This is a genomic window from Clostridium sp. BSD2780061688st1 H5, assembly GCF_005845155.1.
GTDB lineage: Bacteria > Bacillota > Clostridia > Lachnospirales > Lachnospiraceae > Claveliimonas > Claveliimonas intestinigallinarum.
The window spans coordinates 1-57,671 of sequence record NZ_SPGT01000001.1; the positions used below are offsets into that span (position 1 = coordinate 1).

Genomic DNA, 57,671 nt, shown 5'->3' on the forward strand with positions numbered 1-57,671 from the left:
TACCATGTGCAGGGAACGTACCGCTTAACTTTAGAGTTGATAAGTAGGGGATTTTTCTTGATAAAAACCGGAAGGATCATTGAAATGTTGATAACTACAATAGAAAAGCCCCGGGGTAAACCGGGGACTTTGTCTACAGTCTGAGGATCCGTCAAGCAGACGGATCCTCTCCCTTTATCTTCTTTTTTCTGATGTCTTATGTCCAAACCGTCGGGTCGTCAATCAAATCACTCTAAATATGTATGATTCCTCTCGTCCTATTTGCTCAGAGCGCTCTTTCCAAAGATCTTCTTATACTGAGAAACAAGGTAGAGCATCATCAGGATCGCGATGACTGCTGCCGCGAGAAGAAGTCCCATCATTGTGTATACAGCGGCTGCCTCTCCGATGGAGGTTGTCATGGCTGACACGATGTAGGGCAGGAAACAGCTTGCAAGTCCCATCCATGTGTAGTAGATACCAGTGTTCCTTCCCTTCGGTCCCGGGCACATCTCCTGGCGGATGCCAAGACCTGTCTGGAGAGCTCCGCCTGCCGCGAAGAAGCCCAAAAGAGCGATGGCCACGTAGATCACTGCCACGTTGCTCACAAGAAGAACGATGGCCAGAGCCACTGCTGTAAAGATGGAGTCGATCAGGACTACCTTCAGCGGGTTCCACTGCAGCTTGCCCATCATGACTGCCCAGAATACAACGGCGATGACAGAACCAACTGTGTAGATGGATGTCATACCTGCCGCCTGGGCCTCTGTCAGGCCGCAGTTGCTCATTCCAAAGGCCTTTGTGTACTGCTGCGCACCGTACATGATGAACATGCAGACAAAGCCGTAGAACATAGTGAAGAAGTTTACAAGCCCGCTTGGCTTTACAAGCATTTTGGCCTTGGCAGCCTCGATCTCAGCCTGAGCTGCGTTCTCTGTCTTTCCGTCTGCTGTCTTTACAGTCTCTTTCATCTGATCATCGTATGCAAACGGTGCGATCACTGCAAGCACAACCGCGATGATGGACATAACAAGCGGAATCCAGATGTTGATGTGCCAGCTGCCTGCTGCTGAGAACTGCACAGCCAGCAGCGGGTAAATGATACCTGACAGGGATACGAAGAATTTGATGCCGATCAGGGCACTTCCCGCATACCTCTGTTTTACGGACTCCTGTGCTGCCGGATAGAGGGATGCATCCCAGAAGCCGGATGTGGCTGCTCCTGACAGGAACGCGCAAACACATGCGATGGGGAAGCTTGCTGTGAACAGAAGTCCCGCAAAGCAGATGATGTAAAGCACGCCGCCTGCAACGGCCATTTTCTTACGTCCGATGCGGTCGGAGAACTCTCCGCCCAGCCATACAGTCAGCATTTTACCAAAGCCGGTGGCTGTGATCGCAAGGGATACGGCCGCCGCGCCTTCCACCGCGTCCGTGTACCCCCACTGGGTGTAGAAGTTTACCTGGTTCTGTGACAGGATGATGGCCTGGATACCATGTGTAAAGTAAGCCATGTACACCATTGCCAGTGATAAGATATACTTTTTCGCCTTCACTTCTCTTACTCCTTTTCTTGTTGAAACTATATTATTTTGCCTGCTCTGCCTGGAACCTGTTGTACTCGTCCAGCGGCATCTTCTTTCCTACAAAAAGCTCGTAGTTTACAACGCCCTGCTGCTGCAGCATGCCCACGCCGCCGACAGCCTTGCAGCCTGCCGCCTCTGCCTCCAGGATCATCTTTGTCTTCTCCGGGTTGTAGACAGTGTCAGCTACCACAAGATCCTTGCGGAACAGGGACTTGTCGATGAGTGTCACATCATCGTGGGGCTTCATGCCCATGATGGTGGCATTGACCACGATGTCGCAGCCCTTGACAGCCTCGGCCAGCTTCTCCTTGTCGTCCAGGTCATCTACTGTGACAACGCATTCCGGGCACTTCTCGGCCAGCTTGGCCTTTGTGCTCTCAGCTCTCGCATAGAAGTCGTCCTTGATGTTGAAGATATGTACTTCCTTTGCCCCCTCCAGCGCAAACTGTACCTGGATGGCTGTGGCAGCGCCGCCTGCTCCCAGAACAACAGCCTTTTTGCCTTTCACGTCAAAGCCGTGAAGGGCCAGGTTGTTCACAAAGCCGATGCCGTCTGTGATGTGTCCTGTGATGACGCCGTCGTCATTGACAAAGGTGTTGCAGGCTCCGATGATCTCCGCGGCCGGTGACAGCTTGTCCACCAGCTCCGCCGCGATGTTCTTGCATGGCATAGTAAAGTTTCCGCCACGCATCTTGAAAAGGCGGATGGCCTCAAACACCTTGGGCATCTGCTCAACTGTCACATCAAATGCCATGTAAGCGTAGTCCAGTCCGTCGTGCTGAAAGCTGAAGTTGTACATTGCCGGGGATCCTGAATGTCCCACCGGGCTTCCGAATAATGCCATCAGCCCCGTATGTCCAGAAATTCTTTTTTCCATGATCTTTTCCTCCTCAATCATTTTCGCGCCGCGCGCCTGTTTTTTGTCGCGCTTAGATCTGAATTGCAGCCGCATAGGCCTCTCTTGTGGCGTCCAGAGCTCTCCTTGCCCTTGTGGCGTCACCGATCACATAGACCTCCTGTCCAAGCTCCTCAAGCTGCTCGGCAAAAGGATTGTAGTTTCTGAAGCCCATGGAAAGGACAACAGAGTCAAAGCCTCTCACCTCGTGCTGTGTGCCGTCCGGAGACTCGTAAGCCACGCCGTCCTCGTAGAACTTGCACACCTTCGCGTTTGTGATCTGCTTGATGCCGTAGTTCTTGAAGTCCTCCATGAGGAATACTCTGTGCTCGTGGATCACGTCAGCGCCCACTGTGTCGCGGAATTCGATGACTGTCACATCATGCTCCTGCTCGCCTAAGAAGGCAGCTGTCTCGCAGCCTACCATGCCGCCGCCCACAACGAGGACTTTCTTGCCGGCAGCTCTCTTGCCGTCCAGAAGGTCGGAGCCGTGGATGATAGCCGGGTTGTCGATTCCCTCGATGGGAAGGATCAGTGTGCGGGATCCTGTTGCCACGATCACTGCGTCCGGCTTCTCGGCCTTCACAAAGTCAAGGTCAACGGTTGTATTCTTGTGGATCTTTACGCCTGTCTTCTCACATCTTACGATGTAGCTGCGGATCATGTTTGTGATATCGCCTTTTCCCGGCGGGTAAGCGGCCAGTCTCATATTTCCGCCAAGCTTGTCAGAGCTCTCATAGAGGGATACATCGTGTCCTCTCTGGGCTGCGATAAATGCCGCGCACATGCCGGCCACACCGCCTCCGATTACCATGACCTTCTTGGATTTTTCTGCCTTTTTCAGGCCCTCTGCCTCGTGTCCCAGGAAGGGGTTCACCAGACAGCAGATCGGCTCGCCCTTGTACATGTTTGCCACACATCCCTGGAGACATGCGATACAGGGGAACATATCCTCCAGATCATCGTTCATAGCCTTCTCCGGCATGTGGGGATCTGCCAGTGACTGACGGCCAAATGCCACCAGATCCGCGCGTCCCTCTCTCACCATCAGCTCCGCAAAGTATGGCTCTGTGTAGCGGCCTACTGTGATGACCGGGATGGATACGGCCTTCTTGATCTCTGTTACAAGGTCAGCGGAAAATCCAGCGTGTACAGCTGTGGGCGCCCACATATACTCATCCTTGATGTGAACGGCACGGGATACGTGAAGTCCCTCCACGCCGCAGTCCTCAAGGTATGCTGCGATTGCCGCGCTGTCGTGCACGTCATCTCCGCCCTCAACCTCGTCAGAGCTGTTGATACGCGCCAGAATGGCAACCTTTCCGCCCACTCTCTTCTTTACTTCCTCTACGATCAGGCGGGGGAAGCGCATTCTGTTCTCGAAATTGCCGCCGAACTCGTCGGTACGCTTGTTGGTTCTCGGTGAAATGAAGGAGTTTACCAGATAGCCGTGAGCCATGTGGATCTCAACGGCGTCAGCTCCGCCCTTCATGGCGCGCTCAGCCGCGTCACCGTATCCCTTTACAAGCTCATACACCTTCTCTGTGGGCACCTCTACCGGTGTGTCCTTTCCATATACAGAGGGGATGGCGGAAGCTGCCTCGATGGGAGCGCCTGCGTTTACCGCATTTCCCTCCGGGCCTGCGTTCTGCAGCTGGATGGAAACCTTTGCCCCCTCAGCGTGACAGGCATCTGTGATCTTCTTTAAGCTCTCGATGCTGTTGTCATCGTAGAGACAGGGCTTTCTCGGGCCGCCCTTTGCGTTGTTGTGCACAACTGTGGCCTCAATGGTGATCAGGCCGAACTGTCCCTTTGCCCTCTCTGAGTAGTAAGCTACGGACTGGTCACTCCAGGTTCCGTCTGTGTTGGCGAAGTTGTTGCCCATGGGCGGAACAACGAAACGGTTTTTTACTGTCATAGGCCCGATCTGGATCGGGGAGAACATTGTCTTAAATTTCATATCTTTTTCCTCACTCTCAGCCATTCATATTTTCACTTTGCGGTTTTCTGACAGGTTCTTGTCAATCCTGTCTTATTTTTAACACTTTTTGGCTGCGCACATCGGACTTACCTTTCCGATTGCACGTAACCTCGATATTTTACCACACAAGTCAAAAAGATAAGTCCGAATGTCCGCGTTAGAAAATTTACTCTCTATTAATCTTCAACCATTTCCGGCCATGCCTCTTTTAACACCTTCTCTGTGTTCTCATATGTATAGGCAGCGGCCTCCTTCAGCCCTCTTGACAGGATCTCGTCGGAGATAACCTCCACGCCGATCACCTTCGGGTCTACTCCGGCATCCTTGATCATCTTCACAAATCCTGCCGTGTCCTTTGCGCCTGTTCCGGGAGCCAGACGGTCGTGCATGGACTCGTCTCTTAAGATGGATTTTGCATACGGTCTGTCGTAAGCGTCGTTGATCTGGATGGAGATTACTTTCTTTGCCATCTCCTCTGTCAGGATGTCGTATGGCTGGTCTGCTCTTACCCAGTGCCATGTATCCAGGATCATGTAAGCGTTCTCAGCGCCGGAAGCCTTCACAACATCCCATGCCTTCTTCAGATCCGGGATTCCGCTGTAGGGCATTGGCTCAACGCCGATGATTCTCTTGCCGGCTCTCTGGCAGAGCTCTTTTAACTTCTGTGCTGTGTGCTCTACGGAATATGTCTCCATCAGTCCGCAGTTGATGTGGTTCACACCGAACAGATCGCACATGTGGAAGCAGATCTGCTCTTTGTACTTCTGCTCGTAGGATCGGTTGTCCTCTGCCCACATTGTGATGTACTCGACCTCAGTTACCTTCATTCCATGCTTGTCAAGAATTGCCAGGATGTCCTCATCATGCAGCCCTTCTGCGAGCGCGTCCACATATGTCTCTGCGCGGAGGCCGATGCCCTCGTATCCCGCCTCTTTTGAAGCGATAACGCGGTCTTCAAATTTGCACTGGTCACCTAATGTCCATGAGCTGACTGTGATTGGATTTTTCTTTGACATAGTTTTTTCTCCTTCCGTTGTTAAAATTGAACACTTCACTTACTTTTTCCAGGTTCAATCTTGTGATATTTACTATGCCCTTATTATATTCTATTGTTAAAATAAAAACAAATTCATAATGTAATACGAATTCATAGAAAACATTTATAGTTTATGATAAAATATATCCAATACGTACATACACAGGAGGAACCCTGATGAACCTATATCATTTGCGGTATTTTGTAACACTTGCTCATCTGGAGCACTATACAAAGGCGGCGGAGCTTCTGTCCATCACTCAGCCAAGCCTCAGCCACGCCATCTCGTCCCTGGAGAACGAGCTGGGAGTTAAGCTGTTTGAAAAGGAGGGGCGCAATGTGGTCCTGACCAAGTGCGGCCGGGCCTTTCTGGAGGATGTGGAGCAGTCCTTAAGTATTTTGGACTCCAGCGTGAACAAGCTCCAGATGACAGGCAGCGGCGAGGGGCAGATCGACATAGCCGTGCTGCGCACGCTGAGCACCCAGCTTGTGCCCGGCCTTGTGCGGAACTACATAAAGGAACACCCGAAGCAGAACATTGATTTCCGCTTTCACAACTCCACCGGTCTTACGCCGGACATGATCGAGGGGCTGAAAAGCCGGAAATACGACATCGCTTTCTGCTCCAAGATGGAGAACGAACCCTCCATTGAATTCGTCCCCGTAGCCAGGCAGGAGCTGGTGCTGATCGTACCCAACGGCCATCCGCTGTGCAGCCGGGACGAGATCGACCTGGCAGACACACTGCCCTACCCGCACATCGGCTTTTCCAGGCGCAGCGGCCTGCGCCCCATCATTGACAAGCTGTTCAAGGAGTGCAAGGGACATCCGCAGTATGTCTACGAAGTGGAGGAGGATCAGGCCGTGGCGGGCCTTGTGTCCGCCGGCTTCGGCATCGCCGTGGTGCCCCACATGGCTCTCCTCTCCTACATGCCTGTCCAGATCATCCGCATCGCCAATCCCACCTGGGAGCGGATTTTCTACATGTGCAGCCTGAAGGACGTGTACCAGGCGCCGGCCATCAACGACTTCAAGGCATTTGTCAAGCGCCACGCGGTGGTGTAGTGAAACGATTAAACGGGGACGTAATACTTTTCAAAAGTGTTACGTCTCATTTTAAGTTAACTGGTGTATAATTGTGTTAACTCGCAATTATATTGTCGCATATTTCTTCTCACACACCGAAATTAATCTGTCAAAAAAAGCGAGGGTCTCTTCCGCAAAATGCGGGAAAACCCTCGCTTTTTCTGTTTTAGCTGTCAAGTGCTGTATAGATTCTGTCCAATCTGTGATACACAATTACGCACCAGTTGGTTTAATTCCAGACGTAACACTTTTGAAAAGTATTACGTCTCCAATTACGTCGCTAGCTCCACGGCTTCGCGTTGTGCTCTGCCTTACCCTTGCGCATCATCAGGTCGTAGACCGCCTCCTTCGCGTTTTTTCCCTCGAAGAGAATGGCATTGACCTGCTCGATGATAGGAAGATCCACGCCGTACTTCTTTCCCAGAGCCACAGCGGCTTTTGTGGAGTAGACACCCTCCACCACCATCTTCACCTCGTCCATGGCCTCCTGCATGGTCTTGCCCTGTCCCATCAGGTAACCCGCCTTCCGATTCCGGCTGTGGACACTGGCACAGGTCACGATCAGATCGCCGATGCCGGTCAGCCCCATAAAGCTCTCCAGGGCTCCGCCCATCTTCACGCCCAGCCGCGCAATCTCGTGAATGCCTCTTGTAATGAGGGCTGCCTTTGTGTTGTCCCCGTAGCCCAGGCCGTCGGCCATTCCAGCCGCCAGAGCGATGACATTTTTCAGGGAGCCGCCCAGCTCAATGCCCAAAATGTCCGGGCTTGTGTACACACGGAACACCTCGTTCATGAACATCTTCTGGAGGTACTCGGCTGTCTCCTTCGTCTTTGCGCCCACTACCACGCTTGTGGGGATCATCCGTCCCACCTCCTCCGCGTGGCTGGGTCCGGAGAGGACCGCCACGTTGGCCTGGGGGATCTCCTCCTCGATCTGCTCGGAGAGGGTCATGAGCGTGGACTCCTCAATGCCCTTTGCCACATTTACGAGAAGTTGTCCTTCCTTAATAAAGGGACACATGTTCCTGGCCGTACTCCTCGTAAAGGTAGAGGGCACTGCCAGGACAACGAAATCCTTGTCCGTCACGGTCTTCTCCATGTCTGTGGTAAATTCCATATCCTCCGGGATCTTCACGCCCGGGAGCTTGCTCTTGTGCTCTCTCTCCCGGGAGAGCATCTCCACCTCCTCCGCATTGATAGACCAGACAGTCACCTCATGTCCGTTCTTGTGGAGGAGAAGCGAGAGGGCTGTCCCCCAGCTTCCAGCTCCCATAATCCCAACTTTTGCCATAATCTTCCTCCTTCCCGGCCTGCCCGCCCATCCCGGCGGGGACAGAGCCGTATGATCTCTTTATAATGACGGCTCACTGGACCGTTACTATCCGCTCCTTATGATTTGCTCTTTCCCACGCTCAGCTTGTTCTCTGTCCCGTTCATCAGCCGGCCGATATTGGCCCTGTGCTTGTAAAAGGCAGAGACAACCACAAGCGCAGCCAGCACATACATCTCCACAAGATGGCTTCCATCCACATGAAATCCGCCCATCTGTCCGTACACCACCACGCAGATAAAATATGTAACCACAACCACAAGGGAACCCACAGACACATACTTTGTGGCTGCCACGCTGGCAAGAAATACAGCCAGGCAGATCAGCATGATCCAGATATTCCAGGTGGTGATGATAATGCCGGCCGTGACCGCAATGCCCTTGCCGCCTTTAAACTTCATATAGAAAGGATAATTGTGTCCCAAGATGGCTCCAAGGCCCGCGTACTGGGACAGCACCGGCATAATGTCGCCGTATGTGTCCCCGAAGATCAGTCGGACCACAAGAACCGCGAACACGCACTTGAGACAGTCCCCCAGGAGGGTGATGACTCCCGCCTTCCATCCCATAGTCCGCAGGGCGTTGGTTGTCCCCGCGTTTCCGCTGCCCTTTGTCCGTATATCAATATGCTGTGTCTTTCCGTACAGATATCCGGTCTGGATCAGCCCAAAGGCATATCCAATGACCAGACAAATGACTCGTTCTATCATGATTACTGCTCCTTCTCCTTCCGCTGGCGGATAAAGAATTTAAGAGACGTCCCCTTAAATCCAAAGGCCTCCCGGATTTTATTTTCCAGATACCTGGTGTATGAAAAATGCATCAGCTCCTTGTCATTGACAAAGATGACAAAGGTGGGGGGCTTCACCGCCACCTGGGTAATATAGAAGAGCTTCAGCCTCTTTCCCTTGTCCGAGGGGGGCTGCTGCATGGCCACAGCCTCCATCATGATCTCGTTGAGGACTCCCGTGGCCACCCGGAGGTTCTGGTTCTGGATCACCATGTCGATCTTCTCAAACAGCTTCGGAAGCCTCTGCCCGCTCTTGGCTGACACGTACATGATCTCCGCGTAGGGCATAAAGGAGAGAACCTGGCGCACCTTGTTCTCATACTCACGCATAGTCTTGTCATTTTTCTCAATGGCATCCCACTTGTTCACCACAATGATGATACCCTTGCCTCTCTCGTGGGCAATGCCCGCGATCTTGGCATCCTGCTCCGTGACTCCCTCTGTGGCGTCGATGACCACCAGGACCACGTCCGCCCGCTCCACAGCTGTCACGGTGCGGATGATACTGTACCGCTCCAGCTCCTCCTTGATCTTGTTCTTCCGGCGAAGTCCCGCTGTGTCGATAAACACATACTCCTTCCCGTCGTGGACCACCTCCGTGTCAATGGCGTCCCTGGTAGTGCCGGCGATATCCGACACGATCACTCTCTGCTCTCCAAGGAGCTTGTTGATGATGGAAGATTTCCCCACATTGGGCTTCCCGACGATGGCCACCCTGGGCCGCTCGTCCTCCTCCTCTTCCCCTGCATGCTCCGGGAAATGGGCGATCAGGGCGTCCAGCATATCTCCCAGCCCCAGCCTGGAGGAGGCGGAGATGGGAACCGGATCCCCGATGCCAAGATTGTAGAACTCATAGACATCAGGCATGAATTTGTCAAAATTGTCCACTTTGTTCACCACAAGCACAATCGGCTTTCCGGATCTGCGCAGCATGTCCGCCACCTTGGCGTCCGCGTCCTGCAGCCCCTGCCGCACATCCGTGAGAAAGATGATGACATCCGCCGTGTCTATGGCGATCTGCGCCTGCTCCCGCATCTGGGAGAGGATAATATCCTTGCTCTCCGGCTCAATTCCCCCTGTGTCGATCAGCGTAAATTCCCGGTCAAGCCATGACACATCCGCGTAAATCCGGTCCCGGGTCACGCCCGGCGTGTCCTTTACGATGGAGATCTTCTCACCGGCCAGCACGTTAAATAGAGTGGATTTTCCCACATTTGGCCGCCCCACGACGGCCACCACTGGTTTGCTCATATTGCTCTCCTTTTCCTGCTATTTCTTATCTGCTCCCCGGCCGCCGGGCGGCCGGTTTTCTTATCGTTGTCTCAGCACGGCATCAATAAAATCCTGCCCGCTTGATTTTACAATATCTATCTCGGATTGTAAAGCATCTTTCAGCTCCTCAAGGGTCATGTCATCCAGGAAAACCTCCTCCTGGCTGCGGAACATATTGCAGGGCAGAAGCAGTGCCTTCCCCAGTCTCTTCCCCGCCAGCTGCTCCTTCAGATCCTGCCCCGTGATAAGCCCTGCCACTGTGATCCTCTCCCCGAAAAACCGGTTCTCGATCTGGTAGGTGTGGACCACTGTCCCGGGATACCTGCTCTGGAGCTTCTGTGCCATACCGCAAATAAGAGGGTAGGCCAGCTTGCCCGTGGCCACGGACACTTCCCTGGGAAGGTCATCTCCTGGCAGCCTCTCAAAGGCCTCCTGAAACTCGTTTTCCAGAAGCCGCATCATCCCCACGCCGTTTTCCAGCTGCAGGTAACCGTCATACCGCTCCTCCGGGGGCATGTCCTCTCCGGCCAAAAGATACCACTCATCTCCCGCATGGATAAAATGTGTGCCCCACCTTTCGTACAGCTCATCCTGCCAGCGGCGGATCACCGCCAGCACCTGCCTGGCGTCCTCGGGGGTGAAGGGCTCTAAGGGAAAGAGTCCCTCCCTGTACTTTGTAAGGCCCACCGGCACCACGGACACACTCTGCAGATAGGGCAGGTAGCCGGCCAGATCCCGGATGGTCCTCTCCAGCTCCTCCCCGTCGTTGATGCCCCGGCAGAGGACGATCTGGCCGTTCATCTCGATCCCCGCCTCATACAGCCTGTCCACCTTCTTCAGCGCCTCCCCGGCAAACCGGTTGTGGAGCATCTGACAGCGGAGCTCCGGATTGGTCGTGTGGAAAGAAATGTTGATGGGCTCCAGGTGATACCGGATGATCCTGTCAATATCGTGGTCGCTCATATTGGTCAGAGTCACATAGTTTCCCTGCAGGAAGGAGAGTCTGGAATCATCATCCTTGAAGTAGAGGGTATCTCTCATTCCCTCCGGCATCTGGTCGATAAAGCAGAAAATACATTTGTTCCTGCAGGAGCGGTACTCATCCATGAGCCCCTGCTCGAACTCGATGCCCAGATCCTCCTCATAGTCCTTCTCGATCTCCAGCTCCCACTCCTCGCCGTCCGGCTTCTCTATGGTGAGCACAAGCTCCTCGTCATTGACGAAAAAGTGATAGTCAAAGACATCCTCCACCTCCTGACCGTTGATGGACACAAGGATGTCCCCCTTCTCTATGCCCAGCTCATCTGCTATGCTGCCGGGCTCTATGCTCTTGATAACATGTCTGTGTGCCATATACAATACCTCTGCAATTTCTGATCTAATAAAGTATAACATATTTTGACCGATTAGTTGACCATTTTACCATAAAAGTGCTATAAATAATAGAGGAAAAATATATATGACTGGAGGAACCTATGTCAGATTTAAAAGTACTTGAGCATGCCTTGCCTGTAGCTCCCTTAAAGATCGCGGCTCTCGAGAGCTGCACGGAGCTGGGCCAAAAGGTAAATGACTATATCGTCCAATTCCGGAAGGACACCTCAAAGGAGACGCTCAGCTCTCCCGTCTTTTCTTCCTATCAGATGGACAACTATCTCATCGAGTGCCGCTGCCCCCGTTTTGGGAGCGGAGAGGCAAAGGGTACCATCAGGGAGACGGTCCGGGGCAAGGATCTCTTTGTAATGGTGGATGTGTGCAACTACAGCCTGACCTACTCTGTAAACGGCCATCTGAACCACATGTCACCGGATGACCACTATCAGGATCTGAAGCGCATCATCTCAGCCGCCAACGGGAAGGCACACAGGGTCAATGTGCTGATGCCCTTCTTATATGAAAGCCGCCAGCACAAGCGCACCAAGCGGGAGTCCCTGGACTGCGCCATGGCCCTGCGGGAGCTGGTGGACATGGGCGTGTCCAACATCATGACCTTTGACGCCCACGATCCCCGGGTGCAGAACGCCATCCCTCTCATCGGATTTGACAACTTCAATCCCCCCTACCAGTTCATGAAGGCGCTGCTCCGCGCAGAACCAGAACTGAAGGTGGACAAGGAGCACCTGATGATCGTCAGCCCGGACGAGGGAGCCATGCACAGGGCTGTCTACTTCTCCAACGTACTCGGAGTGGAGATGGGCATGTTCTACAAACGGCGGGATTACTCTACCATCGTGAACGGCAAAAATCCCATTGTGGCCCACGAATTCCTTGGCTCCGACGTCAGGGGCAAGGATCTCATCGTCGTGGATGACATGATCTCCTCCGGCGAGAGCATGCTGGACGTGGCAAAGCAGCTGAAGGACAGAGGGGCTGCCAGAGTCTTCGTCTGCACCACCTTCGGCCTTTTCACCAACGGTATGGAGATCTTCGACGACTACTACAACAAGGGCTACATCGACCGCCTGATCACCACCAACCTGACCTATCTGCCGCCCGAGACACTGAACAAGCCATATTTCGTCGTGGCGGACATGAGTAAATTCATCGCGCTGATCATCGATTCCATGAACCACGACATCTCCATCGGAGCTGTCCTGGATCCCACAAAGAGGATCCACGCGCTGATGGAAAAGCATAAAAAGAAGCTGGCTGAAAAAAAATAAATGTGCCAGCCCGCAAAAAGCTCCCGGCTGCGAACGGATCCTGTTCACAGCCGGGAGCTTTTATTCGCTTTTTTCACTTTTACTCCTGTGCCGGCGCAAGCCTTTCACGCACAGCCTCGTAGGCCCTGTCAAAATCCGGGTCCTCTTTTCCTGTGCTCCTTGCAATCTCGTGTCTTTCCCCGCTTCTGTCCGTGAGGAACAGGGCTTTCTCCCCGCCTCTTCCGAGTCCCACCTCCACCTTATCCATGTCACTCAGGCGGTAGATAAAGACATCCGACCGGAAAGAGAGGACAAACTCTCTCGTCACCAGCAGGCGAAAGGCAGGTATTTCCACCGCGTCAGGCGCGATCAGCTGATTAAAAAAATCCGCCTTGTCCTCAATCCCTGACAGCTTTGCGCCAAGGGCCCGCTGGTTTCTCACGTTCAGCACGGCCAGCAGGACTCCGGCCACAGCCAGAACCGCCCCGATGACCGGGCTGTTGAAGACAGCGATAAGGGCTGCCGCCAGAAGACTGATCCAGATGATCATCCCCGTCCGCAGACTCCTGGCCCTCTCCTCTATAAAATCATAATACTTCTGCTCTCCCGCAGTCTGTATTGCCATCCTGTAAGCCTCCGTATCCTTGTTCTTCTGTACAGTGCGGGTACGGTCTAGCGGATCCGCTCCGGAAATCCCACTTTCTTCTGCACCTTGCGCAGCGTCTTATTGGCGTAGTAGCCGGCCTTCTCCGCATTTTCCTTGATAATACCGTCAATGTATGCCTTGTCCTTTGTGAGTCTTGCGGCCTCCTCCTGGAGAGGCTTCAGAACAGAGACAACAGACTCGCCCACAGCCATCTTGAAATCGCCGTAGCCCTTTCCGTCAAATTCCTTCACTACCTCCTCCGGCGTCTTTCCGGTGCAGGCGCTGTAGATGTTGATCAGGTTCTTGACGCCCGGCTGCTCATCCCTATAGAGGATCTGAGCCTCGGAGTCCGTCACGGCCCGCTTGCATTTGCGCATGATCGTGTCCGGATCATCCATCAGGTAAATGCTGGCGTTGGGGTTCTCATCCGACTTGGACATCTTCTTTGCAGGATCCTGAAGGCTCATGATCTTGGCCCCCACTTTTCCAATATAGGCCTCCGGAATGGTGAATACGTCCCCGTAAATATTGTTAAATCTCTCAGCGATATCTCTCGTCAGCTCAAGATGCTGCTTCTGATCTACTCCCACAGGCACAACGTCTGCCTGATAGAGCAGGATGTCCGCCGCCATCAGCACCGGGTAAGTGAAAAGCCCGGCGTTGATATTGTCCGCATGCTTGGCCGCCTTGTCCTTGAACTGGGTCATCCGGTTCAGCTCGCCCATGTAGGTAAAGCAGTTCAGGATCCAGGCCAGCTCCGCGTGTCCGGACACATGAGACTGGTAGTAGATACAGTTCTTCTTCGGATCCAGACCGGCCGCGATGTAGAGGATGAGGAGCGCTCTGGCTCTCTTCCTCAGAGTCGCCGGGTCCTGGCGCACAGTGATAGAGTGCATGTCCACCACGCTGTAGAAGCACTCGTACTCGTCACTCAGTGTGACCCAGTTCTTCAGTGCTCCCAGATAGTTTCCAAGGGTCAGGTTTCCTGTCGCCTGCATCCCGCTGAATAATACTTTCTTGTCATTGATCATGTCTGTATCCTCCAATGTATTTTTCAATTTCTATGATCGGCTATTTCGCCCAGGGCTCTACCTTGTCTTTGTAGTACACCACATTTTCGGACAAAATATGAAATTCACCATTCTCCCAGACCACCTCTGTGACCGCACAGTTTTTGTGCACCCCTGTGCCCCAGTACCGGGAGAGGGGATCCTTTCTGATGTAGCAGAGCAGTCCCGCCAGGGCCGCGCCGTGGGTGGCGACCAGGATCTGCTTGTCCGCGTACTGGGGATTTCGCGCCAGATCCTCCAGGAACTCCCCCGTCCTGTCTCTGACCTGTCCGAAATCCTCTCCGCCCGCCGGGGCCCTGTACTTATCCGGCCCGTCAAAAAAGCGGTGGAATTCCTCCGGCAGCTCCCATCCATCGCTGGAGCAGCACTTCCCCTCATACTCCCCAAAGGACATCTCCTCGATCCGGGGCTCCTCTATAATCGGGACGTCTCTTCCCTCCAGGATGATCTGCGCCGTCTCCTTGGCCCTGGAAAGAGGGCTTGTAAAGCACAGGTCAAAGTGTATGTCTGCCAGGCCCTTGGCCGTCTCCCTGGCCAGGTGCCTTCCAAACTCATTGAGGGGAATATCCGACTGTCCCTGTATCTTTCTCGCTTTATTCCAGTCCGTCTCTCCGTGGCGGACAATGTATAGTTTCATCTGTCATGCCTCCTCAGCTTCGCTTCGCGCGGCCACTCCCTACGCCGTGCCGTACACTTCGGTGAGCTTCGCTCCCCTCAGTGTCACGGGCTTCGCCCTATGAAAATAAAAAGCGGCAGCCTCGCCTGCAAGCAGCCGGCCTGCCGTTTTTTCTTTTCGCACGGCTCAGTACCTACCGACATATTATACCATGCCCGCACAGCGGCCATGGGCCTCCGGCGGATGCGCAGCGGATTTCTGCGGTTCCGCAGAAACCGCATTATGCGCAGGTATAATAATCACGATGTGATTATTATACCACACCTCTGCTGTTTTTCCATAGAAAATCGGTGAAAAAAGTGGTAGACTGAAGTGTAGGGCTGTTTTGGAGCGCTCTTCTGCCTGGCAATGGCATAAGAAGGCGCCTGCTGTATCCGGCCCTCAAGGACAAAACGATTTGGAAAGGATGATTTCGACATGGAAAAGATCACGAGTTTTACCATTGACCACATAAAGCTGGTTCCGGGCGTGTATGTGTCCAGAAAGGACATGGCGGGGAACTGCGTGGTAACCACCTTTGACCTGCGCATGACAAGCCCCAACGACGAGCCCGTCATGAACACGGCGGAGGTGCACACCATCGAACACCTGGGCGCCACCTTCCTGCGGAACGACCCGGACTACAAAGACAGGGTGCTGTACTTTGGCCCCATGGGCTGCCGCACCGGCTTCTACCTGCTGCTAGCCGGCGACTACGAGTCAAAGGACATCATCCCCCTCATGAAGAGCATGTTCGCCTTTATCGCAGGCTACGAGGGAGAAGTCCCCGGGGCATCCCCGAAGGACTGCGGCAATTATCTGGACATGAACCTTCCCATGGCCAAATACCTGGCGGGCAGGTATTTAAAAGAAGTGCTGGAAGGCATCACAGAGGAGAGGCTGGTCTACCCGGAGTAGGCCGCCTGTCCATTACTCCCATAAAAAACAGCGAAGAGAGGCCGAAAACAGCCTCTCTTTTTCTATTATACCACTGAGTATGTTACTCTTTCTACCAGTTCCAGCTCTTCTCCCCTTTGTGGGAATTCTCCCTTTTCCCGCTGTCCTGCCCCGGCTTCCACTTCCTGTTGTAGGGAAAGTCCTTTTTCAGCACCACATTCCTGATGTAAGCGTAGGTCTTCTCCTCCCCATCCCGGGCCAGCCGCTTCAGAAGATCGTGGAGAAGCTCCGCTGTCTCAGAGTGGATCATCTTCCCCAGCATAGCTGCCCCCTGCTCGTAGTACTGCAGCGGGTGCCAGTCCTCGTATTTATCCCTCTGGTAGGTCTTGGAGGCCGAGATCCGATCCACGAACATCTCCGCCACATACCGGGCCGGCATCTTCATACCGATGATCCCATCCTCTTTTTTCATTCCGTAATCGATCCAGTATTCATAGTGATGCTTGTTCCGCCCCTTGTGGTGTAGCCAGGCGGAGGAGTATCCCTTTGCCTCCCTCTCCGCGTTGTTGGGGCTCCTCGTTCCCTGGTAATACCTGCATCCCACCAGGAACTCAGTGGGCGAGTACTTGGACATGTCGTGGAGCAGTCCCTGCCTGTACAGCCCCAGCTTAAAGCATCCCTTCATGACAAGGATCTTGTGGTGAGTGATCGTGCGAAAATGTCTCCATGCCTTCATCTTTGTCATACTTCCTTCTCAAAATACTTCCGTCTTCACAATACTTCCGTCTTCACAATACTTCCGCCCCTGTCACCGCACATACCTGATCAGGCAGAGCAGGAGCAGGTGGGCCGGGTAAAATATATAGAAAAAATATTTCATGCCACGGCCCTTTTTCCCGTTGTAGAGAGCAATGGGGATCACAGCCAGCGCCCCGAAGCGCTGCACCGCCGACTGCCACAGGAAATTCCAGGCGCCGGCCAGGGCCAGGCCGGCCCAGGGCCTCGCCCTCCCTATATAGAAGATCAGCACAAGTAGGACGCCCCGAAAGCCGTAGTCCGCTCCGAGAGCCTCCGCAAACCACATAGCGATAAAGATCTCCAGGATGCGCTCCGGCCACTCTCTGCTGCGCTCCAGCACCGCCATCAGAGCCACGCTGATAAAGAGGGTAAAAAACACATTCTGCCTCTGGGGATACCAGACTGTCTGGAAAAAGGCCAGATCAAAGGGGATTTCCGACAAAAGTGCGAAGATCCCCAGTCTTGCAAGATATCTGTATCTATCCCTTGTATGGAAAAATCCCTCCGCCAAAAGAAAGGCAAATATGGGAAAGGCCAGCCTTCCGATGCGGATCAGATTTTCCTCCCCGGGAAAAAGTATCCTCCCCGTGTGATCCGCCGCCATGCAGAGGATGGCAACACACTTCAGAGAAAAGGAGTCAAACACAGAGGCTCTCTGAAGCAGCGCCCGGAGAAGCTCCTTGATCTTTGTCCTCTCCATCTCCTACCGCCCTGTGAAGACGGCGATGGTCCTGTCTTTGAGAAGCGCCTCCCTCTGGTTTTCCAGCGGCTCCTCCTCCGCCAGGATGCCCTCCTTTGTGTCCGCGGCCAGATACCACTTCTTCCCTTTTGGGAGGGCCGGAAGGGCAAACTCATGCTCCAGCCAGTGCATATTGTAGGCCACAAAGCAGTCCTCATCTCCGGCCATCTTGCCGCAGTAATAGACTCCCAGCTGGCGGCTGGACACCTCCGACGGGGTCTGCCACGCGTAGGCGCCGTGGTAGGAAACATCGGGCACGCCACAGCTGATCTGATCCATGCCCAGCAGCTCCTTCTCCTGGGAGAGCACCGGGTGGGCTTTGCGCAGGGCGATCAGCTCCTTCACAAAGGAGAAGAGCTTTTTCTCACGCTCCAGGCGGCTCCAGTCCAGCCAGCCTGTGGGATTGTCCTGACAGTAGGCGTTGTTGTTCCCCTTCTGGGTGTTGGCGAACTCATCGCCGGCCAGAATGCAGGGAGTTCCCTGAGCCAGCAGCACGAGGAAGAAGGCGTTCCTTCTCTGCCCCTCCCGGAGGGCCATGACCGCCTTTTTCCTGCTTGGGCCCTCCGCCCCGCAGTTCCAGCTGTAATTGTAGTCCGGTCCATCCTGGTTGTTCTCACCGTTGGCCTCATTGTGCTTGGCGTCGTAGGAGACAAGGTCGTTCAGGGTAAACCCGTTCTGGTTGGCGATATAATTGTAGAACCCTTCCGCGCCTGCCTGACGGCGAAGCCAGTAGATCACATCGCCCACCATCCCCTCGTCCCCCTTCAGGAAACGGCGCATCACATTCTGAAATCCGGTCTGGTGCTTTAAGAGCTTCAGGCCCCGCAGCATGGGGTCGCTGTACACTCCTTCCACAGGAGTCACGTCAGGATTGAGGATGAAACCGTCCACGTGGTACTCCAGCATATAGTGGCGCAGACAGGCTTCCATAAGGATCCTGGGCGTGTTCCCCTCAAATGGCATCTCCAGGATCACCTCGATTCCCGCCTTATGGCAGGTCTTGACCATGTCCTTCAGCTCAGTCACCGGGTCCCCCGCCGCGTAGGCCGCCTTGGGCGCAAAATAGCAGCCAGGGCCATAGCCCCAGTAGTTTACGTACTTGGGGGAGGGCATAAACTCGTACACCGGCATGCAGTGGATCTGGTTGATCCCCAGCTCCAGCATATAGGGGATCTTCTCCACAACGCCGGCAAAGGTGCCCTTGTGCTTTACGCGGGAAGACGCGTGTTTTGTAAACCCTCTCACATGGAGACTGTAGGCCACCACTCTGTGCATGGGTATGCAGGGCCGCTTATCCCCCTCCCAGTCGTAGTCGTCCACATAGAGGACGCCCCGGACCGGTCGCCTCGTCTGAGCGGTGTCATCCAGCGTCTCGTGAAACTTCTCTGTCCCGGAAAGCTTCCTGGCATAGGGATCCACGATCATCTCCTCTCCGATCCGGTAGCAGTACTCGTACTCCTGCGCCGGGAAATCCTCCAGAGCCAGAAAACGCACGGTCCCCGTCTCCTCCCTGCGGGGCATGTCAAAGCACAGTGCAGGCTCTTTTTCTCCCTTTTTGTAGAGCAGGAGCTCACACGTCTTCTCCGGCGGCGCCTCCACCGCGAAATTAACCTTGTTCTCTCGTACCTCCGCCCCAAGCGGCAAAGGTTTCCCCTCTTTTTTTGTCATTGTCCATCCTTCCTGCTGCCTCTACTGCCAGCCGTCTGCTCCATACATTTCCACGTTGTCCTTTGTGATCATGTCAATGATCTCCACATAGTTTTCCTTCTCATAGTCCTCACCGTTCAGGATCGCCAGAGCCACCTCCACAGCTGTCTTTCCCATATTGATGGGGGACTGGGCGGCCGTACCGGCAATCTGTGTGTCGGATTTCAAAAGCTCCTTTTTAATATCCGGGGAACCGTCCACGCCGTAGATGATCACATTGTCCAGCCCCAGCAGATTGACTGCGGTCTGGGCTCCAACGGCGATCTGATCGTTGCCGCACATGATGGCGGTCACATCCGGGTGCTCCTCCAGGGCAGACTGCGCCACCTCGAGGGATTTCTCAAATTTCCCGTCCGTGTTCTCCCGGGCCACAACCTCAAAGCCCGGATCCGCATTGGAGATAACCTCCTCAAAGCCGGTGATCCTGTCATTGATGGAGTTCTGGGTGGGGCATTCCAGGATCAGCACCTTCCCGCCCTCCGGGCAGCGCTCCAGCAGGGCCTGTCCGCAGATCCGGCCTGCCTCCACATTGTCTGACCCCACGTAGGCGTCCACATAATCCATCTCCTTCACCTGGGTGTCCACATTGATGATCTTCACCCCGGCCTCCTTAAGAGCCTGCAGGGAGGGTGTGATGCTCTCCCAGTTCACAGGGCTTAAGAAAATGGCGTCTATTCCGTCATCGATCATCTGCTGGATCTGGGACGCCTGGGTGTCCGCGTCGGTTCCCGGATCCATGGTGATCAGCTCATCTCCTCTCTCTGTCAGGGCCTCCCGGATGGAATTCTCCAGAGTGATAAAATAAGGATTTTCCATGTCAATGGCGCTGAAGCCAAATGTATATCCTTCCTCCTCAGCCTGTCCGTCCTCTTCCTCCCCGTCTTCGTCTTCCTCCTGCACCGGGTTGTCCTCCGGACTTCCCACATTCTTCTTGCAGCCTGCCGCCGACAGGACACAGACAAGGATCATGGCAAGGACAGCCATGAACTTTCGGTTTTTCATATATGCTCCTCCTTAATGTCATCGCTTTGATTTCATACTTAGTTAGTATTTTACAACATTTTACACCGTTTGACCAGTCCCGTATCGCACGGATATGTCTCGTGATATGTCTTGCTTTTGCAGCCGCTCTCTGGTAGAGTAAAGACAGAGGAACTCTCTGAAAACAGGAAAAAGCAAAAGGAGAAAATGATCATGAGAGAACAGCAGAATGAAGAGATCACGGTAACACTGACACTGGACAACGACGAAGTGCTTGAGTGTGCCGTCCTCACCATCTACGAGGCAGGCGGACGTCAGTACATCGCTCTCCTTCCGCTGGATGAAAACGGGGAAGAAGAGGGGGATGTGTACATCTACCGCTACATTGAGACAGACCCGGAAAATCCGGATCTGGAGAACATCGAGGACGATGAGGAGTACGAAATCGCAGCCGACGCCTTTGACGAGTGGCTGGACGAGCAGGAATTCGAGGAAGATCTGGACGCCTTCTAGGCGTCCTTCTTCTTTTTTCGGCGAAGCAGAAGCTCCTCCACGAACCGGGAAGGATCCGCGTCCTTTCCGTTTTTTGTCTTCACGTAGGTGATGACCAGCTTCTCCCTGGCCCTTGTCATGGCCACGTAGAACATCCGCCTCTCCTCCTCAAGCTCCTCCTCAAGCTTTGCCTTCCGGTAGGGAGTCACGCCCTCGTTGGCGCCCAGGATAAAAACTGTGTCAAACTCCAGCCCTTTGGCGCTGTGCATGGTCATGAGGGAAATGCCCTCGCGGCGCTCATCGCTCCTTTGCCTCTGCTGCTCCCGCAGATTTCTCCCGTATTCGTCGGTATAGCGGAACCACTCCTCCATTGTCTGGAAATCCTTTGTGCTCTCCTGGATCTGCTCCAATATCTCGAAGAGCTCCTCCTCCCCTGTGCGCCGGGCCTTCGCCCACTCCCGGAGGTAGTCGTTGTACCCGATCCTCTTGCGGATGTACTGGACAGCCGCATAGGGAGTTTTTCGCTCCATCATCCGGATATCCCACTCAAACTGGTCGATGCGGTCCTGCATCCAGTCCTTATCACAGTAGAATTTCCGCAGGTCCTCAAAGGAGACGTCTCCCCTCTCCATGCTCTCCCGGCTGATATAGCGCTTGGGGCAGTTGGCGATATCCAGGAAATATTTCCTGTCCCGCTTCCCGCAGGCCAGCTCCATGTAGCTGCGGATATTTCTCCCGATGAAGTGCTCGAACACATTGCGCACATAGTCCCGCATGGAAAAGGGCAGCCGCCGCTCCATCAGCTGTCCCGCCAGGATGCCGGCGTCCATGTTGGTCCGGAAGAGAACAGCCATGTCTTTTATGGCCACTCCCTCCTCCATCCTCTTCTGTATGGCAAAGATAATGTACCTTGCCTCCTCCGTGGGATCCCTCACCTCCTGGACATGGACCGGCGCCCCCTTTTCCTTGACTGTGCACAGCTTCTTTGGATACCGCTTTTTGTTGTGCTCAATGACCCGGACCGCCCCCTTCAGGATGTAGGAGGTACACCGGTAGTTCACATCCAGAAGGATTTTCCTTGTCTCCGGATAATCCTTTGGAAAGCCCAGCATGATCCCCGGCCTGGCGCCCCGGAACTGGTAGATGGACTGGTCGTCGTCCCCCACCACAAAGAGGTTGTTCTCCGGCAGAGCCAGCATCCGGAGCACCTCGTACTGAACCCGGTTCACATCCTGGAACTCATCCACCAGGATGTAGCGGAATTTCTTCTGCCACCGCTCCAGTATGTCCGGCCTTGTCTTAAAAAGCTTCCAGCACAGGAGCAGCATGTCGTCAAAGTCGATCTTTTTCATCTGCTTCTTCTTCGCCTCGTAAAGCCTGCATATGTCCTGGAAATGCCGTGGGCTGACCTGAGACTCGTAGTCCGCAAGCCTGATCCCGCTGTTCTTCACCTTCCCCATCTCTGAGAGAAGCCTCTCCATATAGTCCTTCTCGTCCTCTATCTCCATGTCCGGGCTCATCTGGGGCAGGGTCAGGATCTGCCGCAGCAGCTCCCGCTTCTCCTCCTCAGCCAGGATGTTGGCTGAGGTGAGTCCGTAGGCCCACTTCAGGATACCATAATAGATTCCGTGAAAAGTGCCGAAGGTGACGGGCAGCCTCCTGCCGGCCATAAGGCCCTCGAACCGCTCCTTCATCTGCCGGGCCGCGTATCTGGTAAAAGTAATGACCAGAATTTCTTCTGGCCTTACTCTGCATTTCTCTATTAAATACTTAATCCTCGCCGCAATGGTGAGTGTCTTGCCGGAGCCGGGTCCCGCCAGGACCATACAGGGTCCCTCCCTGTGGCAGGCCGCCTCCTGCTGGGCCTTGTTAAGCTGCATTTCCTACCTCGCTTCCAGCTTTTCAATTCCTCTGCGGATACGGGCCAGAGACTCCTCTTTTCCCAGAACCTCCATGATCTCTGTGGCTCCTCCCGGAGTGCTCTGCTTGCCGGACACGGCTGTCCGCAGCGGCCACATCACATAGCCGATCTTGACGCCCTTCTCGTCCACATAGGACTTCAGCGTGGCGTAGAGGGCATCGTTGCTGTAATCCTCCTGGCTCTCAAGGAGAGGCAGTGTCTCCCGCAGCACCTCCAGAGAGGTCTCCTCGTTGGTCTTCATCTTCTTGTGGCAGTACATGGAGGTGTCGTACTCCGGAAGCTCCTCAAAGAAATCAATATGATCCTTTATATCCGGGAAGATCTCGATCCTCGTCTTCACGAGGGCGGCGATCTTCTTCAGGTCCATATCCCTGGTGATGACCTCCCTGATGTAGGGCTCTGCCATCTCGTAGAATTTGTCAAAATCCATGGCCTTCAGGTACTCGCTGTTCATCCACTTCAGCTTCTGAACATCAAACACGGCCGGGGACTTGCTCATATGGCGGTAGTCGAAGACCTTCACCAGCTCCTCCAGGGAGAAGATCTCCTGGGTCCCCTCCGGGCACCAGCCAAGCAGGGCCACGTAGTTGACGATGGCCTCTGACACAAAGCCCTGATCCAGCAGGTCCTCGTAGGAGGAATGGCCACACCGCTTGCTCAGCTTCTTGTGGTTCTCGTCCGTGATCAGCGGGCAGTGCACGTACACCGGCACATCCCAGCCGAAGGCCTCATAGATGCGGTTGTACTTGGGAGCGGAGGACAGGTACTCATTCCCCCTTACCACATGGGTGATCCCCATCAGATGGTCGTCCACCACGTTGGCGAAGTTGTAGGTGGGATACCCGTCTGACTTGATCAGGATCATGTCGTCCAGCTCCTCATTGGGCACTGTGATGTCCCCGTAGATTTCATCATGGAAGGTAGTCGTCCCCTCCGTTGGCATGTTGATGCGGATCACATAGGGCTTGCCGGCCGCCAGATTAGCCTCAATCTCCTCTTTGCTCAGATGGAGGCAGTGCTTGTCGTAGACCACGATCTCCGTGCCGTCGCCGGACACCTTGCTCTTTAAGGACTCCAGCCTCTCCTTGTCGCAGAAGCAGTAGTAGGCGTCCCCCTGCTCGATGAGCTGCTTGGCGTACTTCAGATAGAGGCCGGAAGCATTTCTCTCGCTCTGCACGTAGGGGCCCACCCCTCCGTCCTTGTCCGGCCCCTCGTCGTGGACAAGTCCTGTCTTCTCAAGTGTTCTGTATATGATATCCAGAGCCCCCTCCATGAAGCGCTCCTGGTCCGTATCCTCGATCCGGAGGATAAAGTCACCTCCCTCGTGCTTTGCGATCAGATACGCGTAGAGCGCAGTCCGCAGATTGCCCACATGCATCCTGCCTGTGGGGCTCGGTGCAAATCTTGTTCTTACTTTACTCATTGTCTCTCTCCATTTCTGTGATTATTTCTCCCAGCGCGTCATCCACCCGGCTCTGCCAGAAGATGTCCGCGTCCTTGTTGGAGAAGTGGTCTTCTCCGTCTATGACGATCAGCTTCTCCCCCTCATAGTAGCCGGTGAGCTGGCTGCAGAGGAAGGATTTCAGATTGGTCCCAAGCACAAGGAGCACATCCGCCTTCTGCATCTCAGTGGCGGCCCTGGTGATGACCTGGTTGTCCACCATCTCCCCGAAGAGGATGACGTCCGGCCTCACCGCCTGCCCGCATGTCTCGCACAGGGGAATTCTGTCCGTGTTCCTTATGTATTCTACAGGATACTCTCTGCCGCAATGAGGACAGTAATTTCTGAAAATGCTGCCGTGCAGCTCAATGACATTGCTGCAGCCCGCCCGGCTGGGAAGGTGGAACAGCCTTCTTGTGATGATGGTCTGAAAGATACCGGCCTGCTCCAGCCTGGCCATCTCATAATACCCCTTTCCGGGCGGTATGTCTACTGCCGAGAGGATTTCATTCCTGTAAAATTCATAAAACTGCTGCTTCCGGGTAGAAAAGAAGGCGCTGGAAAAGATCTCCTCGGCGGAGTACCCGTACTTTTCTTCAATGGCATAGGACTCTCCTCCGTCCCGCACCACCGGGTAGCCGCTCTCCTCCAGCATGCCCCGTCCGCTCAGCACCACTGTGTATCTGCTCTCCCTGAGCATCCCGTAAATCGTTCCCGCAATAGCTGACATAGTCTCCGCCTCCTTTTTGTCCTTCTATATCCATACCATAAAAGGATTATAACATACCTTATTGTACCACACTTAATTTATGACAATCAAGCCTCTTTGGAGGCTCTGCGGAGCTTCCATCTCTTTTTCCAGTACCGGGGCTGGAAAAATTCTCTGGGGATGGAGACGATGAACACAATGCCAAGGACGATGGCAAAGGCCACCTTCACCGCGCCAAGCCCCCGCTGGGCCGCCTCCCCCAGCTGGTTTGTCACCAGATAGTAGGCCGTGTAGTACACCCCCGCCCCGGGCACCAGGGGAAAAATACCGGATATCATAAAGATGGTGATAGGACATTTCAGCCGCACAGTCAGGATCCGGGAGATGAGCACCACCACCAGGGCCCCGAAAAAGGACGCCACAGCCGCCGAGGTTCCCTGTACTGCCAGACAGTACACCATCCAGCCCATGGCCCCCGTCAGCCCGCAGCTCAGATAGAAGCGCCTGGGCACGTTGAACATGACCGCGAAGCCGATAGTGCCGAAAAAGGCACAGAAAAAATTCAAAAGCACATCCTGCACAACACTCATCATATGCCCGCTCCTCCCATGATATTTGTGTAGACTCCCAGCGTAAAGCCGACGCCGATGGCAATGTAGACGAAGACGAGGAGAGCGTCTATCATCCGCACTGTACCCGACAGAAAGTCACTGTCCGCAATGTCCCGGATGGCGTTTGTGAAGGCCATCCCCGGCACCAGGGGCATGATGCCGCTGATGATCATGCCGTCCAGATGAAGGATCCCCGGAAAGAAATGCCGGAACAGGAGGGCCAGGAATGTGATGAGGGCCCCACCCACAATGTTGACGATGATCTTGGACATGTGAAACCGCTTGGACGTCAGGACCCACACGTACAGGAGACAGCCTATGAGGAAGGCCGCCAGGCTGTCCGTCACGCCCGCCCCCAGAAGAAATCCAAAGCAGCCGCTGCCCATGCCCGCGGCCAGGATCTGGAAGTATCCCTTTGTGGGCGGGATCTGCTCGATTTCCCTGAGCCGCGCAAAGGCCTCGTCAATCCCCACAAGCCCGGCTGAGATCTCCCGGGACAGGGCGTTCACCTCCGCCACGATCCCCAGGTGGGAGGAGGACAGCGGAATATGCTTCACCCTTGTGTAGGTGTCCCCGTCGCCGATCTTGATACTGACAATGATGGCGTGGCTGAGGGTAAAAGTGTCCACATCCTCCACGTGGAAGCGGCTGCATATATATTTGATCGTCTCCTCCACACGGAAAATCTCGCCGCCGTTCTTCAGGAGGATACGCCCCGCCTCCAGAGCCAGATCCAGCACTCTCTTGGGATCCGCCTCGGTCCTTAAGTCCTTTTTCAGATAGACCATGTCTGTCAGCAGGATGCCATCATCCCAGATGGGCTCCCTGTAATTGGCCGTAAAAAAACCGGGCACGATGTGGGAGTGGACAAAGCCGCAGTGCTGGTAAAAGCGGATCGTCTTCTCCGTGTTCCCGGTCCCCACATACATGGTGTCGCACTGATAGCTGTATTTCTCGCACACATAGTGGACAAGGGCCGTGCCATACCCCCTGCCCTGAGCCTCCTCCCTGGTGGCCAGGTTCTTCAGCTCACATTTTCTTTTCCCAATCTGACAGACAACACAGACAGACTGCACCTGCCCCTGGTCATCGTATAACGCAAACATATCCCCGGAGTCCAGATACTTCTCTATCATGTCCTCCTGGGGATCTGCCAGCATCAGTAAATCGAGAAATGCAGTCTTCTGCAGTGTAACCTGTTGAATTTCCATCCCTTTTTCCATCCCTCTATCCGCTGTTTCCATTTACAAGTTCAGCCTATTATAACACCATCCTTTCAAAAATGACAGAGGAATTTTGGACTGTTCTTACACAAAAACAATAGCAAAAGAGGAGGCGGCGTCCCGGCATACCAGACGCTGCCTCCTCTCCTTATACTTTTAGTTGATATATCCGGCCTTCTTCAGCTCCTCCTGGGCTCTGCCCAGGTTGGCGTCAGACACCAGGATGATAGGCCCTGTACAGCCCATGCCGCTCTCCGCATAAATCCCCAGCTTCCAGAGAGCCCGCACGCCGTCCTCCAGATCCATGATCTCGATCCCCGCGATCTGTGATGTCACCGGTTCCTTGGCCGGCGCCTTCACTTCCTCCTGCTCCACAGGCTTTGCAGACACCTTTCTCGCTGCCAGGATATCCGCCAGGCCCGCCTTCTTGGCTGCGGCGAACTCCTCCTTCGCGATATCAAACACCTTACCTCTCAACAGCTCAGCCGCATAGCTCAGCGCCCCCTTGATGAGAGGCGCGCCGGAAGCCCTGGAAATGATCAGCACCAGCTGCTCATAATTTTCCCCAATACCAGGTCCGTAGCCAAATCCTGACGCCTCATAGCTTCCTCCTGTCGTGAAGGAGGAGAGCATCTTGATCAGGATATTCCCGGACAGCGAATCACATACCATAATATCCGCCGACCCCTGGAGCACATCGTTTCCTCTCATGACACAGCCTCCGTCCGCCCTGGCGGACTCGGCAAATGTGATATCGTACCCGTTCTCCTTCAACTGCTTCAGGGCAATCTCTGTCTGACGCGCCCCGTCCACGTTCAGGATCCCGACTGTGGGATGCTCCTTTCCGCAGGCTTTTGCGGCGATGATCCCGTAAATGGCATTTTTTATCATGCCCTCAATGCGGTCCGCGCTGGAGGTACCCGTAGTGGTGGCCACGAACATCTCTCTTCCCCTGGCAGGGGTGACGGCCCGGCCCACAGTGGAGACGCCGATGGGGAACGGGAAATGCATGGTGACAGCCCCGTCCACTTCCTTGTTCTTCAGGAGCTCCTCCATCTTCCTGTGTCCTTCATCCTCGTCCGCCACCTTCACCGTGGTCACGCCCTCCGCCTCAAGGGTGCCGATGTAATACACATCAATGCCTTCCCTGGCAGCCGCAACAGCCGCCTCCATAGCGTTCTCCTCGCCGTGTTCGCTTCCCATACCGGTGAGAGCGATCTTGGGCTTTTTCCCGAACCGGCCGCTCTCCAGTCCCTCTGCCATTTCCATAAAGGTGGAGGCGATTATTTTCTCAATATGATCAGCCATGTTCCACCCTCCTTTACTCTGCCAGAAGCGCTGCCGCGAACTCTTTCATGGCTTTTGCGATCAGCCCTTTTACTTCCTCTTCGGAGACGCCGCTCTCTTTCTTCTCCTGGTCTGCCGTGTTGCCGTGGATGACAAAAGACACACCGTCAAAAAGATTGGTCATACGGCCAAGGAAAAGGCTTCCCTTTCCGATGATCATGGCATTCTTGATCTTTCCTTCCAGGATATCCTCCCTGGCAACGCCGATGTAAGGCACGCCGGAGGGGATATGTCCCTGGGTGGGCGCCCAGCCGGTCAGTCCGTGCTTCTTTGTGAAGTCTGCCAGCTCCTTGCGGTCCAGCTCGCCTCTCTTCACAGCCAGCGCGCCGATCATCTTGTAGTTGGCAAGCGGCACATCACCCGCGCCTGCCGGCTTGGTGATATCCGGGTTCTGCATCTCCGGCGAATACTTGTCGATGTCCGGTATCTTCATGCCGGCTCTGTCCAGCGGATCAGCCACAAGACTGCTGATCACAGCCTGGGGTGCGGAGCCTGTCCCCACTGTGTGGCGTCCCAGCATGCCAAGGTCAATCTCCGGATTTACCCCGTCGTTTTCTGAGATGACAACAGCAAAGCCGCCCAGGCAGTCCTCCAGGATGGGGAGCCCCTTCTTCACATGGTCTTTACCGTTCATGCCCAGCTTGGCCGTACAGCCGCCGCTTGTGACAACCACGGTCCTGTAGGCGCCGGATTTCACCAGGGACGCCGCCTCGATGACCGCGTGCACAGGCGCTGCGCAGAAGCCTCTCACATCAGAGCCAGTAGCGTTCACAAGTCCCGCCACCTCTGCTGCCGCCTTGGCGAAGTTACCCCCGCCTCTCTGGTTCATGTCCCCGCAGGCCTCCTCCGCGCAGTCGATGACGTACTCCACGTCCTCCTTCCTGATGCCCGCGTTGCGGACAGCGTAGAGAAGTGCCAGGACGCTGGACGCCTTGCTCATCAGGTTCTCGTGCATCACATGGGCGGACAGGTTCTGGTCGATATCGTGGGCAGCCTTCACGCAGCCTACCAGCTTGCCGTCAAAATAGAGTCCCTCCGCGTGCTCCTCGTTTACAAACTGCTCGATCTCGGAGAGCTCCACGCCCTCGTGCACTCTTTCAAGGATTTCCTCCGTGATCACCGGATCCTTGGCAAAGGCCTCCCTGTGGGCTGCCACAAACCCTTTCTCCAGCCGTACCACCTCGAACATGTCGCTGGCCTGCACAAGAAGGAGGAACTCCTCCTCAGGCATGATCTCACCGAATTTGCCGTAGCGCTGTGCCCCCTCCATCTTCTTGTCGTACCAGGGGAATTCCACCTCCGCCAGCTCCTCCGGATGGACGTTGCCGATGTAGGTCTGGTTGGGCCAGTAGGATACCGCCTCCTCGTACGTGCGGAGCCTGTCAGGCACCTCCTTCAGATACTCCGACTCGGGATTGACGATGCGCTCTGTCGTCTGTGTTGTTCCGTTATACAAAACCATATCAGGCGTATGTACTAAAATGTAGCTTGCCCCTTTGATCACACTGTTCATGGGTTTTTCCCCTTTCTTCTTTTTACCATAATAAGCAGGGCGGCGGGGTGACACCGCCCCGCCCTCCTAGAATTTACAATATTGCTCTCTGATAGCTGTCATCTCGGAAATGATGTCATCCACATCGAGAACCATCTCCATCATGCTGATCTGCTCATCATAGACAGCCTCGTCAAATTCTTCCTTCATCTCCGGCTCGCATACGTGATAAACCTGAAGTCCAAGCTGGACTCCTGTCAATGGACCTGCGAAGGTGGGGTCTCCCGCTGTCACGGTCTCAGCTGCAAGTCCTGCAGCCTCGCCCTCTGCGGCTCCGAGAACTACAACAAGGTTCTCCGGGCCGTACTCGTCAGCGAACTCCTTTACTCTCTTCTGATTTTCCAGATCCATTGCGCCTGCGCTCGTTCAGACAAAGCACTCCGTGGACGCGAATACCACTTCCCCGCCCGCTGTCTTTACACACTCAGCGATGGCAGGCCCCGGAATTCCGTCACGGTCTCCGATAATTATTACTTTTTTGCCTTCCAAAATAGCCATAATTATGCGTTCTCCTTTCTTCTGTTGTTTTTTGCTGCTTTTGTTTTTTATGATTAAAGATATTTCTTAATCATCGCTTCAATGCTCTCGGGCGTACAGTCGTCCTTCACAAGCTCCTCCACCTTTTCTCCATCCTTGTAGATGGCCATCACCGGGAGTCCCAGCACTTTCTGGGAGATGGCAAGGCGGCGGGCCTTTGTGGTATTCAGGGATGTGAATTTCATCTTATCCCCGTATGTGTCGGCAAACTCATGTACCTTGGGCATGAGGGCCTGACAGGGCACACAGCCGTCCCCGTAAAAATCTACGAATACATATCCGTCTGCTTTCAGCACTTCCTCTTCAAATGTGGTCTTGTCAACATCGATCATTGTTTTCTACACTCCTTTTAAATTTTAGAAATAATCCGACAGGCTCCTCTCCACCTGTACGGCGGCGATGGCTCCGTCCGCGGCCGCCGTCACGACCTGGCGCAGGCTCTTGATGCGGACATCTCCCACCGCGTAGACGTTGGGGATGCTGGTGTGCATGTCCTCATCTGTCCGGATATAGCCTCTCTCATCCATATCCAGAATTCCCTCAAAGAGCTTTGAGTTGGGTACAGTGCCGATAAAACCGAACACGCCGAACATGCCGTCTTCCTCGTCCGCCTCCACAGTTCTCACTTCGCCGGTCTTGACATTCTTCACCTTCATCCACTGGAGGATGTCGTCTCCTCCTAACTCCTCCACCACGCTGTCCCAGAAGAACTCGATCTTCGGGTTTGCGAAGGCCTTCTCCTGGATGGATTTGGCTGCGCGCAGCTCGTCTCTTCTGTGGATGATGGTAACTTTTCTGGCAAATTTGGTCAGGTACATGGCCTCCTCCACTGCGGAGTCGCCTCCTCCTACGACAAACACTTCCAGATCCTCAAAGAAGTTGGCATCGCAGGTAGCGCAGTAGGAAACTCCCTTTCCTCTGAATTCCGCCTCACCCTTGCAGCCGATGGGCCGGGCATAGGCTCCTGTGGCAATGATCACGTTCTTTGCCTGGTACTCTGCCTTGGCGCTTTTCAAAATCTTAATCTCGCCGTCCAGCTCCACCGCGTTGATGGTGTCGGAGACTCTCTCGGCGCCGAATTTTTCCACCTGCTGTGTCATGCGGGCGATGAGCGAGGGTCCTGTCTCTCCCTCCACAATCTGCCCCGGATAGTTCTCAATGTCGTCCGTGATGGCGATCTGTCCTCCGTCCTGGCCTTTCTCGATGATCAGGGTGGAGAGCCTGCTCCTGCCGGCGTACAGACCGGCCGCAAGCCCGCCCGGGCCGGCGCCCAGGACGATCACGTCATAAACTTTGCTCATGGGTAACATCTCCTTTTTCTTTTTTCATCTATTCTAATCGAAAATCGTCTGACTGTCCACTTCCGTGGTAAGGGCTGTCAACGCCTTCTCCACAATATGGCGGCGGAGCTTCTTCTCCTCCTCGTGGTCCAGAGCCGGATTTCCGAGGGGATGGGGGATCGCGATAGCCGGAACGATCCTGTTGGCTCCTACGGTCATGGAGATCGGTGTTACTGTACAGATGTGTACTACCGGAATGCCAGCCCTCTCAATTTCTTTCACCATCGTTGCACCGCAACGAGTACAGGTGCCTCATGTAGAGGTCAGGATCACGCCGTCCACGCCATCCGCCTTCAGCTTCTGGGAAAATTCATCCGCAAAGGCCTTGGCAGAGGCAACAGCCGTGCCGTTTCCTGTTGTCGTATAGAAGATGTGGTGCAGCTCGCCTATCTTTCCTTCCTTCTCCATCTCCCGGAGTACGTCCACCGGGAGCACCCGGTCCGCATCCTCGTTGGCGTAGACCGGATCGTACCCGCCGTGGGCCGTCTCGTAGGTGTCGGATGTGAGGTCCGTCACCCCGGTGATATCATACTCGCCGTAGTGCGACGCGCTTGAGCTCTCAATGTGATCCGGATTTCCCTTGGGAACGATGCCGCCGGATGTGACAAGGGCGATCTTGGCATGGGCCAGATCCTTGATAGGTGGATTGGGCGCCACCTTGTCAAAGCTGGGCATCGGATACTCTGTCTCAAAGGGCTTGCCGGCCAGCTTCTTGAGGAGCATCTGGACCGCTCTTTTGGATCCCCTCTCCTTCTCAAAGAAGTTTACCCTGACGCCGCCCGGCATATACCCCTCCTCGCAGGAGGCTCCGATCTGTTCTCCTCTTGCCAGCTTCAGGGCCAGGGGGGCCATCTTAGCCACCGCCGCTCTCATGCCAGCCGCGCTGTTCTTTGTGGAGATCGTGTAGACCTTGTCCTTAAACATATCCGCTCCCGGATTTTCCACGTACATGCCTGTCACCGCCGGGATACCCAGCTCCTCCTGGACAGCCGCCGCGATGGTGCCGCAGGCCACGCCGTAGCGCCCCGCGTTGAAGGCCGGTCCGGCGATGAACACATCCGGGTCCTGCTCTTTGACCATGGCCAGGATATCTGCCTTGGCTTTCTCCAGATTCTCGTTGAAATAGGAGTCGCCGCACACCACGGTGGCGATGATCTCCGCCTCGTCCTTAAAATTCATCTTGAACGCAAGTCCGGGGCCCACAGCCTCGCCCACGCGCAGCTCCGCCGGGTAGTCTGCCTTCTCCTCCCCGCCGATGTTGGCGAAGAACTGATTGATATAATGTACAACTTTGATCTTACTCATTTCCTGTATGTCCTCCCTTCTACCTTGCGCTCAGTTTGTTAAATCCGGTTTCGTTTGTGGCCCCTGTGATGACCTGCAGCTCCACCTCCAGGGAGCCGTCCTCCCGCAGGGTCTCCTCGCTGGCTCCCGCAATCTTTGTCACATAGTCCAGGGTGCCAATGACCTTGTCAAGCTTGGGCAGGATCACTACCTGGTTGGCGTTTCCCCCTGTGACAACGGCATCCGCAGCCGCGTCCGCGTCCGCCAGGGACTGGGACCGGCCGTCCCGTCCGGCGTACTCATCTGTGATGATGACGGTCTTCACGCCCTCGGCCTCGATCTTTTTGCAGTTCATGATCAGGTCTGTATCCGGGTTTCCAAATCCCTCCTGGGATACGATGACGCCGTCCAGATCCAGCATTTTACACAGCTTTGCCGTCCAGTCGGAGGAGCGCTGCTTGTCCGCCAGGTACACGTTCTCGTTGGTGATGATCTGGCACACAAAGTTCAGCGTCTTACCGTGCTCCTCAAAGAGGTCGTGCACTACCGGGTTGTTCTGATGTACATAGGTGGGGTTCTTGTCACAGGCGGACACGCAGTTTCCTGAAACGATGGCGCCGTCCATGATCTCCGTGGGGCTCAGGATCGTGGGAAGGATCTTCTTCGCGTCTACCCCATACACGTAGGTGTCGTGGAGAAGCCCCTGGCTCTGCAGCATCTGCACGTAAGCTACCCTGGGAAGGTCCGGGTATTTCTCCATCCCCTCCTTTATGGTGCATGTCTCGTACACCTTTGTCTCATCCGGTGTCAGGCTGCGGGCAAGCTCCCCAATGTAAGCCGCAACTCTGAATCCGGCAAATCTGACTGCCTTCTCATAGTCATGCTGTTTGATATCGTCAACCGGCTCGCACACCATCACCAGATTGAGTGTCTGGGAGAAGGGTGTGTACTGTGCTCCCGGTCCTGTCATATCGATGATACCCTCCTGGAATCCGACGATGCGTCCCGCTGTCACTACAGCCATGCCTTTGAGAGCGTATGTCTTTCCGCTTCCCACTGTGTCTACCTTGGAGATCACTCCCGGGAATACGCCTCCTCTGCCTTCCACCTTCACTCTCGGCTCGATCACGTCCTTCACCGGTGTGATGCGGACGGACTCGCCGGGGCGGGCAATATCAAAGGACACTGCCTTGATCTTCTCATCCTCCAGAGCTGTCTTTTCCAGCTCCTCCTTTGACACATAAAGGACACCGTCCTGAATTCTGCTCTCGTCCGCGAACTGGATATCCCTGATGTAAATGTGGCCCATTTCTAATCTCACGTTTCTTTACCTCCTTGCTCTTCTACGCTATGATTGCTTGCCATGATTTCCCGCAGCTTTTCGCTGCCTCTCAATGACGGGTCTACCATACGTCCGCCGACTCCATTGCACTCTCCAGCAGAGTCCAGTCAATGAGCTGAAAGTCTTCGTACACCTCCTGCCCGTAGCTCTTCTGTCGGTCTGTGAATTTCTCACAGGTCTGTATGGCCGCCTCGATCAGCCTGACGGACTGCGGGTCCACCTCCTCCTTCTTCCCGCTCAGCATGACCGATTTGTATGGTGTCTCCTTCGGCTTCACACTCCCCGACAGGGGGTGCGACAGAAGCCTGTAGCCCTGGCAGATCTTTTTCTCCGCCTCTCTTAGAAGTTCCTCATAGGGAACGGATATATAACATACCCTCCTGCGCCCTTCCAGCTTCCGGGCCGCAAGCGGATTGTTAGTCAAAATCATGTAGCTGTCCATCCTCTTCTCTCCTTCTACCTGTCCGGAGGTCTTTTCTCTGGAATAAAAAAGAGGCGTCACAAACACTTCTACGTGTCTGCCGCCCCGCTCTGTCTACTTCTGCCTGCGCATGGGCATCCGCCCCATGCCCATCTTTGCATTATATTCAGAATTCGTCCCTCTTCCAATCCTTTTGCCTGAAAGTTTCACCGGTGAACCAGCTTTTTCGTCCTCCGGCTTGCCTCTTCGGCGGCTGCTCTTTGTCAGCTCTCTCGTGAAAGAGATCGTCCGTATCCAATTGCATGTCTCATTTGTCTCATCTATAAATCTTTATGATTTATAGGTCTGTTCAATGACAAGTTCATACTACCCTAATTGTAACTTTTTTGCAATACCCGCATTGTCAAGAAGATTATTTTTGTGTGTTCTGCACAAATTCAGACTTGAAATTTTGTTAGTTTTTTATCACACCTTTTTTTGACAGACAAAGGGCGGGCAGGAAACATTCTGCTTCCTGCCCGCCCTGTATGGAGCCGGACTGGCTCCTCTGTTTATTCTTCTTACAATTCTTCTTACACATTGATCTCCGCTTTCACACCCAGGAGCTCTTTGTTCTCCTCCAACATGGGGCGGACGATGTCCGTCAGGTATCTGTCTACCTGGACGGAGGCGCGGCCCGTGTACTTCGCCGGGTCCATAGTCCTCTTCAGCTCGTCCAGGCTAAGTCCAAAGGCCGGGTCAGCCGCGATGAGCTCCAGGAGGTTGTTCTCCTGGCCCTTCTCCTTCACGTTCTTTCCCGCCTCCATGGACAGCTCACGAATGCGCTCATGGAGCTCCTGCCGGTCTCCTCCTGCCTTCACGGCATCCATCATAATATTCTCGGTAGCCATGAAGGGAAGCTCTGCCATGAGATGCTTCTCGATCACCTTCGGGTAGACCACAAGGCCGTCCACCACGTTCAGGCACAGGTCCAGGATGCCGTCGATGGCCAGGAAGCCCTCGGGCACGCTGAGACGCTTGTTGGCGGAATCGTCCAGGGTTCTCTCAAACCACTGGGTGGCGGATGTGATGGCCGGGTTCAGGGCGTCCACCATGACGTATCTGGAGAGGGACGCAATCCTCTCGCTGCGCATGGGGTTCCTCTTGTATGCCATGGCTGAGGAGCCGATCTGGTTCTTCTCGAAGGGCTCCTCCACCTCCTTCAGATGCTGCAGAAGACGGATGTCGTTGGACATCTTGTGTGCGCTGGCAGCGATGCCCGCCAGCACGTTCAGCACTCTTGTGTCCACCTTTCTCGAGTAGGTCTGGCCGGACACCGGATAGCAGGCATCAAAGCCCATCTTCCTGGCGATCATGGGATCGATCTTGTCGATGGTCTCCTGATCCCCGTCAAAGAGCTCCAGAAAGCTGGCCTGGGTGCCCGTTGTTCCCTTGGAGCCAAGGAGCTTCAGGCTCCCCAGCACATACTCCAGATCCTCCAGATCCATCATGAACTCCTGGAGCCAGAGAGTGGCGCGTTTTCCCACCGTGGTGGGCTGTGCCGGCTGGAAGTGTGTGAAAGCCAGAGTGGGAAGATCCTTGTACCTGTCGGCAAAATCCGCCAGCTCGGATATCACATTCACGATCTTCCTGCGAACCAGCTTCAGCGCCTCGGACATGATGATGATGTCCGTGTTGTCCCCCACATAGCAGGATGTCGCGCCCAGGTGAATGATCCCCTTTGCCTTGGGGCACTGCTGGCCGTAGGCGTAGACGTGGGACATGACATCGTGGCGCACCAGCTTCTCCCTCTCCTTCGCCACATCGTAGTTGATGTCGTCCGCGTGGCTTTTCAGCTCCTCGATCTGCTCATCGGTGATGGGAAGTCCCAGCTCCTTCTCCGTCTCCGCCAGAGCGATCCACAGGCGCCTCCATGTGCGGAACTTCATATCAGGTGAGAAAATGTACTGCATTTCCCTGCTGGCATACCGCTCGGAGAGCGGGCTTACATATCTGTCGTGACTCATAGATTTTCTTTCCTTTCTCTGCTCAAAAATGGTTTCTCTTCTCTTTCTCTCATTCTAGCACAGCTTCTACTCAAAAGCCAGGGAGACATCCTTCCCGGGCACCTCCATGGGGTAATTCCCTGTGAAGCAGGCGTCACAGTAGGACAGGTCTCCCACCATGTCCCTCAGCTTGTCGATCTCCATGTAGCCAAGAGAGTCCGCCCCGATCATCTCCCGGATCTGCTCCGTGGTGTGGGAGTGGGCGATAAGCTGCTCGTTGGAGGGCACGTCCGTCCCGAAATAGCATGGGTACAGGAAGGGTGGAGAGCTGATCCGCACGTGCACCTCCGTGGCCCCCGCCTTCTTCAGCATGCGGATGATGTTGGCACAGGTAGTACCCCGGACGATGGAATCGTCTACCATGACGATCCTCTTGCCCCGGACCACCTCCGGGATCACGTTCAGCTTGATGCGCACGCTGGACTCCCGTTCGCTCTGCCTCGGTTTGATGAACGTCCTTCCCACGTAGCTGTTCTTGTGGAAGGCCATACCGTTTGGGATGCCGGACTGCTCTGAGTAGCCTCTGGCGGCCACAAGGCCTGAGTCGGGGACACCCACCACCAGGTCCGCGTCCACCGGGTAGGACTCTGCCAGGGCCCGGCCGGCTGTCATCCTGGCATGGTACACATTCACCCCGTCCAGGGTGCTGTCCATCCTCGCAAAGTAGATATATTCAAAAATGCATCTGGCCTGCTTTGCCGGGTCGATGGCCATACTCATATCCGAGGAGATTCCGTCCTTTGTGATGGACACGATCTCGCCGGGCTCCACGTCCCGCACAAACTCCGCGTCGATGGCCGCCAGAGCGCAGCTCTCGGAGGCCAGGACATAGGTGTTGTCCCTCTTCCCGATGCACAGGGGCTTCAGGCCGAAGGGATCTCTCGCTCCGATCATCTTTCTGGGAGAGATGACCACAAGGGCGTAGGCCCCCTTGATCTTCTTCATGGCGTTCTTCACAGCTCCCTCCACATTGGGCGCCTTCAGCCTCTCTCTGGCAATGTGGTAGGCGATCACCTCCGAGTCGATGGTGGTCTGGAAGATGGCCCCTGTATGCTCCAGCTCATGCCGCAGCTCCACCGCATTGGTCAGGTTCCCATTGTGGGCGATGGCCAGCACCCCTTTCACGTAGTTGATGACCAGGGGCATGGCATTCTCCGCCCTGGAGCCCCCGGCTGTGGAGTAGCGGACATGTCCCACTCCCAGATTGCCGTGAAGGGAGTGGAGGGACTCCTCGTCAAACACCTCGTTGACGAGGCCCAGCCCCTTCTTTGAGCGCACCTTTCTCTCCCCGTACGTGTCCGTCACCGCGATCCCACAGCTCTCCTGCCCTCTGTGCTGCAGTGCAAAAAGCCCATAATAGACAGTGGGGGCCACATCGCCCCCATCCATATCATAAGCTCCAAAAACACCACATTCCTCTCCAAGACCTGTTGTCACTTTTTCAAAGTTCTCCATGTATGCTTCCTTCGCTCCTTATTCCACGCAGCGCCCCCGTAAGAGCCGCTGCCTGTTGCTTCATATTGTCTGGTTTCCGGGAAATTCAGCTGAATTTCCCATAAAAGTATAATACAAGGCGGGGAGAAAAGCAATATTCCTCCCCGCCAGCCAAAGATTGGCACTCATTATTTATTTTCCGGTCTATTTATTAGTATTTCTTAATAACATTGGATGATTTATAAGTTTTCCCCTAATTTCCCAAGAAATTCCTTCATTCTTTCGTTAGAAGATCCAAAAACCTCCTCCGGCGTGCCCTGCTGAGCGATAACGCCCTTGTCCATGAAAATGATCTGGTCCGCCACGTTCCTGGCAAAATTCATCTCGTGGGTGACAATGACCATAGTCATGTGCTCCGCGGCCAGATCACGGATAACCTTCAGGATCTCCCCGGTCAGCTCCGGGTCCAGAGCCGACGTGGGCTCGTCGAAGAAGAGAATGTCCGGGTTCATGGCCAGAGCCCGTGCGATGGATATCCTCTGCTGCTGTCCGCCGGAGAGCTGGTAGGGATAGGCATCCTCCTTGTCGGAGAGCCCCATCTTGGCCAGCAGGGCGCGGGCCTCCGCAAAGACCTCCTCCCTGCTGCGCTTCTGTACCTTGATAGGCGCGTCCGTGATATTTTTCATGACAGAGTAGTGGGGGAAAAGATTAAAGTTCTGGAAGACCAGCCCAAAGGTCCCCTCGTAGCGTATCTCTCCTCCGTCCGGCGTCTCCAGACCGGTGGCGCACCGAAGAAGGGTGGACTTTCCGGACCCGGAGGGGCCGATGATGCCCAGCACCTCCCCCTGTCTGACCTGGAGCGAGATATCCTTCAGCACCTCCAGGCCGTCAAAGCTCTTTTTTAAACCTCGAATTTCCAACAGACTCATGACTGCCTCCTCCTCACTACCGGTAATAGCTCATCTTTTTCTCCACCCGCTCCATGACAAAGGCCACGAGCAGACAGAACACATAGTAGATCAGGGCCGCGATGGCGTAGGGGATCATGTTGGTCTCCCGGGCCGCCAGGGCCTTGGCCTGGTTGAACAGCTCCATAATGGACAGGGTGAAGGCGAGGGATGTATCCTTCACAAGAGTGATGGCCTCATTTGTGATGGAGGGCATCACCCGCTTGATCACCTGGGGAAGGATGATCCGCATAAAGGTCTGGGACCTGCTGTATCCAAGAATCTTGGCCGCCTCGTACTGTCCCCGGGGCATGGACTCGATGCCTCCCCTGTAGATCTCCGCAAAATAGGCCGCATAGTTCAGGGAAAATCCCAGTATCCAGGCCAGCTGCTTCCAGGTGTCCGTGATCTGTATGTGGAACAGATAGTAGGGCCCGAAATAGAACACCATGAGCTGCAGCATCAGGGGCGTTCCCCGCATGACTGATATGTAAAATTTAAAAAACGAGCGGACAATAATATTTTTCGACATTCTCCCAAAGCACACAAGCAGGCCCAAAGGGAGCGACAGCACCAGCGTCACGAAAAAGATCTCCGCCGTCATCACGGTTCCCTTGATCAGGAGATCCAGCATAACCGAAAATTCCATCACAAAACTCCTCTCTGCCAGTCCGGCAAAACGGGCTGCCCAAAAGGACAGCCCTTTTTGTATATTTTCTTACCTTTTTACTTTCCGATGGTGGTGATGTCCTCGCCAAACCACTTTGTGGAGATCTCAGCCACGGTTCCGTCCGCAGCCAGCTCATCAAGGGCTGTCTGCACCTGGTCTCTCACTGCCTCGTTGCCCTTGGCAAAGCCCACGCCGTACTCCTCTGTGGAGATCACATCGTCCAGGATCACAAAGTCCGCGTCTCTGGACTCGATCTGGTAGCTGGCCACCACGATATCCATGGCCACAGCGTCCACCACACCGGACTCAAGCTCCATAAATCCCGTGTTGTAGTCCGCGATCACCTGGAGATTGCCGAAGGTGCTGGACAGCTCCTGGTTGTCCTCCAGAGCCGCCTGGGCGGAGGAGTCTGTCTGCACGTCCACCGTCTTTCCGGCCAGGTCCGCGGCGGACTGGATGCCGGAGTCAGCCCTCACGACAAACACCTGGCTGTTGTCCAGGTAGGGCTCGGACCATGTGTAGTCGTCCTCTCTGCCATTCATGGTAAATCCGTTCCAGATACAGTCAATAGCCCCGGACTCAAGCATGGCGTCCTTGGCGTCCCAGGCGATGGGCTCCGGGACGAACTCCCATCCCATCTTGTCGCAGACAGCCTGTGCCAGCTCCAGGTCAAAGCCTGTGTACTCTCCGTCCTCTCCCACAAATCCCATGGGCGGGAAGTCCTGGTCAAAGCCGACTGTGAATTTGTCTCCCTCTTTCTTTTCTGTAAACTCTGTCTTTGATGCGCTCTGGCTGTCCGAGCTGTCGTCCCCGCCCTTATCGGAGCTGCCGCCGCAGCCCGCCAGCAGGGTCGCTGTGGTCATCGTCAGTGCCATCACAAGTGCCAGTCTCTTTTTCATCTCTCGTTTCCTCCCGTATTCAGCTTTATTGTAGTAGCAATTTATCAATTGATTACTCTACCACGCTAAATCGCCTAGTTATAATAACACACTTATCCACGGCCTGTCAACTATGGATAAGTGTCTCTTCAAGCAAAGAGCCTCCGCTCAGATGTTGCCTCTCTGGTATTCCTTTTTCCACTTTTTAAGCTGCTCGTCCGTCGCCTCCACCTGCACACTCTCAGCCGCCTTCCGGATCTCTTCTTTCAGCACTGAGCCGATGCTTAAGTAGACCGGCTCGTTGGAGAGCATCTTCACGTACTGCTCCTGGGGCAGATATCTGTAGCAGCAGTAGAGATAGGCCTTCAGCATCTTCGTGTCCTGACACACATTAAAGCCCTTCTCGTACATGGCGGCCGCCTCCTCATAGAGAAGGAGCCTGCCGTAGGCCGACCCCAGACAGCCGTAGACCTGGCCGTAAAACTCCTTGCCCACAGAGTCGTCCCACTCTTTACCCACAATAGACTGATACACAAGGATGGCCGAGGCCACCTCCCCCGCCTTCAGGAGATTGTCCGCCTTATACTTCTCCCTCTCCACCTCATTCTGGTTCTTCAAGTGCTCCAGCACATTGTGGATCCGGGTGATCTCCGAGGAGGAGTAGATGGAAGCGTGGCTCAGCACTGCCAGAAGGAACTGCTCCACCGGCCCGTTCTGGTCCAGGATGCCCCTGAGCTCTTCCGCCAGGTCGTAGAGCTCCAGCTCCTCCTCCAGCCAGTCGCAGAGCTGCCTGTTGATGATGGTGTAGTCCACCAGGTACAGGTTGTTGCAGAAATAATAGCACAGTTCCTCTATGGTGTAGATCCGCATGTGGATCCTGGATATCTCATATGGATGTTTTGCCTTCTTCTTATGACAGAGAATTAAACTGCCCATTGCTTCCTCCTAAGTGAATCGTCTTTTCTACATGGAAATCCGTAGCCGGGAAAAACTCTCCGAAGCCTGCGTCCCTGAAGCTGATCCTGCAGGTGTACTCGTCCAGGAACATGACCTCTATGGTGAGCCGCAGGGCATAGTCCTTCCGCTCCGGAAGCCCGGCCAGGGAGACCGTCTCCGCCTGGAGCTCCCCGCTCCCCAGGGACTCAATGTGTATCTCAATGTCAGAGGTGTCCTCCAGGAGCACATCCCACTGCCCGTCCGCCTCGTACCAGTGGGAGCCCCACTGGACGATGGGATACCAGCCCTCCTTGCCGTTCACCCGCATGCGCAGGCAGATCTGGTCCGTCATCTTTGTGTTGTCCAGATAGATGGGGCTGTCCTCGTAATCCCTGCACTTTCTGTAGGCTGTGTAGCAGGCCCCCCGGCTGTACAGATTGTTGCCGAGGAAAGCCCGTCTGCCATTACAGAGCACCTTCAGGGAGGCCGGGTACCAGTTGTTCTCAAAGCCCTCCCCTGTCAGGTAAACGGAGGAGACAACCTTCTTGTCAAACACGCTCTGGATGAAGGACTTGAACCTCTCGTCCGCATCTTTTGCCTTGTCCACGTTCAGCACCGGATAGACCGCCGCCAGCTCCTTCATATGGGCGTTGGCCACCTCGTCCACCGCCACAAAGAGCTCGTCCCCGCGGCCCCTCAGCTTCCGCAGCCGCCGCAGCATGTAGGCCCTGATCTCATTTCTGTCGCAGTAGAAGAGGGCCGCCTCGTACTGCCACAGCTCCTTTGGCTGGTAGAACATGTAGTGGCAGAAGCTCTCCTTGTAGTCCTGCACGTAGACGGACTCCTTGGGCACGCCCACAAACTGTCCCACTCCCTTGAGCATCTTGCTGATGTCAATATCCGTGTAGGGGACTGAAAAGGTCAGGTACTCGATATGCCGGAACTGGGCCAGGGCCAGCTGGAAAAATTTGGCCAGCAGCCACACCGCGTCATGGTTCTTGGCCCCCACCCGCACCTTCTCCTGGCGCTTGGCCCGCTCAAACAGGTCTATCACCGTGCAGCCCTCGTTCACCATGGCAAGGCGCTTCGCCTCTCTTCCGTACACCCACTGCTCCCGGTAGTAGCCCAGGATCAGCGGGATCTGGTAGTTGTCCACCGCCGTCTCCAGCGTCTCCGGCTCATTCTTCTCCTCATCGTAAAAGCTGATCTGGCAGTACTGGTCATTCAGTTCGATTCCTAATATGCTTCCGCCTCTCACAGCAAAATTCCTCCTTAATACTCCTCAAAGATCTGCTCAGCCAGATAGATCTCCTGCTGATACTCCTCCATGGCCGCCTTCCTCTCCTCGGGCCCCATGGACGACATGGCGTTCAGCCTTCCATAGCGGCCGATGGGCGGCACATCCCTTGTCTGCTCCAGGGTGTGCTCCTCCTGGCTGGAGGTCTTCTTTCCCTGGGACTCCTGGAAATAATAGCGCACCAGGTCTCCCTTGTAGAGGATGAAATCCTTCACGTAAATATTTTCATACATGGGGGTCAGGCTCTCGCTCTGGTATCCCAGATCGTCCACGCCGTCCTGGCGCATTTTATAGACAATGCGCACCTTTCCTCCCTTGGAGGCCCGGTACTCCACCATGGTCCTGTCATAGAGCTGGGCCTCCCGCAGCCAGCTCTCCGGGTATTTCAGGTAGAAGGGGAAAATGATCTGCTTCTCGCAGAGCTCTCCCAGCACGCTGTGGAGCACTCCTTCCACCTCGTGCCCGTACTCCCTTTCAGAGTAGTAGCACAGCAGGGCGATCTTGCATATATCTGCCAGCTCCTCCTCCTGACGCCTCTCATTGACAATGATCTCAAAAATGGTGTTCCCGGTCCTGCGGCCCCGCACCATGTACTCTCTGGACACGTAGGCCAGGTAGGCCTGCTTCAGCCGGAAGTAGGCGTTTCCACCCAGATAATATTCAATGAAGATCTCCTCCTCATCGAACATGTCCTCCGAGAAGAGCATCTGGGTAATGATCCTCTCCCCCAGCTTCCCGGTCTGGACGCCGTAATCTCTGGCTGTCTTCCAGAGCTGCTTCATGTCTTTTGTAGCTCCGCAGTAGAAATTAGACAGATAGGTCAGCGTCACCTTGTCGTACTGCTGCCGCCTGAACATCTCAAAGCACAGGTACAGGAGGAAATCATCCTCCTCGTAGTTGTCCTCACGGATTCTCCTGCTGCACAGCTGGAACACTTCCTTCTCGTCAAACTCATCTATATCCTTTATATGAAGATTTTCAAAGGTGACCTCTTCCTTGCCGCCATCCCCGCCCCAGCTGTTCATGTGGGACATATATTTCTTGCACATCTCCAGGTATCTGGGCTCATAGAACATCCGCCTTGTCTCAAAGGCAATGGAGTCCGTGTAGTGGCGGCCGTCCATGCCCTCCCAGATGATCCTGGCCTCTTTGTCGTAGAGGTAGACGATAGCCCCCTCCTCCCGGTAGGGTACCCTCTGCTTGATGGAGCCGTCCTTCTCGATGACGAGGACGCACTTGAGGCCTTTCACCTTTGTAGTCACCTCGTAGGCGTAGCAGATATCCCGCATGGCCTCCAGCCTCTCCCCGGTCATCTCCTCCTCGGTGCAGAACCGCTTGTAGATAATTTTCAGGGACTCGTTGATGTGCCTCTTCACGAGCTGGTCCCAGGCGAACTCCACCATCTGCTCCCGGTAGCTGATGTACAGATCGCTGGCGTACTGCTCATAGGTGATCAGGTTGGCGTAGAGGAGAGCCGCCTTCTTGTAGTCCAGACTGTTCCCGTGCATGAAGTACAGGAAAATGGATCTGGGCAGGGCCTCCCGCACTTTATCCTCCTCGATGGTCTCCATATAGTACTCGTAGAGCTGGGCGATCTTCAGCTCAGCGTCCACTGCCCGCTGATACCAGACAAAATACCGCTGCTGCATCTTATTTCCCTTGATGAGGAGGGTGCAGATGGTGTTCAGGATCATGGGCTCCTTGTACATGTCGTAGATCTGCTCCAGTATATGGAACAGAAGGTCGTCATAGCTCTTCTGCTGGCTGGCCAGGTTGGCCGCGTAGAGGGCCAGCTCCTTTGTCAGCAGCCTGTATTTCACGGCAAAATTCAGCACATGCAGCTCAAATTTTCCCAGCTTCTTCAAGAGGTTCGTCCTCTCCATAAAGCACTGGTAGGCAATCTGGTAGAAAAGCACCTGGTTGGTCTCGTACCCGTAGAACTGCTGCTCCAGCACCCGGAGCCTGCGGTAGGGATCCCGGTACTGGGGGTCTAGGGTCAGCAGCATGAGGAGCAGCTCCCAGGAGTCCTGGTGCCGCAGGTAGGTCTTCCCGATCTCATCCAGCACCCTCTCCACATGGCTTCCGTTCTTCCGGATGAGAGCGGTCAGATACAGATAGTAGGCGTTTGTAATCGGATCCTTGCCGATGGCAAACCGATTGTAATTATAGTTTTCCAGGATCCACTTGGCCTCCTCGATCCGCTCCCCCTTTATATAGATATGGGCCTGGAAGAGCTGCAGCCCGTCATCCAGGGGCGCATACTGGCGCATTTTCTTGGACTTCTCCACCGCGCTGTTCGTCCAGGTATTCAGGTCGATCCTGCCCGCCTCGCAGGCAATGTATTCCTTCAGGATCTGAGCTGCCAGAAACTCGATCTCCCGGCGGTTCTCGTCGTACTCCCCGTTCTGCAGGACCTCCACATCGTATGTGAGAGTCTCGTAGGGGGTAACAAGGTAGATCTTGCCAAAGTTCCGTCCCGCGTGGAGGTGATCTGTGTTCACCACAAACTCCAGCTCATACACATTGCCCACAAAGTCGTCGGTGGTGATCTCCGGCCGGGGCACAGTGATAACCCCCCCCTCTGTCTTGATGTGTACAGGCATAAATCCCCACGTGTTCTTGATGACAGTGAAGCTCCCCTTAGTGGCCTCCTTCAGATCCTCAAAGAGCATTCCCTCCCCCTGGAGGGTGAGGAAGATGCACTCCTTCTGCTTGATCCCGACCAGGAACTCCTCCATAGCCTGCTCGTCCAGGGCCCATTTGCGCATATTGTCATAGAGATGGAAGGTTCTGGGATTTTCGTACTTGAGCACCTCGTAGAACTCCCGGGAGCGGAACAGTCTCTGGGCCTCCGAGAAATCCTTGATGGCCAGACGCTTGAAATCATCCGTGCTCTGGACCTTTCCGTAGGCGGTCATGACATAGGGCTTCTCGATGATGGCAGTGAAGGCCACCTCGTACTCTCCCCCGTTGCAGACAACCGAGAACTTCCCCTGCTCCACATGGCCGGGGCGCAGATTTCTCCCGTCGTACTCAAACCTCACTGTGACGGGATTTCCCTCAAATCCCTGTTCCACGCAGCGCATACGAAAAGAAGACGGATACACAATCCCCCGGATCGCCCCGTCTGTCTGGCTTCTGATCGTAAAACTTCCACGGTACACTTCCCCCTCACCGATGGTAAGGATCAGACAGGTCTCGTCGAACACGATCTCCGGGCCCGCCGTCTGAAAGTCACCTTTTGAAAATTTCTTAATTTTATTCTTCAAGCCTTCCACCTCTTCTTGCATCGCCTTTATTAGACATACTATAATAGATTATATCATTACTGCAATCAGAATGGCAATGCCGTAATCTGAAAATCTGGAAGAATATAAGAGAATAAAGAAAAATTTAAGAGAAACATGGAGGAATACACATGAAAAGCGCAAAACGCCCTGCCTTCCACGGCAGCGACCTGGAACAGATCGAAAAGTATTATCACATCAAAAAGGAGGAGATCACAGGCTTCGGGGCAAATGTCAATCCCCTGGGCCTGTCCTCCTCTGTGAAGGAAGCCCTGGCAGAAAACCTGGACGTCATCAGCCGCTATCCCGACCGGGACTACGCGTCCTTGAAGGCCGCCATCTCAGACTACTGCCACATCCCCGCCTCCTTCGTGGCTGTGGGAAACGGCTCCACAGAGCTCATCTGTCTTCTCATCAGCCAGCGAAAAGCCCGCCACGCGGTGGTCATCGGCCCAACCTACTCGGAGTACCAGCGGGAGCTTGAGCTGACCGGCGGCAGGATCACTGCCTACGACCTGAAGGAGGAGAACCGCTTCAGGCTGGACATCCCGGATCTCCTTGGATTTCTCCCCAAGGACACAGATCTGCTCATCCTGTGCAACCCCAACAACCCCACCTCCTCCGCCGTCAGCCAGGACAGCCTTAAAGCCCTGATAGACGCCTGCCGGGAGCGGGACATCTTTGTCATGGTGGACGAGACCTATGTGGAGTTCGCCCCCGATCCGGGCCACATCACTGCCGTTCCCCTCACACGGGACTTCGACAACCTGATGGTCATCCGCGGCGTGTCCAAATTCTTCGCCGCCCCGGGTCTGCGCCTTGGCTACGGGATCACAGGAAACCGGGATTTCCTTTCGTCCCTGGCGATCCACCAGAACCCCTGGAGCGTCAGCAGCATCGCCGCACTGGCGGGGGAGCTGATGCTAAAGGACGCCCCCTACATCGAGAAGACCCGCCGGCTCATCGGCTCCGAGAGGGACCGACTCACAGGGATCCTCTCCGGCTTCCGCCACGCCCGGGTCTACACACCTTACGCCAACTTCATCCTGGTGCGCATCCTAAAGGAGGATCTCTCCTCCTTCCAGGTCTTCGAGGCGGCCATCCGCCAGGGCCTGATGATCCGCGACTGCTCCTCCTTCGAGAGCCTGGAGGGGGAGTACATCCGCTTCTGTGTCATGATGCCGGAGGACAATGACCGGCTGATGGCGTGTCTGAAGGATTTGCTGGCATGACACTCAGAAAGCCAATCTGATACGAGGCCGGACAGCTTTTACTTCTGTCCGGCCTCTCAAAACTTTTCAACATTTTCCTATCTATTCGCATCCTCAAAAATCCGGTCAAGTATCCTCGCGTTCAAAAGAGTCTCTTCTTTGGACACGAGCGGCTTTTCGCCCTCTAGGATACATCTTCCGAACTGCTCGATCTCGAGCATGTAATTGTCCGGACACATGACAGTGTGCTCTGTCTTCTCCTCATCCAGGATCTCCACATTATCCACATTGCCTCCGGAAGTGACCGTGAACTTCTGGATATACCGGCAGTTAAAATTGCAGGGGACTTCTATCCTTCCCTTCTCCCCTACCACCGCATAATACCCTCTCGGGTATGAATTCAGGGAAGAGTAGCTGGCCGCCTGGACGCCATCCTCGTACATCAGAAGTGCTGTATTGCTGACATCCACTCCGTATTCCTGAGACATCTCTGCCAGAGCCTTGACCCGGACCGGCTCCTTAAAGCCCAGCAGATAGCTGATAGCGCTGATATTGTAGCAGGCCATATCGTAGAAAGATCCTCCTCCAAGATTCCGGTTCATCCGGATGTTGGACATATCTGTCAGCACATCTGTGAGATGGGACTCCAGATATTTCACTTCCCCGACAGCCCCCTGATCAATCAGTTCCTTCACCTTCCGGATCAGAGGCGCATGTCGATAGGCAAATGCCTCCATAAGGAGAACGCCCTCCTCTTCGCAGACGTCAAACATCGCCTTCGCCTGCTCCTCATTCAAAGCCAGCGGCTTCTCACACAGGATATGCTTCTTTGCCTTTGCGGCTTTTTTCACCCATTCGCAGTGCAGGGAATTCGGGAGAGGAATATAAACGGCTTCCACATCCTCATCCGCCAGAAGAGCCTCATACGTATCGTACGCCTTCTTTGCACAGAACAGCTCCCTGAATTCCTCCGCCTTTTTTCCTCCTCTGCTGGCCACTGCGTAAAGCTGCGCATTGTCGGCCTGGAGAAGTCCCGGGATGGTGCGCACTTTTGCGATGGAGGCACACCCAAGGATCCCCCATTTTACTTTTCTGCTCATAACACCTTATCTCCTAATCTATCGCACCTTCTACAAACTCACGCATTCCCTGGAAGATCAGGTACACAGACGTAGCGCCCGCATCCTGATGTCCGATAGCCCTCTCAAGGAGAGATTTCGCGCGTCCGAATTTCGCTACATATTTCTTTGTGTCTTCCATACCGCATCTGGCTGCCTCTTCTGCCGCTTTGAGCATTTCAAGAAGTCCTTTTCCAGAGTTGGCCTCAAGGGCGTCGACAGCGGGTGCCAGCGCATCTACCATTGTCTTGTCCCCTACCTGGGCACCGCCTCTCTCCTGAATGGCGTCAAGGCTCTTCTTCTCCATCCTAGCAAGATCTTCTGCTGTGATAGTCCCCTTGGGATCCATTCCTTTCGCGCCGGCCAGATAGAGACTTCCGAAAATAACTCCTGACGCGCCGCCCATGGACATGAGCATCGCCTGTCCCGCGGTTTCAAAGAGATGGTAGGCATTTTCTTCTCCCTGCATTTTCAGAAGTTTCTTCTTGGCTTTCTGCATGCCGCCGGCCATTCCTATGCCGTGATCTCCGTCACCGATCGCACTGTCCACCTCTGTCAGGTAGGGCTTGTTAGCTATGATCTTATCCGCTATGTAGAGAAGCATATTCCTCGTATCTTCAGCATTGAGCTCCTCCAGGACACCGTCTTTGCTCCTGGTGATCACAGCCGGCTCCACATCGGTCTCGTCGAATTCCGGCTCTTCCTCGTCCGCGTCTGAAGAGGCGTCCTCCACCACTCCTGAAAATGATCCTTTGGCGTAATAGGGAGAATAGCAGGGCGCATCGTAATACTTTTTCAGTTCATCGTCAAGCTTCAGGAAAGTGATGGAAAATCCTCCCATCTCCATGCAGGTGCAGTATGTCTTGACCTCTGCGTCGTACACCTTCAGCCCGTCTCTGTGCATGCACTTATACAGCTCATAATAGACAAGATTCAGTTCCAGCAGAGGGGTGGAGCCAAGCCCGTTGACAAGGACAGCGATCTCGTCTCCCGATTTCAGTCCCATTTCAGCCATAAGCTCATTGTACATTCTCTCCACCATATCACAGCAGGGCATCATCTTTGTCCTCTCGATCCCCGGCTCTCCGTGAAGCCCCATACCGAACTCCATCTCGTCATCCGCGATCTCAAAAGTAGGTTTATCATTGCCCGGCAGAGTTCCGGGGGAAGTGGCAAGCCCGATCGTATTGGTATTATCTCTGGCCTTCTCCGTGATCCGCACAACCTCATCCAGATCCAGGCCCGCATCGCAGGCCGCTCCCGCAATCTTAATAGTATAAACATCTCCCGCGATGCCACGACGGTCCGTTATCCTCTCTTTGGGAGCCGATGCGAAATCATCCCACTCGCGGACGTGTGCTGTCTTCATACCTTCCGCCCTGCACATCTCCTCCGCCATATCAAAATTCAGATTGTCTCCCGCGTAGTTTCCATATACAAAGAGTACACCTTTCCCCTGATCCACTGCTTTCGCAGCCATCATGATCAGTTCCGGGTTGGGGGAAGCACAGATATTTCCGCATGCCACGGCATCTGCAAGTCCGGCCCCGCAATACCCTGTAAACAGGGGCTCGTGTCCACTCCCGCCGCCGATGACCAGAGCGACCTTGTCTTTTCTGTGCCCTCTGTATTGAAATGCATTGTACTCACCGATTTTTTTATAATATTTCTTATAGGCCATCAAATAACCTGTAAGACTCTCCTCCACCACGTTTGATACATCCTTGTTCAGGATTTTTTTCGTACTCATCCAAGACGCCTCCTTACTCTACATTTCTGTGGCGTTTAGCCATTTTTTCGAAAGACAGTCCCTCCGTCTCATCCACTATCATCATAACGATCATATCAAACAGAATGAACAGGCACTGCTCGAACAGGTTTCCCATGGGCTGGAAGGAGGGAACCACCTCATCAGTCCCTCTGTACACTGCTGCCGGGACAAAAAAGACTTTGTCTGCCAGATTTTTAGCCGTATCTCCACTCGGCGAACCGGTCACCACATAGATCATGGCCCCGGCCTCTTTCGCCCGTTCACATACATAATTAATATGCCCGATACGCCCGTCTCCCAGAGTCGCGATCAGCATGTCGCCTTCCCCGATCGCGGGAGTGGTATCGTCCCAGATCCAGTGGATCTCCTTCCCCATATGCATCAGCCTCATGGCAAAAGCTCTTGTTGCCATGCCTTCCCTTCCAACGCCTATAAGGAAAATACGGTCATGTTTTTTTACTTCCTCTATAAAGTCTCTCAGTCCCGCCTGATCAGTCTTCTCATATACCTGCCTGTGCTCATCCAGTATTTTCTCATACATTTCCCTGTAATCCATACCATCTTCCCCCCTTTAACCGAGCTCTCTGTGCAGGTAATCCATCGTTTTTTTCATCCCCTCGTATACATGGTCGTCATCATCCTCAAATATAGTGACCACTTCCAGATACTGAGGAATATCATCCAGATGCGCATTTTCCGTCGCCCGCCTGATCAGCTCCGGTGTGACAATTCCTCCTTCATGAGTGAAATCCCAGTGCCTGTCCCACAGTCCATCCGTCTGCTGGAGATGGATGGAACCGATGTATGGAGCACATTTATTAAACCACAGCTCAATGTCCGCCTCTTCTTTAAGGAGAGGTTTGAACAGGGCGTGTCCCCAGTCTACAAGCAACTTAATCGGGATCTTGCTTCCCTCAAGATCCTGCATCATCTTGACGGACACCTCCGGGCTGTGAGGAAATTCCGTGATCAGAGGAGTCGCTTCAATATGGATCTCCTTCAAGCCTTTTTCTTTGCCGTAAGCCGCCAGCTTTCTGAGGGACTCCAGCATATCCTGGTATAACTCTTCCCTCTTCTTCGGATCCCTAGCGTCATCATAGGTCATGCCGCCTACAGGCGTTCCCATGACAGGACATCCCATTCTCACTGTCAGATCGATCGCTCTTTTAAAGAAGACAAGCGCCGCCTCCCGCTGTTCCCTGGCCGGTGCCAGCAGATGCGCATAAGAATAGGAAGCAAGGCCACCGAATGTTCCGTCAATCTCCACACCCTCGTCCGCAAATGCTTTTTTATACTGATCCACCATGACATCTCTGTATTCCTCCGGCCACCAGGGATCGATCAGATCCCAGGTGAACTGGACATGGTCCGTGCCAAAATCCTGTTTGATCATCCTGGCCAGCTGAACCGGATCCAGCCAGCGCTTTACAGCAAAAGACAAATTTAAACCAAGTTTCATAGATTAAACCTCCTGTGTATAAGATCCTGTTGCGTCTATTTAGTTAAGTTTGATCCTTCTCTGCCGTTTCTCACGTACGATGTCAGAAATAGAACTGAAGGAAATAGCAAGTACAACGACGATGCCGCTGACTGCCGACTGCCAGTAAGAGTTAACACCGAACAGTACGATAATGTTCTGGATAATGGTGATAACCGCTGCTCCGATCAGTGCTCCTGCCGGATTTCCAACTCCTCCTGTCAGGGAGAGGCCTCCGATAACAGATGCGGCGATGGAGTTCATGGGCCAGTCTTCACCTATGGCTGTCTGGGCTGATCCCAGACGACAAACATACAAAAGCCCTGCCAGGGAGGAGATCAGGCCGACGATGGAGTAGATCATCACGCGGATGCGGTCCACTTTGATACCCAGGATCTTTGCGGCTTCCTTGCTGTTACCAATGGCATAAATATAGCGCCCGGTCTTTGTTTTCTTTACCAAAAATAAAATAATGATAAGGACAATAATGCAGATGATAAACGGAATAGGAACGGGACCTATGGAATTTTTCCCAAGGAACTGTACATCAGCCGGGATACCCGTTACGGCTTTTCCTTTTGTAATAACAAGGTTTACTCCTCCATACACGCCCTGCATACCGATCGTGGCGACCATGGAATTCAGCCGAAGACGAGTGATGATGATCCCGTTGACAAAACCAAATATAACACCAAGTATCAGCCCTACTACCAATGCCAGCCACGGGTTAATTCCCGCATTTACCATCAGCATACCGGAAAGGATACCGCACAGACATGCGATCTTTCCTACCGACAGATCAAGTTCTCCTACAAGAAGGAGCAGCGACTGTGCAATACCGATCATTCCAATGAACGCGAGATCCCTCAGCACTGACTGCAGATTATAAATATTCAGAAAGTAAGGGGATACAACACTCGCAATGATGATCATGACAACCAGGATGGCCGCCATTGCAGTCATATTACTTTTTTTCAATGCATTGACAAATGCATTTCCTGTTTTCTGTTTTGTGTTTTCTTTATTCATAACAAACTCCTCTTTACCTAAGAATTCACTCCGATGATCGCCCCTAGAATATCCTGCTGCCCGGCATATTCATCAAATTCGCCTGCTATCCTTCCCTCGTACATTGCAATGATCCTGTTGGAACATTTTTTTACTTCCTCCATCTCAGATGATATCATCACAATACCGATACCTTCGTCCTCCGCAAGCTTTTTCATAAGGCGGTATATCTCCGTTTTTGTTCCTACATCGATACCTTTGGTGGGCTCATCAAAAATCAAAAGCTTTGGTTTGCTGGCCATTGCCCGACCAATGATAACTTTCTGCTGATTTCCTCCGGATAAGAACTGGATTTCCTTATCTGATCCAGGTGTCTTCACATCGTATGTATCTATCACATCCTGAGCCAGTTCTTCTTCCTTCTTTCTGGATATATTTAATCCGCTTCTCAGATTATCAAGTACAGAGATGGAAATATTTTCCCTGATAGACAGCACCGGGAGTATACCCTGCTTCTTTCTTTCCTCCGGCAGATAAATGAGTCCGTTCCTTACAGAATAATTCGTGTCTCCCAGTTTCCATTCTTTCCCGTCAATCTTCACCGATCCGGCGTAAACGGGAAGGTAGCCGAACACTGCCTGCATGAGTTCACTCCGTCCCGCGCCAACAAGGCCGGAAAAACCAAGGATTTCTCCTTTTCGCAGTTTAAAGCTAATATCTGTAAATTTCTCTCCTGTGAGGTGGTTCACCTCCATCAAAATCTCATCAGATACTTTCGTGGAGTAAAAGCGTTCATTCTGATCCACTTCATGTCCCGTCATCTGCCTGATGACCCAGTCGGTGTCAACATCTTCTGTTTTGGAAAAAGCCACCTTTTTCCCATTCCTGAAAACAGTAATCACGTCCGACAGCAGGAATATTTCCTCCAATTTATGCGATATAAAGATAATCGCTTTGTTTTCTTCTTTTATCTTTCTCACCACATCAAACAGGATTTCTGTATCCCTGCTTGTCAAACTGGTAGTGGGCTCATCCAGCATCAGAACATCGTAATCCTCATGTACTGTTGCACGTGCGATCTGAAGAAGCTGCTGAGATGATACGGAAATATCCTTTACCAGATCACTTGGTTTAATGGGAATGGAAAACTTCTCCAAAATAGGGACCGCCCTTTTTTCCAGCTCTTTTTGATTAACTGTACCTTTGATACCGGATTTCTCATACGGCATGAACAGATTTTCCGCAACGGACATATATCCGAACAGGTCGATTTCCTGGGGCACATACGCGATTTTTCCGAAAAGCGCCTTATTCTTCACTGCGTTTTCCCCGCCGATCAGCACCTCTCCTTCCTCCGGCTCATAGACGCCGGTGAGACATTTGATCAATGTACTTTTACCCGCACCGTTCTCTCCGATAATCGCATGTATCTCTCCCGGTTCAAAGGCCACATCTACAGAATCCAGGGCGACAACGCCCGGAAACATCTTTGTAATATTTTTCGCCTCTAATATTTTCATAGACATGCTCCTCACACTAAAGCGGGGGCGAGCAACTTGATTAAATCGAGTTACAAGCCCCCGCTTACTAGTCGTTAAAAAAACTATTTACTGATCGCTCCTACTCTGACTGAGCGCTAACAATCTCAATCCACTCATCTACATTGTCCTGTGTGATCTGTCCGATTCCCGTGTCAACCATTGCCGGAAGATCCATTCCCTGGGCTGCCTGGTATGCCATAAGAACCGCGTACATTCCCTGCTCCTGGGGAAGTGTGGAGGATGTGGCTGTGATCGTTCCTGACTTCACGTAATCAAGGATCTCGATCAGATTATCCATGGCAACGAATGTCACCTGATCCTGCATGCCTTTTTCCTCAATGGCTGCTGCTACGCCAGCGCCACAAGCGTCACAGTTCAGGTATCCGGTCAGATCCGGGTTAGCCGCCAGAACCGCCGCTGCCTGGGACTGAGCCGTCTCAACGTTGTCATTGTCGATACCGCCGTCAATCACTTCAATATCCGGATACTGTGCCAGAGCATCAAGATGAGCCTGATATCTCTCTGCATGGTTGGGAGCGGTAGGCGCGCCCTGCATAACTGCCACTTTTCCGGATGTGCCCATGTTCTCGATCAGCATATCCACAGCAATCTCTGCCTGCTCCGCGAAATCATTACCTACGGATGTCAGCCCGCTACCTTCAGGTGAGGGCGCGTCAAACAGGATTACCGGAATACCTCTGTCCTGGATCTCAGAAATAATATCCGCGCTTCCGTCATAATCTACAGGGTCGATCAGGATCGCTGTCGGTTCTGTGGCTGCTGCCTGCTCCAGTACCGAGTTCTGTTCAGAAACCTCTGCTGACTCCGGAGCTCTGTAATCAATCTTCACTTCCACTCCAAGCTGCTCGGAGAGAAGATCAGCCTCTTTCTGAGCTCCCTTGTTTACCTCATCGAACCATGCATGCACGGTTTTGGGTACAACAACAAAGGTCATGTCCTCTGCCGCTCCACCGCCGCCTTCGCTGGATCCTCCTCCGTCAGATGATCCTCCTGAACACCCGGCTGCCAGTGTGGCAGTCATAGCTGCTGTCAGCAATACCGCTAAAACTTTCTTTTTCATTTTACTCCTCCTTTTCTGAATTTTCTCTCTTTTTGATGGTTTTATTATATATCACGTTTTTTTCTTTTCCAACGAGACAAAATTTAGAATAAGTGAGACTAATTTTAGACATTATCGCAGGTTAATAATCTCATCCGAGATATCCTCCACATACTCTTCCCTGGATTTTATGATCACAACAGATGTACCTCTGGCCGCAAATTTCTTTATATATGATTTCACGATCGACACCCCATATGCATCGCACAGAATAAAAGGTTCAAAAAGGATGAGGACCTTGGGGTTGTAAATATACCATCGTTCCAAAGTCATGCTGATCACATCGTTGATTTCCAGACTCCCGGCCATTGCTGTCTGGTCTGTCTCTTCTTTTTCCATGTTCTCTCATGCCATCCTTGCCATACCACCGGCGTAAGAAATATATTCCAGAGAGGAAATCTTGTAAAGGGACGGAAGCAGCAGGTTTTCCTCCACAGACATCTTTGTGAAAATCTCATCCTGTCCGCCCATGGATTTAACAGACACGATTTTATGCCTGACAAGGAAATCCGGGCTCACACTTCTATAACGCCGGCCATCTACAACATACTCGATATCCTCCTCTGGTATTCTGCCTGAAAGGGCCATAAAAAATCGTTCTTTCTCTTTTCCGTCCAATATAAGAAATGACGCCACTTTTCCTTTAGCAAACGCAAAATCTCTTCTCTGTTCTTTCTGAAACACAAAACCTTTTACTCTATACACAATATTTTCGTCTTCCGCCTGTTCCTGAACATACCTTCCCGCTGCTGTCTTCCCGGCTATCGTCCCTCCACTCAAAAGGAACTGCTCCAAATGCTCAGTGTCTCTGATATAACTCTTGGAGCATTTTTTCACAATGCGTCCCTTGCTGAAAATGATATATTTGTCGGACAGAAGATGCATGATCATATTAGAATGACTGTTCACGACAACAGCCATCCGGTCTGCTATCAATCTTTTCATCGCATCTGCAAAAAGCGCAATGTCCCTCGAGTCCATGCCCTCAAACTCATCTTCAATAATGACTAATTTTGCTCCCCTCTTCAGTGCTTTAACCAGATCTACGATTCTCTTTTCTGCCTCGGTGAGCTCCCTCATTTTTCTTGATACATCAAATTTTAGCCCCAGGCTTTCAAAATACTGTCCTATCTCCTGCGCCAGCTGTCTCCCATGCAGCAGCATACCGAGCCATCCTGTATCAACAAGGCCAATATATTCCGCCACTGTCCAGTCGTCGATCAGATAGTTGTCCGCGGTTATGCGATACACCTTTTCGCGCAGGTACTTGCTCCCGCTCACTTTTTCCCCCGCAATATAAACCGCGGCTCCGTCTATACCACCTTCCAGATTTCCGTCCAAAAGCTGTACGAGAAGATCTTTTCCTGAATAAGTAAGCCCGAGAAATCCCACGCATTCCCCTTCCAGAATGCAAAGTGAAATATTCTCGAGCCTGTTTGTCGAAGTATAAGTATAATTCAGATCATTAATCCGCAATATTTCTTTCTTCATTCTCCCCACCCCTGTCTGTCCCATCGTTTACCGGGATTGTAATTTCCACATCGGTTCCCTGTCCCGGTGTGCTGTATACATTGACACCATACTCCTCTCCGTACAGAAGCTGGATCCTCTTATGGATATTGGGAAGGGCAATCCCTGTATTCCTCTGATCCTTCCCGGCGCCGTCTTCCAGCTTTATATCCCTTGATCGAATCTTTTCATTCAGTTTCTTAAGCTTTTCTTTTTCAATTCCCTTGCCATTATCCGATATGGTGATGATCAGATTTTTTTCTGTCACAATCACCTCAATAACAACTTTCCCCCCTTCCAGTCTCTCCTCAAGCCCGTGGAAAATAGCGTTCTCCACAACAGGCTGGATGATCAGCCTGGGAATCAGGAAATTGTACGCCTCCTCATCTTCCTCGTCTATGATGATCTCCATAGAAAACCGATTGTTAAAACGGTACCTCTGTATCAGCATATAATTGTCAATATTTGCCATCTCATCTCTGAGGGTGACAAGACTTCCCTTTTTGCTGATACTGTACCGAAAAAAGGCTGCCAGAGCCTCAACCATCCTTGCTATCTCCCGATTGTCGTCCATCAGGGCCTGTCCCCGGATGCATTCCAGTGTGTTGTAGAGAAAATGAGGATTGATCTGGCTCTGAAGAGCTGTGAGCTCTGTCTGCTTGTCAAATATCTGCGCCGAGTTTTCTCTTGTCTTCTGGGCCGCATACCGGTCCATCATCTCTCTGATCTGTCTGATATACGGCACACTCTCCGTCCGTTCTTCAAACTCTTCGTCAGTCCAGTTTCTTCCCGCGAACATGTCCAGAGTCTCACCTAAATTTTTTAGCGGTTTTATCACAGCGCAAAAGACAACAACGTCCAACATCAGCTGGAGTACGCAGAGGAAGAACAGTGTCACAGGGGGATAGCCTATCCGACCAAGTGCTCCCACCAGCAGAAAAACAAGCACTGTCTCTATCACTAATATAATTTTCGTAACCCGGATCTGTTTCATGCTTCCCTCCTACGAGTGCAGCTTACGGTAAAGAGCCGGCTTCACCCCGACTGTCTTGGTAAAAATCTGACTGAAATATCTGGAATCCTTATATCCCACACTCTCTGCGATCGCAGCG

52 protein-coding genes and 1 riboswitch (1 of these 53 running past the window's edge) are annotated in these 57,671 nt (G+C 53.7%); of the genes, 5 read left to right on the forward strand and 47 right to left on the reverse strand.

Annotated elements, in window-relative coordinates:
- Positions 1–257: 257 nt before the first annotated feature.
- The 4 genes from FGQ86_RS00005 to FGQ86_RS00020 form a co-directional block, all read right to left on the reverse strand.
- A complete protein-coding gene (locus FGQ86_RS00005) occupies positions 258–1,535 on the reverse strand; it encodes an MFS transporter (protein ID WP_138302661.1) in 1,278 nt (425 codons plus the stop codon).
- Positions 1,536–1,566: 31 nt separating this feature from the next.
- Entirely contained in the window at positions 1,567–2,442 is an 876-nt protein-coding gene (locus FGQ86_RS00010) for a shikimate dehydrogenase (protein WP_033124638.1), read from the reverse strand.
- Positions 2,443–2,494: 52 nt separating this feature from the next.
- Positions 2,495–4,420 carry an FAD-dependent oxidoreductase gene (locus FGQ86_RS00015; RefSeq protein WP_138302662.1) on the reverse strand — a complete coding sequence of 642 codons (1,926 nt, stop codon included), beginning with the start codon at positions 4,418–4,420 and terminating at the stop codon, positions 2,495–2,497.
- 197 nt (positions 4,421–4,617) lie between these two features.
- Complete coding sequence (locus FGQ86_RS00020) at positions 4,618–5,457, reverse strand: sugar phosphate isomerase/epimerase (protein WP_033124556.1); 840 nt, start codon at positions 5,455–5,457, stop codon at positions 4,618–4,620.
- 197 nt (positions 5,458–5,654) lie between these two features.
- On the opposite strand from FGQ86_RS00020, the gene FGQ86_RS00025 reads away from it, so the two are divergent.
- Positions 5,655–6,542, forward strand: coding sequence for a LysR family transcriptional regulator (locus FGQ86_RS00025; protein WP_138302663.1), 888 nt, complete (start codon positions 5,655–5,657; stop codon positions 6,540–6,542).
- 301 nt (positions 6,543–6,843) lie between these two features.
- Here FGQ86_RS00025 and FGQ86_RS00030 read toward each other — a convergent pair whose 3' ends face one another.
- The 4 genes from FGQ86_RS00030 to FGQ86_RS00045 are packed head-to-tail and all read right to left on the reverse strand — an operon-like array spanning position 6,844 to position 11,308.
- Positions 6,844–7,899, reverse strand: a complete 1,056-nt coding sequence (locus FGQ86_RS00030) for an NAD(P)H-dependent glycerol-3-phosphate dehydrogenase (protein ID WP_255349843.1) — start codon at positions 7,897–7,899, stop codon at positions 6,844–6,846.
- A gap of 53 nt (positions 7,900–7,952) precedes the next feature.
- A complete protein-coding gene (gene plsY, locus FGQ86_RS00035) occupies positions 7,953–8,603 on the reverse strand; it encodes a glycerol-3-phosphate 1-O-acyltransferase PlsY (protein ID WP_207742228.1) in 651 nt (216 codons plus the stop codon).
- A gap of 2 nt (positions 8,604–8,605) precedes the next feature.
- Positions 8,606–9,934 (reverse strand): ribosome biogenesis GTPase Der, encoded by a 1,329-nt coding sequence (gene der, locus FGQ86_RS00040; RefSeq protein ID WP_033124553.1) that lies wholly within the window; start codon positions 9,932–9,934, stop codon positions 8,606–8,608.
- Between the two features lie 60 nt (positions 9,935–9,994).
- Positions 9,995–11,308, reverse strand: coding sequence for a DUF512 domain-containing protein (locus tag FGQ86_RS00045; protein WP_138302664.1), 1,314 nt, complete (start codon positions 11,306–11,308; stop codon positions 9,995–9,997).
- 122 nt (positions 11,309–11,430) lie between these two features.
- Here FGQ86_RS00045 and FGQ86_RS00050 point away from each other — a divergent pair, with 122 nt between their 5' ends.
- The gene (locus FGQ86_RS00050) at positions 11,431–12,618 is read left to right on the forward strand and encodes a ribose-phosphate pyrophosphokinase (RefSeq protein ID WP_033124551.1); all 1,188 of its coding nucleotides are present in this window, start codon (positions 11,431–11,433) and stop codon (positions 12,616–12,618) included.
- Positions 12,619–12,697: 79 nt separating this feature from the next.
- Here FGQ86_RS00050 and FGQ86_RS00055 read toward each other — a convergent pair whose 3' ends face one another.
- The 3 genes from FGQ86_RS00055 to FGQ86_RS00065 are packed head-to-tail and all read right to left on the reverse strand — an operon-like array spanning position 12,698 to position 14,950.
- Positions 12,698–13,222 carry a hypothetical protein gene (locus tag FGQ86_RS00055; RefSeq protein ID WP_033124550.1) on the reverse strand — a complete coding sequence of 175 codons (525 nt, stop codon included), beginning with the start codon at positions 13,220–13,222 and terminating at the stop codon, positions 12,698–12,700.
- Positions 13,223–13,269: 47 nt separating this feature from the next.
- The gene (trpS, locus tag FGQ86_RS00060; protein ID WP_033124549.1) at positions 13,270–14,274 is read right to left on the reverse strand and encodes a tryptophan--tRNA ligase; all 1,005 of its coding nucleotides are present in this window, start codon (positions 14,272–14,274) and stop codon (positions 13,270–13,272) included.
- Between the two features lie 40 nt (positions 14,275–14,314).
- The gene (locus FGQ86_RS00065) at positions 14,315–14,950 is read right to left on the reverse strand and encodes a histidine phosphatase family protein (protein ID WP_138302665.1); all 636 of its coding nucleotides are present in this window, start codon (positions 14,948–14,950) and stop codon (positions 14,315–14,317) included.
- 456 nt (positions 14,951–15,406) lie between these two features.
- On the opposite strand from FGQ86_RS00065, the gene FGQ86_RS00070 reads away from it, so the two are divergent.
- Positions 15,407–15,886 carry an S-ribosylhomocysteine lyase gene (locus FGQ86_RS00070; protein WP_033124547.1) on the forward strand — a complete coding sequence of 160 codons (480 nt, stop codon included), beginning with the start codon at positions 15,407–15,409 and terminating at the stop codon, positions 15,884–15,886.
- A 91-nt stretch (positions 15,887–15,977) separates the two neighbouring features.
- Here the strand turns inward: FGQ86_RS00070 and FGQ86_RS00075 are convergent, their stop codons facing one another.
- The 4 genes from FGQ86_RS00075 to FGQ86_RS00090 all read right to left on the reverse strand — a co-directional run bounded on the left by FGQ86_RS00075 (position 15,978) and on the right by FGQ86_RS00090 (position 20,111).
- Complete coding sequence (locus FGQ86_RS00075) at positions 15,978–16,601, reverse strand: DUF5662 family protein (RefSeq protein ID WP_242842796.1); 624 nt, start codon at positions 16,599–16,601, stop codon at positions 15,978–15,980.
- A gap of 72 nt (positions 16,602–16,673) precedes the next feature.
- Positions 16,674–17,363 (reverse strand): TraX family protein, encoded by a 690-nt coding sequence (locus FGQ86_RS00080; protein ID WP_138302666.1) that lies wholly within the window; start codon positions 17,361–17,363, stop codon positions 16,674–16,676.
- A gap of 3 nt (positions 17,364–17,366) precedes the next feature.
- A complete protein-coding gene (locus tag FGQ86_RS00085; RefSeq protein ID WP_138302667.1) occupies positions 17,367–19,070 on the reverse strand; it encodes an alpha-amylase family glycosyl hydrolase in 1,704 nt (567 codons plus the stop codon).
- A gap of 21 nt (positions 19,071–19,091) precedes the next feature.
- Entirely contained in the window at positions 19,092–20,111 is a 1,020-nt protein-coding gene (locus FGQ86_RS00090) for a sugar ABC transporter substrate-binding protein (protein ID WP_033124545.1), read from the reverse strand.
- A gap of 192 nt (positions 20,112–20,303) precedes the next feature.
- On the opposite strand from FGQ86_RS00090, the gene FGQ86_RS00095 reads away from it, so the two are divergent.
- Positions 20,304–20,603 (forward strand): DUF1292 domain-containing protein, encoded by a 300-nt coding sequence (locus FGQ86_RS00095; RefSeq protein ID WP_226394164.1) that lies wholly within the window; start codon positions 20,304–20,306, stop codon positions 20,601–20,603.
- On the opposite strand, the gene FGQ86_RS00100 is transcribed toward FGQ86_RS00095, so the two are convergent.
- The 21 genes from FGQ86_RS00100 to FGQ86_RS00200 form a co-directional block, all read right to left on the reverse strand.
- Positions 20,600–22,462 carry an ATP-dependent helicase gene (locus tag FGQ86_RS00100; RefSeq protein ID WP_138302668.1) on the reverse strand — a complete coding sequence of 621 codons (1,863 nt, stop codon included), beginning with the start codon at positions 22,460–22,462 and terminating at the stop codon, positions 20,600–20,602. The genes FGQ86_RS00095 and FGQ86_RS00100 overlap by 4 nt on opposite strands.
- Positions 22,463–22,465: 3 nt before the next feature.
- Entirely contained in the window at positions 22,466–23,926 is a 1,461-nt protein-coding gene (gene gltX, locus FGQ86_RS00105; protein ID WP_138302669.1) for a glutamate--tRNA ligase, read from the reverse strand.
- Complete coding sequence (locus FGQ86_RS00110; RefSeq protein ID WP_243127111.1) at positions 23,919–24,674, reverse strand: Sir2 family NAD-dependent protein deacetylase; 756 nt, start codon at positions 24,672–24,674, stop codon at positions 23,919–23,921. Before FGQ86_RS00110 ends, gltX begins: the two co-directional genes overlap by 8 nt.
- 86 nt (positions 24,675–24,760) lie before the next feature.
- Positions 24,761–25,246: a threonine/serine exporter family protein gene (locus FGQ86_RS00115; protein WP_243127112.1), complete on the reverse strand. Its 486-nt coding sequence runs from the start codon at positions 25,244–25,246 to the stop codon at positions 24,761–24,763.
- Complete coding sequence (locus tag FGQ86_RS00120) at positions 25,243–26,475, reverse strand: GNAT family N-acetyltransferase (protein WP_138302670.1); 1,233 nt, start codon at positions 26,473–26,475, stop codon at positions 25,243–25,245. The genes FGQ86_RS00115 and FGQ86_RS00120 overlap by 4 nt, the downstream gene beginning before the upstream one ends.
- A 168-nt stretch (positions 26,476–26,643) precedes the next feature.
- Positions 26,644–27,795 (reverse strand): glycine/sarcosine/betaine reductase complex component C subunit alpha, encoded by a 1,152-nt coding sequence (grdD, locus tag FGQ86_RS00125; protein ID WP_138302671.1) that lies wholly within the window; start codon positions 27,793–27,795, stop codon positions 26,644–26,646.
- Between the two features lie 13 nt (positions 27,796–27,808).
- Positions 27,809–29,347 (reverse strand): glycine/sarcosine/betaine reductase complex component C subunit beta, encoded by a 1,539-nt coding sequence (grdC, locus tag FGQ86_RS00130; RefSeq protein ID WP_138302672.1) that lies wholly within the window; start codon positions 29,345–29,347, stop codon positions 27,809–27,811.
- 66 nt (positions 29,348–29,413) lie between these two features.
- Positions 29,414–29,884 carry a glycine/sarcosine/betaine reductase complex selenoprotein A gene (gene grdA / locus FGQ86_RS00135; protein ID WP_138302673.1) on the reverse strand — a complete coding sequence of 157 codons (471 nt, stop codon included), beginning with the start codon at positions 29,882–29,884 and terminating at the stop codon, positions 29,414–29,416.
- Between the two features lie 53 nt (positions 29,885–29,937).
- Positions 29,938–30,255 carry a thioredoxin family protein gene (locus FGQ86_RS00140; protein ID WP_138302674.1) on the reverse strand — a complete coding sequence of 106 codons (318 nt, stop codon included), beginning with the start codon at positions 30,253–30,255 and terminating at the stop codon, positions 29,938–29,940.
- Positions 30,256–30,279: 24 nt separating this feature from the next.
- A complete protein-coding gene (gene trxB / locus FGQ86_RS00145) occupies positions 30,280–31,224 on the reverse strand; it encodes a thioredoxin-disulfide reductase (RefSeq protein WP_138302675.1) in 945 nt (314 codons plus the stop codon).
- A gap of 33 nt (positions 31,225–31,257) precedes the next feature.
- The gene (gene grdB / locus FGQ86_RS00150; protein ID WP_138302676.1) at positions 31,258–32,568 is read right to left on the reverse strand and encodes a glycine reductase complex selenoprotein B; all 1,311 of its coding nucleotides are present in this window, start codon (positions 32,566–32,568) and stop codon (positions 31,258–31,260) included.
- 19 nt (positions 32,569–32,587) lie between these two features.
- A complete protein-coding gene (locus FGQ86_RS00155) occupies positions 32,588–33,868 on the reverse strand; it encodes a glycine/sarcosine/betaine reductase component B subunit (RefSeq protein WP_207670732.1) in 1,281 nt (426 codons plus the stop codon).
- 82 nt (positions 33,869–33,950) lie between these two features.
- Positions 33,951–34,331 carry a GrdX family protein gene (locus FGQ86_RS00160; protein ID WP_033124633.1) on the reverse strand — a complete coding sequence of 127 codons (381 nt, stop codon included), beginning with the start codon at positions 34,329–34,331 and terminating at the stop codon, positions 33,951–33,953.
- Between the two features lie 154 nt (positions 34,332–34,485).
- A riboswitch (glycine riboswitch) is annotated at positions 34,486–34,597 on the reverse strand.
- Between the two features lie 285 nt (positions 34,598–34,882).
- Positions 34,883–36,316, reverse strand: a complete 1,434-nt coding sequence (gene purB, locus FGQ86_RS00165) for an adenylosuccinate lyase (protein ID WP_033124530.1) — start codon at positions 36,314–36,316, stop codon at positions 34,883–34,885.
- A 66-nt stretch (positions 36,317–36,382) separates the two neighbouring features.
- Positions 36,383–37,810 (reverse strand): amidophosphoribosyltransferase, encoded by a 1,428-nt coding sequence (gene purF, locus FGQ86_RS00170; protein WP_033124529.1) that lies wholly within the window; start codon positions 37,808–37,810, stop codon positions 36,383–36,385.
- A gap of 218 nt (positions 37,811–38,028) precedes the next feature.
- Positions 38,029–38,718 carry an amino acid ABC transporter ATP-binding protein gene (locus FGQ86_RS00175; RefSeq protein ID WP_033124528.1) on the reverse strand — a complete coding sequence of 230 codons (690 nt, stop codon included), beginning with the start codon at positions 38,716–38,718 and terminating at the stop codon, positions 38,029–38,031.
- Positions 38,719–38,734: 16 nt separating this feature from the next.
- Positions 38,735–39,385, reverse strand: a complete 651-nt coding sequence (locus FGQ86_RS00180; protein ID WP_033124527.1) for an amino acid ABC transporter permease — start codon at positions 39,383–39,385, stop codon at positions 38,735–38,737.
- 77 nt (positions 39,386–39,462) lie between these two features.
- Positions 39,463–40,305 (reverse strand): amino acid ABC transporter substrate-binding protein, encoded by an 843-nt coding sequence (locus FGQ86_RS00185; RefSeq protein WP_138302677.1) that lies wholly within the window; start codon positions 40,303–40,305, stop codon positions 39,463–39,465.
- A 147-nt stretch (positions 40,306–40,452) separates the two neighbouring features.
- Entirely contained in the window at positions 40,453–41,220 is a 768-nt protein-coding gene (locus tag FGQ86_RS00190; protein WP_033124525.1) for a hypothetical protein, read from the reverse strand.
- A complete protein-coding gene (locus FGQ86_RS00195) occupies positions 41,195–42,478 on the reverse strand; it encodes a DUF5716 family protein (protein ID WP_138302678.1) in 1,284 nt (427 codons plus the stop codon). Before FGQ86_RS00195 ends, FGQ86_RS00190 begins: the two co-directional genes overlap by 26 nt.
- A 14-nt stretch (positions 42,479–42,492) precedes the next feature.
- Positions 42,493–45,786 (reverse strand): DUF5717 family protein, encoded by a 3,294-nt coding sequence (locus tag FGQ86_RS00200; RefSeq protein WP_138302679.1) that lies wholly within the window; start codon positions 45,784–45,786, stop codon positions 42,493–42,495.
- Between the two features lie 149 nt (positions 45,787–45,935).
- Here FGQ86_RS00200 and FGQ86_RS00205 point away from each other — a divergent pair, with 149 nt between their 5' ends.
- A complete protein-coding gene (locus tag FGQ86_RS00205) occupies positions 45,936–47,036 on the forward strand; it encodes a threonine-phosphate decarboxylase (protein ID WP_033124522.1) in 1,101 nt (366 codons plus the stop codon).
- A gap of 77 nt (positions 47,037–47,113) precedes the next feature.
- Here the strand turns inward: FGQ86_RS00205 and FGQ86_RS00210 are convergent, their stop codons facing one another.
- The 11 genes from FGQ86_RS00210 to FGQ86_RS00260 all read right to left on the reverse strand — a co-directional run.
- A complete protein-coding gene (locus FGQ86_RS00210; RefSeq protein ID WP_138302680.1) occupies positions 47,114–48,115 on the reverse strand; it encodes a Gfo/Idh/MocA family oxidoreductase in 1,002 nt (333 codons plus the stop codon).
- Between the two features lie 13 nt (positions 48,116–48,128).
- On the reverse strand, positions 48,129–49,883 hold the full coding sequence (dhaL, locus tag FGQ86_RS00215) for a dihydroxyacetone kinase subunit DhaL (RefSeq protein ID WP_138302681.1): 1,755 nt from the start codon (positions 49,881–49,883) through the stop codon (positions 48,129–48,131).
- A 13-nt stretch (positions 49,884–49,896) separates the two neighbouring features.
- Complete coding sequence (locus FGQ86_RS00220; protein ID WP_138302682.1) at positions 49,897–50,460, reverse strand: SIS domain-containing protein; 564 nt, start codon at positions 50,458–50,460, stop codon at positions 49,897–49,899.
- 15 nt (positions 50,461–50,475) lie between these two features.
- Positions 50,476–51,363 carry a TIM barrel protein gene (locus FGQ86_RS00225; RefSeq protein WP_033124518.1) on the reverse strand — a complete coding sequence of 296 codons (888 nt, stop codon included), beginning with the start codon at positions 51,361–51,363 and terminating at the stop codon, positions 50,476–50,478.
- A gap of 39 nt (positions 51,364–51,402) precedes the next feature.
- Positions 51,403–52,410 carry an ABC transporter permease gene (locus FGQ86_RS00230; RefSeq protein WP_138302683.1) on the reverse strand — a complete coding sequence of 336 codons (1,008 nt, stop codon included), beginning with the start codon at positions 52,408–52,410 and terminating at the stop codon, positions 51,403–51,405.
- A gap of 17 nt (positions 52,411–52,427) precedes the next feature.
- The gene (locus tag FGQ86_RS00235) at positions 52,428–53,915 is read right to left on the reverse strand and encodes a sugar ABC transporter ATP-binding protein (RefSeq protein WP_347562457.1); all 1,488 of its coding nucleotides are present in this window, start codon (positions 53,913–53,915) and stop codon (positions 52,428–52,430) included.
- Positions 53,916–54,009: 94 nt separating this feature from the next.
- Positions 54,010–55,011, reverse strand: a complete 1,002-nt coding sequence (locus tag FGQ86_RS00240; protein ID WP_033124515.1) for a substrate-binding domain-containing protein — start codon at positions 55,009–55,011, stop codon at positions 54,010–54,012.
- Positions 55,012–55,122: 111 nt separating this feature from the next.
- A complete protein-coding gene (locus FGQ86_RS00245) occupies positions 55,123–55,389 on the reverse strand; it encodes a hypothetical protein (RefSeq protein WP_138302684.1) in 267 nt (88 codons plus the stop codon).
- A gap of 6 nt (positions 55,390–55,395) precedes the next feature.
- Complete coding sequence (locus FGQ86_RS00250) at positions 55,396–56,541, reverse strand: ATP-binding cassette domain-containing protein (protein ID WP_171031480.1); 1,146 nt, start codon at positions 56,539–56,541, stop codon at positions 55,396–55,398.
- Positions 56,516–57,553, reverse strand: coding sequence for a sensor histidine kinase (locus FGQ86_RS00255; protein ID WP_138302686.1), 1,038 nt, complete (start codon positions 57,551–57,553; stop codon positions 56,516–56,518). Before FGQ86_RS00255 ends, FGQ86_RS00250 begins: the two co-directional genes overlap by 26 nt.
- Positions 57,554–57,562: 9 nt before the next feature.
- Positions 57,563–57,671, reverse strand: partial view of a response regulator gene (locus FGQ86_RS00260; RefSeq protein WP_033124513.1) — the final stretch only. Its footprint extends 1,496 nt past the window's final position; the window shows 109 of its 1,605 coding nt (coding positions 1,497–1,605); its start codon lies off the right edge, out of view; its stop codon occupies positions 57,563–57,565.

Coding starts and splice junctions, on each gene's coding strand:
- FGQ86_RS00010 (WP_033124638.1), bottom strand. CDS start 2,442: ATGGAAAAAAGAATTTCTGGACATACGGGGCTGATGGCATTATTCGGA.
- FGQ86_RS00015 (WP_138302662.1), bottom strand. CDS start 4,420: ATGAAATTTAAGACAATGTTCTCCCCGATCCAGATCGGGCCTATGACA.
- FGQ86_RS00020 (WP_033124556.1), bottom strand. CDS start 5,457: ATGTCAAAGAAAAATCCAATCACAGTCAGCTCATGGACATTAGGTGAC.
- FGQ86_RS00025 (WP_138302663.1), top strand. CDS start 5,655: ATGAACCTATATCATTTGCGGTATTTTGTAACACTTGCTCATCTGGAG.
- plsY (WP_207742228.1), bottom strand. CDS start 8,603: ATGATAGAACGAGTCATTTGTCTGGTCATTGGATATGCCTTTGGGCTG.
- der (WP_033124553.1), bottom strand. CDS start 9,934: ATGAGCAAACCAGTGGTGGCCGTCGTGGGGCGGCCAAATGTGGGAAAA.
- FGQ86_RS00045 (WP_138302664.1), bottom strand. CDS start 11,308: ATGGCACACAGACATGTTATCAAGAGCATAGAGCCCGGCAGCATAGCA.
- FGQ86_RS00050 (WP_033124551.1), top strand. CDS start 11,431: ATGTCAGATTTAAAAGTACTTGAGCATGCCTTGCCTGTAGCTCCCTTA.
- FGQ86_RS00055 (WP_033124550.1), bottom strand. CDS start 13,222: ATGGCAATACAGACTGCGGGAGAGCAGAAGTATTATGATTTTATAGAG.
- trpS (WP_033124549.1), bottom strand. CDS start 14,274: ATGATCAATGACAAGAAAGTATTATTCAGCGGGATGCAGGCGACAGGA.
- FGQ86_RS00065 (WP_138302665.1), bottom strand. CDS start 14,950: ATGAAACTATACATTGTCCGCCACGGAGAGACGGACTGGAATAAAGCG.
- FGQ86_RS00070 (WP_033124547.1), top strand. CDS start 15,407: ATGGAAAAGATCACGAGTTTTACCATTGACCACATAAAGCTGGTTCCG.
- FGQ86_RS00075 (WP_242842796.1), bottom strand. CDS start 16,601: ATGAAGGCATGGAGACATTTTCGCACGATCACTCACCACAAGATCCTT.
- FGQ86_RS00080 (WP_138302666.1), bottom strand. CDS start 17,363: ATGGAGAGGACAAAGATCAAGGAGCTTCTCCGGGCGCTGCTTCAGAGA.
- FGQ86_RS00085 (WP_138302667.1), bottom strand. CDS start 19,070: ATGACAAAAAAAGAGGGGAAACCTTTGCCGCTTGGGGCGGAGGTACGA.
- FGQ86_RS00090 (WP_033124545.1), bottom strand. CDS start 20,111: ATGAAAAACCGAAAGTTCATGGCTGTCCTTGCCATGATCCTTGTCTGT.
- FGQ86_RS00095 (WP_226394164.1), top strand. CDS start 20,304: ATGAGAGAACAGCAGAATGAAGAGATCACGGTAACACTGACACTGGAC.
- FGQ86_RS00100 (WP_138302668.1), bottom strand. CDS start 22,462: ATGCAGCTTAACAAGGCCCAGCAGGAGGCGGCCTGCCACAGGGAGGGA.
- gltX (WP_138302669.1), bottom strand. CDS start 23,926: ATGAGTAAAGTAAGAACAAGATTTGCACCGAGCCCCACAGGCAGGATG.
- FGQ86_RS00110 (WP_243127111.1), bottom strand. CDS start 24,674: ATGTCAGCTATTGCGGGAACGATTTACGGGATGCTCAGGGAGAGCAGA.
- FGQ86_RS00115 (WP_243127112.1), bottom strand. CDS start 25,246: ATGATGAGTGTTGTGCAGGATGTGCTTTTGAATTTTTTCTGTGCCTTT.
- FGQ86_RS00120 (WP_138302670.1), bottom strand. CDS start 26,475: ATGGAAATTCAACAGGTTACACTGCAGAAGACTGCATTTCTCGATTTA.
- grdD (WP_138302671.1), bottom strand. CDS start 27,795: ATGGCTGATCATATTGAGAAAATAATCGCCTCCACCTTTATGGAAATG.
- grdC (WP_138302672.1), bottom strand. CDS start 29,347: ATGAACAGTGTGATCAAAGGGGCAAGCTACATTTTAGTACATACGCCT.
- FGQ86_RS00140 (WP_138302674.1), bottom strand. CDS start 30,255: ATGATCGATGTTGACAAGACCACATTTGAAGAGGAAGTGCTGAAAGCA.
- trxB (WP_138302675.1), bottom strand. CDS start 31,224: ATGAGCAAAGTTTATGACGTGATCGTCCTGGGCGCCGGCCCGGGCGGG.
- FGQ86_RS00160 (WP_033124633.1), bottom strand. CDS start 34,331: ATGGACAGCTACATGATTTTGACTAACAATCCGCTTGCGGCCCGGAAG.
- purB (WP_033124530.1), bottom strand. CDS start 36,316: ATGAGTCACGACAGATATGTAAGCCCGCTCTCCGAGCGGTATGCCAGC.
- purF (WP_033124529.1), bottom strand. CDS start 37,810: ATGGAGAACTTTGAAAAAGTGACAACAGGTCTTGGAGAGGAATGTGGT.
- FGQ86_RS00175 (WP_033124528.1), bottom strand. CDS start 38,718: ATGAGTCTGTTGGAAATTCGAGGTTTAAAAAAGAGCTTTGACGGCCTG.
- FGQ86_RS00180 (WP_033124527.1), bottom strand. CDS start 39,385: ATGGAATTTTCGGTTATGCTGGATCTCCTGATCAAGGGAACCGTGATG.
- FGQ86_RS00185 (WP_138302677.1), bottom strand. CDS start 40,305: ATGAAAAAGAGACTGGCACTTGTGATGGCACTGACGATGACCACAGCG.
- FGQ86_RS00190 (WP_033124525.1), bottom strand. CDS start 41,220: ATGGGCAGTTTAATTCTCTGTCATAAGAAGAAGGCAAAACATCCATAT.
- FGQ86_RS00205 (WP_033124522.1), top strand. CDS start 45,936: ATGAAAAGCGCAAAACGCCCTGCCTTCCACGGCAGCGACCTGGAACAG.
- FGQ86_RS00210 (WP_138302680.1), bottom strand. CDS start 48,115: ATGAGCAGAAAAGTAAAATGGGGGATCCTTGGGTGTGCCTCCATCGCA.
- dhaL (WP_138302681.1), bottom strand. CDS start 49,883: ATGAGTACGAAAAAAATCCTGAACAAGGATGTATCAAACGTGGTGGAG.
- FGQ86_RS00220 (WP_138302682.1), bottom strand. CDS start 50,460: ATGGATTACAGGGAAATGTATGAGAAAATACTGGATGAGCACAGGCAG.
- FGQ86_RS00225 (WP_033124518.1), bottom strand. CDS start 51,363: ATGAAACTTGGTTTAAATTTGTCTTTTGCTGTAAAGCGCTGGCTGGAT.
- FGQ86_RS00230 (WP_138302683.1), bottom strand. CDS start 52,410: ATGAATAAAGAAAACACAAAACAGAAAACAGGAAATGCATTTGTCAAT.
- FGQ86_RS00235 (WP_347562457.1), bottom strand. CDS start 53,915: ATGTCTATGAAAATATTAGAGGCGAAAAATATTACAAAGATGTTTCCG.
- FGQ86_RS00240 (WP_033124515.1), bottom strand. CDS start 55,011: ATGAAAAAGAAAGTTTTAGCGGTATTGCTGACAGCAGCTATGACTGCC.
- FGQ86_RS00245 (WP_138302684.1), bottom strand. CDS start 55,389: ATGGAAAAAGAAGAGACAGACCAGACAGCAATGGCCGGGAGTCTGGAA.
- FGQ86_RS00250 (WP_171031480.1), bottom strand. CDS start 56,541: ATGAAGAAAGAAATATTGCGGATTAATGATCTGAATTATACTTATACT.
- FGQ86_RS00255 (WP_138302686.1), bottom strand. CDS start 57,553: ATGAAACAGATCCGGGTTACGAAAATTATATTAGTGATAGAGACAGTG.